Annotated in this window: 51 protein-coding genes and 2 pseudogenes (2 of these 53 cut by a window edge); 26 read left to right on the forward strand and 27 right to left on the reverse strand. The window is 73.8% G+C overall.

Features of this window, described 5'->3' with window-relative positions; translation table 11 throughout:
• A protein-coding gene (locus J421_RS25715) for a DUF4097 family beta strand repeat-containing protein (protein ID WP_025413989.1) crosses the window boundary here: on the forward strand, positions 1–316 show its 3' portion. Its footprint begins 545 nt before the window's first position; the window shows 316 of its 861 coding nt (coding positions 546–861); its start codon lies beyond the left edge, outside the window; the stop codon is at positions 314–316.
• Here the strand turns inward: J421_RS25715 and J421_RS25720 are convergent.
• Entirely contained in the window at positions 297–1,871 is a 1,575-nt protein-coding gene (locus tag J421_RS25720) for a B12-binding domain-containing radical SAM protein (protein ID WP_025413990.1), read from the reverse strand. The two genes, J421_RS25715 and J421_RS25720, sit on opposite strands and share 20 nt — an antisense overlap.
• A gap of 326 nt (positions 1,872–2,197) precedes the next feature.
• Between J421_RS25720 and J421_RS34550 the strand changes: the two genes are divergently transcribed.
• A complete protein-coding gene (locus tag J421_RS34550; protein ID WP_025413991.1) occupies positions 2,198–2,617 on the forward strand; it encodes a type IV pilin protein in 420 nt (139 codons plus the stop codon).
• A gap of 104 nt (positions 2,618–2,721) precedes the next feature.
• Here J421_RS34550 and J421_RS25730 read toward each other — a convergent pair whose 3' ends face one another.
• Entirely contained in the window at positions 2,722–3,954 is a 1,233-nt protein-coding gene (locus J421_RS25730; RefSeq protein WP_025413992.1) for a sensor histidine kinase, read from the reverse strand.
• Between the two features lie 244 nt (positions 3,955–4,198).
• Between J421_RS25730 and J421_RS25735 the strand changes: the two genes are divergently transcribed.
• The 3 genes from J421_RS25735 to J421_RS25745 all read left to right on the forward strand — a co-directional run bounded on the left by J421_RS25735 (position 4,199) and on the right by J421_RS25745 (position 7,008).
• On the forward strand, positions 4,199–4,639 hold the full coding sequence (locus J421_RS25735; protein ID WP_025413993.1) for a MarR family winged helix-turn-helix transcriptional regulator: 441 nt from the start codon (positions 4,199–4,201) through the stop codon (positions 4,637–4,639).
• A gap of 100 nt (positions 4,640–4,739) precedes the next feature.
• Positions 4,740–5,252, forward strand: a complete 513-nt coding sequence (locus J421_RS25740; RefSeq protein ID WP_025413994.1) for a DoxX family protein — start codon at positions 4,740–4,742, stop codon at positions 5,250–5,252.
• Between the two features lie 52 nt (positions 5,253–5,304).
• Positions 5,305–7,008 carry a serine hydrolase domain-containing protein gene (locus J421_RS25745; RefSeq protein WP_025413995.1) on the forward strand — a complete coding sequence of 568 codons (1,704 nt, stop codon included), beginning with the start codon at positions 5,305–5,307 and terminating at the stop codon, positions 7,006–7,008.
• On the opposite strand, the gene J421_RS25750 is transcribed toward J421_RS25745, so the two are convergent.
• Both J421_RS25750 and J421_RS25755 read right to left on the reverse strand, forming a co-directional pair.
• Positions 6,992–7,705: a methyltransferase domain-containing protein gene (locus J421_RS25750; protein WP_158508903.1), complete on the reverse strand. Its 714-nt coding sequence runs from the start codon at positions 7,703–7,705 to the stop codon at positions 6,992–6,994. The two genes, J421_RS25745 and J421_RS25750, sit on opposite strands and share 17 nt — an antisense overlap.
• A gap of 49 nt (positions 7,706–7,754) precedes the next feature.
• Positions 7,755–7,949: pseudogene (locus J421_RS25755) on the reverse strand (cold-shock protein); the annotation flags it as partial.
• Positions 7,950–8,115: 166 nt separating this feature from the next.
• Here J421_RS25755 and J421_RS25760 point away from each other — a divergent pair.
• The 5 genes from J421_RS25760 to J421_RS25780 all read left to right on the forward strand — a co-directional run bounded on the left by J421_RS25760 (position 8,116) and on the right by J421_RS25780 (position 14,091).
• Positions 8,116–10,248 (forward strand): alpha-glucuronidase family glycosyl hydrolase, encoded by a 2,133-nt coding sequence (locus tag J421_RS25760; RefSeq protein WP_025413998.1) that lies wholly within the window; start codon positions 8,116–8,118, stop codon positions 10,246–10,248.
• A gap of 54 nt (positions 10,249–10,302) precedes the next feature.
• A complete protein-coding gene (locus tag J421_RS25765; protein WP_025413999.1) occupies positions 10,303–10,632 on the forward strand; it encodes a PadR family transcriptional regulator in 330 nt (109 codons plus the stop codon).
• Positions 10,622–13,324 (forward strand): ADOP family duplicated permease, encoded by a 2,703-nt coding sequence (locus J421_RS25770; RefSeq protein WP_025414000.1) that lies wholly within the window; start codon positions 10,622–10,624, stop codon positions 13,322–13,324. Before J421_RS25765 ends, J421_RS25770 begins: the two co-directional genes overlap by 11 nt.
• Positions 13,325–13,425: 101 nt before the next feature.
• Positions 13,426–13,602: a hypothetical protein gene (locus J421_RS33100; RefSeq protein WP_158508904.1), complete on the forward strand. Its 177-nt coding sequence runs from the start codon at positions 13,426–13,428 to the stop codon at positions 13,600–13,602.
• Positions 13,603–13,695: 93 nt separating this feature from the next.
• Complete coding sequence (locus J421_RS25780) at positions 13,696–14,091, forward strand: hypothetical protein (RefSeq protein WP_025414002.1); 396 nt, start codon at positions 13,696–13,698, stop codon at positions 14,089–14,091.
• 15 nt (positions 14,092–14,106) lie between these two features.
• Here the strand turns inward: J421_RS25780 and J421_RS25785 are convergent, their stop codons facing one another.
• Complete coding sequence (locus J421_RS25785; protein ID WP_104023296.1) at positions 14,107–14,532, reverse strand: Rid family detoxifying hydrolase; 426 nt, start codon at positions 14,530–14,532, stop codon at positions 14,107–14,109.
• 108 nt (positions 14,533–14,640) lie between these two features.
• Complete coding sequence (locus J421_RS25790) at positions 14,641–16,182, reverse strand: serine hydrolase domain-containing protein (RefSeq protein ID WP_025414004.1); 1,542 nt, start codon at positions 16,180–16,182, stop codon at positions 14,641–14,643.
• A 96-nt stretch (positions 16,183–16,278) separates the two neighbouring features.
• On the opposite strand from J421_RS25790, the gene J421_RS33105 reads away from it, so the two are divergent.
• Positions 16,279–16,506 (forward strand): rhodanese-like domain-containing protein, encoded by a 228-nt coding sequence (locus J421_RS33105; RefSeq protein ID WP_158508905.1) that lies wholly within the window; start codon positions 16,279–16,281, stop codon positions 16,504–16,506.
• 132 nt (positions 16,507–16,638) lie between these two features.
• Here J421_RS33105 and J421_RS25795 read toward each other — a convergent pair whose 3' ends face one another.
• The 4 genes from J421_RS25795 to J421_RS25810 all read right to left on the reverse strand — a co-directional run bounded on the left by J421_RS25795 (position 16,639) and on the right by J421_RS25810 (position 21,015).
• The gene (locus J421_RS25795; RefSeq protein ID WP_158508906.1) at positions 16,639–19,095 is read right to left on the reverse strand and encodes an ABC transporter permease; all 2,457 of its coding nucleotides are present in this window, start codon (positions 19,093–19,095) and stop codon (positions 16,639–16,641) included.
• Positions 19,096–19,197: 102 nt separating this feature from the next.
• Positions 19,198–19,551, reverse strand: coding sequence for a cupredoxin domain-containing protein (locus J421_RS25800; protein WP_158508907.1), 354 nt, complete (start codon positions 19,549–19,551; stop codon positions 19,198–19,200).
• A gap of 94 nt (positions 19,552–19,645) precedes the next feature.
• Positions 19,646–20,470, reverse strand: coding sequence for an anti-sigma factor family protein (locus J421_RS25805; RefSeq protein ID WP_025414007.1), 825 nt, complete (start codon positions 20,468–20,470; stop codon positions 19,646–19,648).
• Between the two features lie 8 nt (positions 20,471–20,478).
• A complete protein-coding gene (locus J421_RS25810; RefSeq protein WP_025414008.1) occupies positions 20,479–21,015 on the reverse strand; it encodes a sigma-70 family RNA polymerase sigma factor in 537 nt (178 codons plus the stop codon).
• 180 nt (positions 21,016–21,195) lie between these two features.
• Here J421_RS25810 and J421_RS25815 point away from each other — a divergent pair.
• The 5 genes and pseudogenes from J421_RS25815 to J421_RS25830 all read left to right on the forward strand — a co-directional run.
• Positions 21,196–22,143, forward strand: a pseudogene (locus tag J421_RS25815) (metallophosphoesterase family protein); the annotation flags it as partial.
• 87 nt (positions 22,144–22,230) lie between these two features.
• Positions 22,231–22,464: a plastocyanin/azurin family copper-binding protein gene (locus tag J421_RS34835; protein WP_425485856.1), complete on the forward strand. Its 234-nt coding sequence runs from the start codon at positions 22,231–22,233 to the stop codon at positions 22,462–22,464.
• Positions 22,465–22,505: 41 nt separating this feature from the next.
• Positions 22,506–23,147: an ECF-type sigma factor gene (locus J421_RS25820; protein ID WP_025414010.1), complete on the forward strand. Its 642-nt coding sequence runs from the start codon at positions 22,506–22,508 to the stop codon at positions 23,145–23,147.
• Complete coding sequence (locus tag J421_RS25825) at positions 23,144–27,298, forward strand: protein kinase domain-containing protein (RefSeq protein WP_148306541.1); 4,155 nt, start codon at positions 23,144–23,146, stop codon at positions 27,296–27,298. The genes J421_RS25820 and J421_RS25825 overlap by 4 nt, the downstream gene beginning before the upstream one ends.
• A 112-nt stretch (positions 27,299–27,410) precedes the next feature.
• On the forward strand, positions 27,411–28,979 hold the full coding sequence (locus J421_RS25830) for a pyridoxal phosphate-dependent decarboxylase family protein (RefSeq protein WP_104023298.1): 1,569 nt from the start codon (positions 27,411–27,413) through the stop codon (positions 28,977–28,979).
• Between the two features lie 63 nt (positions 28,980–29,042).
• Here J421_RS25830 and J421_RS25835 read toward each other — a convergent pair whose 3' ends face one another.
• On the reverse strand, positions 29,043–29,576 hold the full coding sequence (locus J421_RS25835) for a hypothetical protein (protein ID WP_025414013.1): 534 nt from the start codon (positions 29,574–29,576) through the stop codon (positions 29,043–29,045).
• 42 nt (positions 29,577–29,618) lie between these two features.
• Positions 29,619–30,194 carry a DUF3455 domain-containing protein gene (locus J421_RS25840; RefSeq protein WP_025414014.1) on the reverse strand — a complete coding sequence of 192 codons (576 nt, stop codon included), beginning with the start codon at positions 30,192–30,194 and terminating at the stop codon, positions 29,619–29,621.
• A 46-nt stretch (positions 30,195–30,240) separates the two neighbouring features.
• On the opposite strand from J421_RS25840, the gene J421_RS25845 reads away from it, so the two are divergent.
• Complete coding sequence (locus J421_RS25845) at positions 30,241–31,695, forward strand: MFS transporter (RefSeq protein WP_025414015.1); 1,455 nt, start codon at positions 30,241–30,243, stop codon at positions 31,693–31,695.
• Between the two features lie 69 nt (positions 31,696–31,764).
• The gene (locus J421_RS25850) at positions 31,765–32,964 is read left to right on the forward strand and encodes an alpha/beta hydrolase (RefSeq protein WP_104023300.1); all 1,200 of its coding nucleotides are present in this window, start codon (positions 31,765–31,767) and stop codon (positions 32,962–32,964) included.
• Between the two features lie 29 nt (positions 32,965–32,993).
• Here the strand turns inward: J421_RS25850 and J421_RS25855 are convergent, their stop codons facing one another.
• Together J421_RS25855 and J421_RS25860 are read right to left on the reverse strand one after the other, a co-directional pair.
• Positions 32,994–33,638 carry a hypothetical protein gene (locus J421_RS25855; protein WP_025414017.1) on the reverse strand — a complete coding sequence of 215 codons (645 nt, stop codon included), beginning with the start codon at positions 33,636–33,638 and terminating at the stop codon, positions 32,994–32,996.
• A gap of 2 nt (positions 33,639–33,640) precedes the next feature.
• Positions 33,641–35,047 (reverse strand): selenium-binding protein SBP56-related protein, encoded by a 1,407-nt coding sequence (locus J421_RS25860; RefSeq protein ID WP_025414018.1) that lies wholly within the window; start codon positions 35,045–35,047, stop codon positions 33,641–33,643.
• A 186-nt stretch (positions 35,048–35,233) separates the two neighbouring features.
• On the opposite strand from J421_RS25860, the gene J421_RS25865 reads away from it, so the two are divergent.
• From J421_RS25865 to J421_RS25875, 3 genes are all read left to right on the forward strand, one after another.
• Positions 35,234–36,499, forward strand: a complete 1,266-nt coding sequence (locus tag J421_RS25865; protein ID WP_025414019.1) for a radical SAM protein — start codon at positions 35,234–35,236, stop codon at positions 36,497–36,499.
• An 87-nt stretch (positions 36,500–36,586) separates the two neighbouring features.
• A complete protein-coding gene (locus J421_RS25870) occupies positions 36,587–38,866 on the forward strand; it encodes a hybrid sensor histidine kinase/response regulator (RefSeq protein ID WP_025414020.1) in 2,280 nt (759 codons plus the stop codon).
• Positions 38,867–38,904: 38 nt separating this feature from the next.
• Positions 38,905–39,336: a hypothetical protein gene (locus tag J421_RS25875; protein ID WP_025414021.1), complete on the forward strand. Its 432-nt coding sequence runs from the start codon at positions 38,905–38,907 to the stop codon at positions 39,334–39,336.
• Between the two features lie 181 nt (positions 39,337–39,517).
• On the opposite strand, the gene J421_RS25880 is transcribed toward J421_RS25875, so the two are convergent.
• The gene (locus J421_RS25880) at positions 39,518–40,693 is read right to left on the reverse strand and encodes a hypothetical protein (RefSeq protein WP_025414022.1); all 1,176 of its coding nucleotides are present in this window, start codon (positions 40,691–40,693) and stop codon (positions 39,518–39,520) included.
• A 98-nt stretch (positions 40,694–40,791) separates the two neighbouring features.
• Here J421_RS25880 and J421_RS25885 point away from each other — a divergent pair, with 98 nt between their 5' ends.
• Positions 40,792–41,211 (forward strand): NFACT RNA binding domain-containing protein, encoded by a 420-nt coding sequence (locus J421_RS25885; protein ID WP_025414023.1) that lies wholly within the window; start codon positions 40,792–40,794, stop codon positions 41,209–41,211.
• On the opposite strand, the gene J421_RS25890 is transcribed toward J421_RS25885, so the two are convergent.
• Complete coding sequence (locus J421_RS25890; protein WP_025414024.1) at positions 41,184–41,861, reverse strand: hypothetical protein; 678 nt, start codon at positions 41,859–41,861, stop codon at positions 41,184–41,186. The two genes, J421_RS25885 and J421_RS25890, sit on opposite strands and share 28 nt — an antisense overlap.
• 106 nt (positions 41,862–41,967) lie before the next feature.
• Entirely contained in the window at positions 41,968–42,330 is a 363-nt protein-coding gene (locus tag J421_RS25895) for a hypothetical protein (RefSeq protein ID WP_025414025.1), read from the reverse strand.
• Positions 42,331–42,470: 140 nt separating this feature from the next.
• On the opposite strand from J421_RS25895, the gene J421_RS25900 reads away from it, so the two are divergent.
• The gene (locus J421_RS25900) at positions 42,471–43,055 is read left to right on the forward strand and encodes a DinB family protein (RefSeq protein WP_104023302.1); all 585 of its coding nucleotides are present in this window, start codon (positions 42,471–42,473) and stop codon (positions 43,053–43,055) included.
• A gap of 49 nt (positions 43,056–43,104) precedes the next feature.
• On the forward strand, positions 43,105–43,377 hold the full coding sequence (locus tag J421_RS33745; RefSeq protein WP_025414027.1) for an acyl carrier protein: 273 nt from the start codon (positions 43,105–43,107) through the stop codon (positions 43,375–43,377).
• A 20-nt stretch (positions 43,378–43,397) separates the two neighbouring features.
• Here J421_RS33745 and J421_RS25910 read toward each other — a convergent pair whose 3' ends face one another.
• Together J421_RS25910 and J421_RS25915 are read right to left on the reverse strand one after the other, a co-directional pair.
• Entirely contained in the window at positions 43,398–45,506 is a 2,109-nt protein-coding gene (locus J421_RS25910; protein ID WP_025414028.1) for a protein kinase domain-containing protein, read from the reverse strand.
• Positions 45,503–46,120 (reverse strand): ECF-type sigma factor, encoded by a 618-nt coding sequence (locus J421_RS25915; protein WP_104023405.1) that lies wholly within the window; start codon positions 46,118–46,120, stop codon positions 45,503–45,505. Before J421_RS25915 ends, J421_RS25910 begins: the two co-directional genes overlap by 4 nt.
• 135 nt (positions 46,121–46,255) lie before the next feature.
• Here J421_RS25915 and J421_RS25920 point away from each other — a divergent pair, with 135 nt between their 5' ends.
• A complete protein-coding gene (locus J421_RS25920) occupies positions 46,256–46,717 on the forward strand; it encodes a hypothetical protein (RefSeq protein WP_025414030.1) in 462 nt (153 codons plus the stop codon).
• Between the two features lie 107 nt (positions 46,718–46,824).
• Positions 46,825–48,411: a serine hydrolase domain-containing protein gene (locus tag J421_RS25925; RefSeq protein WP_025414031.1), complete on the forward strand. Its 1,587-nt coding sequence runs from the start codon at positions 46,825–46,827 to the stop codon at positions 48,409–48,411.
• Here the strand turns inward: J421_RS25925 and J421_RS25930 are convergent.
• From J421_RS25930 to J421_RS25965, 8 genes are all read right to left on the reverse strand, one after another.
• Positions 48,344–48,601, reverse strand: a complete 258-nt coding sequence (locus J421_RS25930; protein ID WP_025414032.1) for a hypothetical protein — start codon at positions 48,599–48,601, stop codon at positions 48,344–48,346. The genes J421_RS25925 and J421_RS25930 overlap by 68 nt on opposite strands.
• Before the next feature lie 304 nt (positions 48,602–48,905).
• A complete protein-coding gene (locus J421_RS25935; RefSeq protein ID WP_148306543.1) occupies positions 48,906–49,418 on the reverse strand; it encodes a hypothetical protein in 513 nt (170 codons plus the stop codon).
• A 196-nt stretch (positions 49,419–49,614) separates the two neighbouring features.
• Positions 49,615–51,036 carry a carboxypeptidase-like regulatory domain-containing protein gene (locus J421_RS25940; protein ID WP_025414034.1) on the reverse strand — a complete coding sequence of 474 codons (1,422 nt, stop codon included), beginning with the start codon at positions 51,034–51,036 and terminating at the stop codon, positions 49,615–49,617.
• An 80-nt stretch (positions 51,037–51,116) separates the two neighbouring features.
• Complete coding sequence (locus tag J421_RS25945; RefSeq protein WP_025414035.1) at positions 51,117–52,070, reverse strand: sugar phosphate isomerase/epimerase family protein; 954 nt, start codon at positions 52,068–52,070, stop codon at positions 51,117–51,119.
• Positions 52,071–52,104: 34 nt separating this feature from the next.
• Positions 52,105–52,896, reverse strand: coding sequence for a c-type cytochrome (locus tag J421_RS25950; RefSeq protein WP_025414036.1), 792 nt, complete (start codon positions 52,894–52,896; stop codon positions 52,105–52,107).
• 27 nt (positions 52,897–52,923) lie between these two features.
• Positions 52,924–54,366, reverse strand: a complete 1,443-nt coding sequence (locus tag J421_RS25955; protein WP_104023303.1) for a lactate utilization protein B — start codon at positions 54,364–54,366, stop codon at positions 52,924–52,926.
• Positions 54,363–55,115 (reverse strand): (Fe-S)-binding protein, encoded by a 753-nt coding sequence (locus J421_RS25960; protein WP_025414038.1) that lies wholly within the window; start codon positions 55,113–55,115, stop codon positions 54,363–54,365. The genes J421_RS25955 and J421_RS25960 overlap by 4 nt, the downstream gene beginning before the upstream one ends.
• A 7-nt stretch (positions 55,116–55,122) precedes the next feature.
• Positions 55,123–56,430, reverse strand: the 3' portion of a protein-coding gene (locus J421_RS25965; protein WP_025414039.1) for a substrate-binding domain-containing protein. The gene runs 819 nt beyond the window's last position; 1,308 of the gene's 2,127 nt are visible here — the last part of the coding sequence; its start codon lies off the right edge, out of view; its stop codon occupies positions 55,123–55,125.

Raw genomic sequence — 56,430 nt, forward strand, 5'->3', positions numbered from 1 at the left:
GATCAGCAACGTCGGCGGCGACGTGCGCGCGCGCGTGGAGTACGGCCCGCTCTCCGTCGACCTCGACTCGCCGCGGTGGAACGGCACGCGGCTCGACGCCGAGTCGGCGTACGGGCCCGTGACGCTGACCGTGCCGCGCAGCTTCGCCGGCGACCTGGAGATCGGCAGCGAGCACGGGCCGTTCAGCAGCGACCTCCCGCTGTCGGTGACGCACCTCGACGACTCGCCGGTCCGCACGCGACTCGGCGGCGGCGGGCCGCCGGTGCACGCGGTCGCGCGCTACGGGCCGATGTCGCTCAGGACGCGAGACCGGTAGCCGGCGCTCCGCTGATCGCCGTCGGGCCCGTCCGCTCGGTGGCGAGGTACGCGTTCTGGTCGTGCATGAGAGCGCCGGCGGGGAGGTGGGCCCAGAACGGCCCCAGGTCGCGCCGCACGCGCTCCGCGTAGAACGCCGGCAGCTCCGTGCTCTCCCCCTCGAAGAAGCGCCGCATCGACCGGTCGGTGTCCAGGAGGCCGCGCACCTCGCGGTAGTAGCGGTTCCGGCCCGCGCCTTCGCTGGACACCGCGCGGACGACGTTCATCGCGCGCGGGATCAGCTCGCGGTTCGCCGCGAAGCGGCGCACGATCGCGCGGCGCGAGAACGCGTACGCCGTCAGGTCGACGACGCGGTCGTAGAACGCGGGCCACGCGTAGTGTTTCGGCCGCACGTTCATCGCCCGCGAGTTGTTCAGGAAGTGGTGCGGGAACGGCAGCACGCGTCCGTCGCGCTGGAGATCCAGGTTGAGCGGCGCGGCGCGGCCGAACGCCGACAGCAGCGAGAACCCGGGAAACGCGCCCGGCACGAGGTCGAGGAACCGCTTCGTGAGCTCGAACGGCTCGTCTCCCTCGTCGGTGTCGAGGCCGAGCACGAAGTTCGTCTGCACGTACGGCACGTGGCGCAGCACCATGTTCACGTGGTCGGCCACCTGCCGCACCTTGTCCATCCCCGACGCGCGCCCCGTGCGCGACTTGTTGCCGAGCGAGTACCAGGACTCCACGCCGGGGAGGAGCGCCTTGAAGCCGTTGCGCGCGAGCCGACGCATGCGCTCCTCCGACAGCAGCGACAGGCTGCTCTCGGCGATGAAGTCGACGCGCCCGGGCGGCACCGCCTCCTCGATGGCGCCTAACGTCTCGTCGAAGCGCACGCCGAAGTTCGGATCGTGCCACGCGACGTGCGGGCGGCGGAACTTGGTGAGCAGGAAGCGGAGGTCGTCGCGCAGCACCTCCACCGGGAACGGCTGATGCGCGACCGTCGAGTCGATGCAGAAGCTGCACGTGTAGGGGCAGCCGAGGCTGGAGAGCATCGGCACGATCTTGATCGTCGGCGCCTTCGCGAGCGTCGGCTCGATGAAGCGCCAGCGCTCGCGCACCCCCGGGAGATTCACGACCTGCCGCGCCGCGCCGATCTGCACGCCGAGGGGACGGTGCGGCGCGCACTCGGCCAGCGCATCGCGGACGATCGTCTCGTCGGTGAAGCCGAAGACGTAGTCGAAGTAATTGCGCGCGTCCTCGGGGTAGCAGCGCGCGTGCGGGCCGCCCAACCCGGTGACCGTGCCCTGGCGGCGATAGCGCTCGCTGATCGCGTACGCGAGCTGCGCCGCCTGGCTGAACGCGCTGACGAACAGGAAATCGAGGCCGGCCGGCAGCTCGGCCGAGAGGTCCTCGAACCCCGTATAGCACACGAACCGCACATCGTGTCCGGCCGCCTCGCACCACACGCCTAACGCCTGCGGCATGAGGCTGGCCAGGTTCGCGTTCATGATCCGCCCGTACAGCGCGGTGGCGGGGCCGTTCGTGACTAGGTCGAGAATGCCGACGCGCAACCGACGCATGGTGCCGCTCCGATCAGGGGAGGAGGGCGAGGCGAGCAGGCCGGCATGATACGGGGAATCCCCCGGCCCGGCAAGGACGGCGGCCGCCTAACGGCCCGCCGCGCATCGGTCGCCCTCGCGGTCTGCGAGAAAGTCTCGCACGGTGCGGCGGTCGCGGGAATCGCGGGGGACTCCCCGCCGCACGCCTAACGCGTTGCCGCCGTGCGGCTTCCGCGCGAACGACACCGACCGGCACGCAGGCTGCCTTGGAGTCCGGTGCCTCGCAGCGAGAGGACGAGGCGTACGACCCTCCGCATCCCCTCCCCGTCGAACCCACCGAGGTCCCCATGATGTCGCAGAACACGAACCGCAAGGGCTTCACGCTGATCGAGCTTCTGATCGTCGTCGTCATCATCGGCATCCTCGCCGCGATCGCGATCCCGAAGTTCTCGTCGACGAAGGAGAAGGCCTACATGGCCACGATGAAGGCGGACCTGAAGAACCTCACGAACGTGCAGGAGGCCTTCTACTCCGACTCCGGCCGCTACGCGAAGCAGAGCGAGCTGACGGGCAACTACCTGTGGAACCTGAGCCAGAACAACACCGTGATCGGCGTCGACGGCGACGCGACGGGCTGGTCGGCCAGCCTGAAGAACGCCGCCGTGAAGTCGGTCACGAGCTGCAACATCTTCGCGGGCGGCCCGACGGGCGCCGCGGCGACGAACAAGGGCTCGGCCACGGCCGACGGCGCGCCGATCTGTAAGTAAGTCGCGGACGCTGGTCCGCATTCGAGGGGGACGGCGCGAACGAGCGCCGTCCCCCTCGTCCGTTCCGGCGGCTGGCGTTAGGCGCGCAGCGCGGCGTTAGGCGCCTACGCGTCCGGCGCGGATCCGCGCGCCGGGGCGCCGTCCGCGACGTCGGCCGCGCGACGCGCCGGGAGCGCGAACGCGAAGCACGATCCGCCGTGCGGCGGGAACGTCACCCACGCGCGCCCGCCGACCGCCTCGATCGCGTCGCGCACGATCGTCAGGCCGAGCCCGGTGCCCTCGACGTCGGTCACGGTCTCCTCGTGCGCGCGGAAGCCCTGCGCGAACAGGTGTGGGCGCTTCTCCTCCGGCACGCCGAGCCCGTTGTCGCACACCTCCACGACGATCTCGCGCCGCGGCGCGCTCACGAACGCGCGAATCAGCACCCAGCGCGCGGCCTTCGCCGGGTCGGCGTACTTGATCGCGTTCGACAGGTAGTTCGTGAGCGACAGCTCGACCGCCGCGGCGGGCACCTCGACCGCGGGCAGCGGGCCGATGCGCACGGCGACGCCCGACGCCCGCGCGCGGTCGCGCAGCTGTCGCACCGCCTCGGCCACCGCCTGCGGCAGCAGGATGCGGCGCTGGTGGCGGGCCTCGGGATCGAGACGCGACAGCTCGACGAGGTTGCCGAGCACGTCGCGCATGACGCGCGCGTTGCGGCGGATGATCTCGATCGCCGGAGGGCGACGGTCCTCGGCGAGCCCGGGCTCGTCGAGCAGCTCCGCGGCGCCGAGGATCGCGCCGATCTCGTTCTTCAGCTCGTGCGTGAGCGCGCGGTTGAACGCGCGCAGCCGCGCCTCGCGCTCGGAGAGCCGCGCGCGCATGCGCTGCAGGTAGTGCGCGACGCTCGCCTCCTGGATGACGGCGATGGCGCGGAACAGCCGGTGCCCACAGACGAGGATCTCGTCGCGGTCGCACGGCGCCTGGAGCTCGCGGACCTCGCGCACGAGGAACGCGAACAGCACGCCGCCGAGGAGCTCGAACTCCTTCAGGATCTCGTACTCGTCGAACCCCTGCTCGTGGCGGAGCGCGCCGAGCTCCATCGCCTTCGCGATCACCGGCGCGTCGGCGGGGATCTCCTGCGCCGGGTCCTCGATGTACGCCGCGATGCCGGCGAACAGCATCGGCACGTGGTCGAGCAGCTCGTCGCTCGGGAAGACCTCGTTCGGGTCGAGGTTGACCCGCGCGCTGATGCGGTCGAGCCAGCGGCGCGTGAGCTCCTCGCGGGCGTCGCAGATCCGGAGTGCGAGCGCCGTGGCGAGCGGGCAGGAGGGGAGCGGGTCGTTCGAGGCGATCATGACGATTCCGACGGAAAACTTCGCGCTCGTCGCAGGATCCGCACCCCTCCGCCCACCGCGCATGGAAGTCCGACGGGTCTTGCGCCCAGCGTGAAATTAGTTATCATGGCAACAGTTGCCTGTCACTTCAACCGCGCCTCGTTCGATGGCCTCGTCACGACACCCCGTCCGACCGCGCCCCGGTCGGCTCCAGCGAGAGCTCCGCCAGGGACGCCCGTTCGCCTCGGCGCGGCAGGAGGCGACCGTGGCGCTGCTGCGCACGGCGTCGGTGGTGCGGCGCGTCCTCGAGCGCGTCGTCGAGCCGTTCGGGCTCAGCCTCGCGCAGTACAACGCGCTGCGCATCGTCCGCGGCGCCGGCACCGGGGGCATCCCCACGCTCGCCATCCGTGAGCGGATGATCGAGGAGGGCACCACGATCACGCGGCTGCTCGACAAGCTGGAGGAGGCCGGCCTCCTGCGCCGCGAGCGCTCCCTTCCCGACCGGCGGCAGGTGATCTGCTTCGCCACCGCCGCCGGCGTGCAGCTGCTCGACCGTGTGGACCCGCTCGTCGACGCGAGCGACGCCGCCGCGGTGGAGACGCTCCCCGACGACGACGTCACGCGGCTCGTGGCGCTGCTCGACGCCGTGCGGACGGCGAACGCGGAGCGTGGCGCGGCCCGCCGCGCCGCCCCCGCATCCGGCTAGCGCGATCGCGACCGAGAAGTCTCCCAAAGCGTCCAATAGTTGTCATGCTAACTGTTGCCTTGCACTTCAAACGCCCGACCCCACCTCGGAGGAAATCCCCATGTCGACCATCACTCGCCCCGCCCCGTACGCGACGCCGGGCTCGCTCACGACGCCGGTCGCGCTCCTCGACAGCCGAGCCGCCGTCGCGCCGTTCGTCGCTCGCGTCTCGCTCGCGCTGCTCATGTTCCCGCACGGAGCCCAGCACGCGCTCGGCTGGTTCGGGGGCTACGGCTTCCGCGGCACGCTCGGCTGGATGACGGGCACGCTCGGCTTCCCGGCGCCCGCCGCGGCGCTCGCGATCACCGTCGAGCTGCTCGCGCCGTTCGCGCTGCTCCTCGGCTTCGGCAGCCGCCTCGCCGCGCTCGGCCTCGTCGGCCTGATGCTCGGCGCCATCAGCACGCACGTCGCGAACGGCTTCTTCATGAACTGGTTCGGCGCGCTGAAGGCCGGCAGCGAGGGGTTCGAGTACCACCTGTTCGCCATCGCGCTCGCGGCGGTCGTCGTCATCGACGGCGGCGGCGCCCTGTCGGTCGACCGTCGACTCGCGCGTGCCGTGCGTTCCGAGCGTTGAGCTTCCGCGGCCGAGGCCGCATGTTCGGCGCTGACCTCCTCCGGATCCACCGATGATGCGCCGCCTCGCCGCTCTCCTCACCGCCGCGTTCGGTCTCGCGTCGAGCGTCGCGCGCGCCCAGCACGTCGTGGGCGTGCGCGACGCTCGCGCGCTGCGCGCCGACAGCGTCTTCCAGCGCTTCGACCGCACCGACTCGCCGGGCTGCGCGCTCGGCGTCTACCAGGACGGCCGCATCCTGTACGCACGCGGCTACGGGATGGCGAGCCTGGAGCACGGCATCGCGCTGTCCCCGCGCTCCGTGCTGGACGTCGGCTCCATCTCGAAGCAGTTCACGGCGATGGCGATGCTGATGCTGCAGAAGGAGGGCAAGCTGTCGCTCGACGACCCGCTGCGGAAATACATCCCGGAGATGCCGGCGTACGCGGACCGCATCACGCTCCGCCGCGCGCTGAGCCAGACGAGCGGGCTGCGCGACCTGTACGTGATGATGGGGCAGACGGGCCGCACGTTCGCCGGCGACACGATCGACGCGCTGCGCGTGATCACGCACTCCGCGGAGCCGAACTACGAGCCTGGCGCGCGCTACCTCTACACGAACTCGGGCTGGATCCTCGCCGCGCAGATCGTCTATCGGCTCACCGGCAAGACGCTCGACCGGTTCGCCGAGGAGCGGATCTTCGGGCCGTTAGGCATGCGCGACACGCGCTACCTCGCGGACGTCACGACCATCGTGCCCAACGCGGCGGAGGGGTACGCGCCGCGCCCGGACGGCGGGTTCCGCGTCGCGCGCTCGACGTACGACGGCGCCATCATGGGGGCCGGCGCGGTGCACACGACGATCGAGGACTTCGGCCGCTGGCTCGACAACTACGACGCGGCGACGGTCGGCGGCCGCGACATCATCGAGACGATGACGACGGTGACGCCGCTGAACGACGGCACGCCGGCCGTCTCGGGTCCCACGCAGGCGTACGCGATCGGCCTCAACGTCGGGACGCTGCGCGGGCTGCGCGTCGTCTCGCACGGCGGCAGCTGGGCGGGCTACCGCGGCCACTTCCTCCGCTTCCCCGACCAGCGGTTCGCCGTGGCGACGTTCTGCAATCTCACGACGTCGGGCCCGGACTCGCTCGCACGCAAGGTGGCCGGGATCTACCTCGGCGATCGCATGCAGCCCGACAGCGCCGCGCTGTGGACCGCGGCGCTGGACGCGGCGCCGCGCGGCGACGTGCCGACCGCGAGCCTGCGCGCGCTGGCCGGCGTGTGGCGCAACGTGGAGCGTGGCGAGGTGCGGCGCACGCGGCTCGTCGGCGACACGCTGTTCGCCGTGGGCGCCGAGCGCACGCGGATGGTGCCGGTCGAGGGCGGCCGCTTCCGCGTCGGCTCCGGCACCGAGTTCCGCTTCGAGCGCGACGGCGACGCGGCGGTGCCGACGCGCATGATCGTGCGCACGACGGGTGAGACGGTGACGTACACGCGGGCCGACACGGCGGTGCTGACGCCGGCGCGGCTCGCCGAGTACGCGGGCCGCTACCGGAGCGACGAGGTCGACGCGACGCACACGTGGACCGTCGAGAACGGACGGCTCGTCGTGTACTCCGACGACCGCCGGCTCGGCGCGCTGGAGCCGACCTACGCGGACGGCTTCACGCGCGGCGGTGCGGTCATCGACGTGCAGCGCGACGCGAAGGGGCGCATCACCGGATTCGTGGTGGAATCCGGGCGCGTTAGGCACCTCCGCTTCACGCGGGTGCGGTGAGCGCGTCGGCGGCCACCGGCTGCCGTCCGCCGCGGTACCCCTGCAGGGTGCCGTCCGCGTCGAACAGCAGCAGCAGCGCGTCGGGGCTTCCGTACCGCTGCATGACGTCGCGCATGACGGGCGCTTCCCCGCCCCACGGGTAGCCGAACACGACGTCGAAGTCCTCCGGCGCGCGGCCGAGCTGCTGATAGCCGGAGTCGCCGCGCGCGATCGTCCCCGTGCGTCCGTCGCCGTCCGCCGACCGCCATCGATAGCCGGTCGGCAGGAAGCTGCCGACGACGAAGCGCGCGCCGGAGCCGTGGCGGGCGGCGACCTCGCGTGCCGTCGCCACCAGCCCGGCATCGACCTCGATGCCGTACGCATCGAAGCCCATGAGGTCGGCCATGATCGTGATGATGCCGGTGGCCGACCCCCACTCCAGGAAGCGGCGCCCCGGCGCGCGCAGCGCCAGGAGCGTCGCTCGGACGACCTCGTAGTCGGCCGGGACGAACGGGTGGAACCCGCGCTCCCGCACCGTCCCGTCGAACCGTTCCCAGATGGCCCAGCCGTCGGCGCACAGGGCGTCGAGTCGGGCGTGAAGCGCCGCCTCGGCGTCGGGCTCCCGCGTCACGGCCGGGCGACGCTGGCCGTCAGTACCCGCCTCGCCCGCGGCCGCCACCACCGCCGTACCCACCACCGCCGCCGCCGTAGTCGCCACCCCGACCACCACCGCCCCCACCGCTCGGCCGCCCGCCGCCGAGCCGCGTCACGTTCTCCGCGGCCGGCCCCTTCTGCCCCTGCACGACGTCGAACTCCACGCTCTCGCCCTCGTCGAGCGACTTGAAGCCGCTGCCCTGGATGGCCGAGTGGTGGACGAACAGGTCCTTGCTCCCGTCCTCGGGCGTGATGAAGCCGAAGCCCTTGTCGTTGTTGAACCACTTCACGGTTCCCTTCGTGCGCATGACGCCGCTCTCTCGAAAAAAAGTGGGTTCGGCTCTCGGGAGTCGGCAGGCGGCGGGCTCCCGGCGGGTCGGCATGACGCAGGTTTCGCTCCCAACACGCGGCCAGCGCGGCCGCGGAGCGACATTCCGATAGCTTCGAGGCACGCCGCCCACCCCGAACCCAGCCATGCCGCGCTCGGCTCGCCACACCGCAACGGCGCTTCTCACGCTGCTGGCCGTCATGGCCGCGCCGCTCCGGGGGCAGCAGCCGCCCGCCGAGAGCGGGTACGATCTCTGGCTCCGCTACGTCGGCGTGGAGGACGCCGCGCTGCGACGCGCGTACGCGTCTCGCATCACGCACCTCGTGGTGCAGGGGGCCTCACCGTCGCTGCGTGCGGCGGCGGGCGAGCTGGAGCGTGGGATCCGCGGACTGCTCGGCGCCGGCGTGCCGGTCGAGGCGGAGGTCCGCGGGCAGGGCGCGCTCGTCGTCGGAACGCCGGCGAGCTCCGCGATCGTTAGGCACCTTGGCTGGGGGCGCGAGCTCGACGCGCTGGGGCCGGAGGGGTTCGTGATTCGCTCGACGCGCGTCGCCGACCGCCCGGTGACGATCATCGCATCGAGCGGCGACGCGGGCGCGCTGTACGGCGCGTTCCATCTTCTGCGACTGCTGCAGACCGGACGGCCGATCGACACGCTGCGCGTGGCCGAGCGACCGCGCCTCGCGCGCCGGATGCTCGACCACTGGGACAACCTCGACGGCACCATCGAGCGCGGGTACGCCGGCGCGTCGATCTGGCGGTGGGCCGAGCTGCCCGCCCGTATCGACCCCCGGCTCGTGGACTATGCGCGCGCGAACGCGTCGATCGGCATCAACGGGGTGGTGCTGAACAACGTGAACGCGGATCCGCGCGTGCTGCGCGCCGACTACCTGGCGAAGGTCGCGGCGATCGCGAGCGCGCTGCGCCCGTACAACGTCCGCGTGTATCTCAGCGCGAACTTCGGGGCGCCGCTTCCTCCGTCGAGCACACCGGACGCCATGAAGAAGTGGGGCGGCATCGGATCGCTGCCGACCGCCGATCCGCTGGACCCGCGCGTCGCGCGGTGGTGGCGCGAGAAGGCGGACGAGATCTACCGGCTGATCCCGGACTTCGGGGGCTTTCTCGTGAAGGCGAGCTCGGAGGGGATGCCGGGTCCGCAGGACTACGGACGCAGCCACGTCGACGGCGCGAACATGCTCGCGGCGGCACTCGCGCCACACGGCGGCGTGGTGATGTGGCGCGCGTTCGTGTACCCGAAGAACGCGGACCCGGATCGCGTGAAGCGCGGCTACAAGGAGTTCGTGCCGCTCGACGGCCGGTTCGCCGCGAACGTGTTCGTGCAGCCGAAGAACGGCCCGCTCGACTTCCAGCCGCGCGAGCCGTTCAACCCGCTGTTCGGCGCGATGCCGGACACGCCGCTGATGCCGGAGCTGCAGATCACGCAGGAGTATCTCGGCCGCGCGACGCACCTCGTCTATCTCGCGCCGATGTGGAAGGAGTTCCTCGACGCCGACACGCACGCGCGCGGCGCGGGCTCCACGGTCGCGCGCATCGTCGAGCGCGCGCCCAACGGCACGAGCGGCATGACCGGCATCGCGGGCGTCGCGAACGTGGGCGCCGACAGCGACTGGACCGGGCACCACTTCGCGCAGGCGAACTGGTACGCGTTCGGGCGGCTGGCGTGGGATCCGTCGCTCCCGTCCGACGCCGTGGCGGAGGAGTGGGCGCGGATGACGTGGAGCAACCGGCCGCGCGTCGTGCGCACGGTGGAGTCGATGATGCTCGGCTCGTGGGAGGCGGCGGTGAGCGACATGACACCGTTGGGCCTGAGCCTCACGGTCGACGGCCAGCACTACGACCCGGGACTCGAGCGACGCGAGGGCGAGTACTGGCACGCGGACTCGCTGGGGATCGGCTACGACCGCTCCAGCCGCGGCAGCGACTACGTGGGCCAGTACCACGAGCCGCTGCGCCGTCTGTGGGACGAGCCGGCGACGACGCCGCCGGAGCTGCTCCTGTGGTTCCACCGGGTGTCGTGGGACTTCCGGCTGCCTAACGGCCGCACGGTGTGGGCGGAGCTCGTGCACCGCTACGACGACGGCGCGCGCTACGGCGACGATCTGCTCGCGTCGTGGCGCACGCTCGCCGGCGACGTCGACGCGCGGCGATGGCGCGAGGTGCAGGACCGGCTGGAGCAGCAGCGCGCGCACGCGCTTCGCTGGCGCGACGCGAGCGTCGCGTACTTCGGGTGCCGGAGCGGGCGCACGCGCTGCGGCGGCTGACGCGCTGTGACGAGCCGTGCTTGCGGGCGCGGCGCGATCCTTACAACGTAAGGAATGGGACGCGATCTCCTCGGGGGGTTCGAGCATCTCGTGCTCCTCGCCATCCTGCGGCTCGACGCGGACGCGTACGCGCCCGCGATCCTCGACGAGATCGAGCGCACGACCGGCCGCGCGCCGGCCGCCGGATCGGTCTACGTGACGCTCGACCGACTCGAGGCGAAGGGGTTCATCCGATCGCGCGTCGGCGGCGAGACGCCGGAACGCGGCGGTCGGCCGAGGCGCTACGTCACCGTCACGGCGCGCGGGCTGCGCGAGGTGCGCGCCGCGCGCGCCGAGCTCTCCGCGCTGTGGCGCGGCTTGGAGACACGGCTCGATGGCGCGTGAGCGCGTGCCCGCCGCGCTCGAGCGGCTCGTCACGATGATCGTGCGCGCCTCGGCCTACGGCGACGCGATCGTCGGCGACCTGCGCGAGGGCTTCGCGCGGCGCGCCGCGACTTCGCCGGCCGACGCGCGCCGGTGGTACCGGCGGCAGGCGCTGTCCATCGCATGGCGCTATCTGCCCACGGCGTTCCGTCACCGCGTCGACCGAGGAGATCCGCGCATGAGCACCGTCGTCTCCGACCTGCGCGACGCCGCGCGCGCGCTCCGCCGACGTCCGGGCCTGACGTCGCTGCTCGTGGCCTCGCTCGCCCTCGGCATCGCGGCGAACGGCGCGATCTTCGGCGTCGTGCGCGGCGTGCTCCTCCGGCCGCTCGCGTTCCCCGACGCCGACGGCGTCGTGACGCTGTGGTCGACGAACGCCGCGCGCGGCACCTCGCGCGACGGCGTCTCGCGGCAGGACGCCGCGGACTGGGCGACGGCCACGCACACGCTCGCGGCGATCGGCACCTACACCTCGGTCGAGTCGAACGTCGTCGCCGGCGGTACGGGCGAGCGCGTGCAGCGCGCGCGCGTCGCGCTCGCGTCGCCCGACGTCTTCCGCGTCCTGCGGGTGCCGGCGCTGCTGGGCCGCACGCTCGCCGCCGACGACGAGACGCGGCACCCCGACGTGGCCGTCGTGAGCTACGCGTTCTGGCGCGGCGCGTTAGGCGGCGACCCGGCCGCGGTGGGCCGCGCGATCACGGTGGACGGCAAGCCGCTCACCGTCGTCGGCGTGATGCCGCGCGCGTTCGACTTCCCCGACGCCGCGACAGCGCTGTGGAAGCCGTTCGGCGCGCCGCCCGACGCGACGGGACCGCGCCAGGCGCGCTGGGTGAGCGCCGTGGGCCGTCTGCGCGCCGGCGTCCCGATCGACGCCGCGGCATCGGAGCTGGCCGCGGTGGCGTCGCGGCTCGCGCGCGCGTACCCGGCGAGCAACCGCGACGTCGGCGTGCGCGTGGAGCCGCGGCTCCGCGCCGAGACCGGCGACGTGCGACCGCTGCTGCTCGTCGCGTGGGCGATGGTGGGGCTCGTGCTGCTGATCGTCACGGTGAACAGCGGCAACCTGCTGCTCGCGCGCGCCGCGGAGCGCGAGGGGGAGGTGGCGGTGCGCGCCGCGCTCGGCGCCGGCCGCGGTCGTCTCGTGCGCGCGTGCCTGGCCGAGTGCGTGGTGCTCGCCGCGGCCGCCGGCGCGTTAGGCACCGCGCTCGCGGCGCTGTCGCTCGCGCTGCTCCGCCGCCTCGACGGGGTGAGCGCGCTGGACGTGCCGCGGCTCGGCGAGCTGACGCTCGATCCGTGGGTGCTCGCCTACACCGGGGTGCTGTCGCTGGCCGCCGCGCTCGCGTTCGGGGTCGCGCCGGCGCTCGGCGCGGCGCGCACGCGGCCGGCCGGCGCGCTGCGACGCGGCGGCCGCGGCACGACGTCGTCGGGTCGGCACGAGCGTCTGCGGTCGTCGCTCGTCGTGGCGCAGGTGGCGGTCGCGGCGATCGTGCTCGTCGTCGCCGGACTGCTGCTGCGCAGCTTCGCGCGGCTGAGCCGGGTGGAGCCGGGCATCGCGCTCGACGGGCGCGTCACGTTCCGCGTCGCGCCGGACTGGGGCACGTATCCCGAGCGCGCGCGGGCGCAGGCGCTCTACGACCAGCTGCTCGCGCGCCTCGCGGAGACACGGGGCACGATCGCGGTGGCCGCCGTGAACCGGCTGCCGCTCACCGGCGCCTGGTGGACGACCGACTACGAGCCGGAGGGGCGGCCGTCGGAGCCGGGCGCCGCGCCGACGGCGAGCTATCGCGTGGTGACGCCGGGCTACTTCGCGACGATGGGCATCCCGCTGCTCCAGGGCCGCGGCATCGAGGCGGTCGACCGCGCCGGCGCCGACCCGACGGTGGTCGTCAGCCGCTCGTTCGCCGAGCGCGCGTGGCCGGGCCCGCGCGCGATCGAGCGCGCGATCGGCCGCCGCGTCACGCTCGATCCCGACGCGCCGGAGCGACACTGGCTCCGCGTGGTCGGCGTCGTCGGCGACGTGCACACGAGCGGGCTCGCCGACGCGCCGGAGCCGCTCGCGTACGTCTCGTTCGGCCAGGCGACGTTCGGCCACTTCGGCGACTGGGGAATGGACGTCGTCGTCCGCGTGCGCGACGGCGCGGGCGCGCGCGAGACGAGTGCCGTGCTCGCCGCCGCCCGCCGCGCACTGCACGCGATCGCTCCGTCGATCCCGGCGTTCGACGGCCGCCCGTTAGGCGACCTCGTGGCCCGCGACCTGGCGCGCCGCCGGGTGCTCGTGCGCGTGCTCGGCGCGTTCGCGGCGACGGCGTACCTCATCGCGGCGCTGGGGCTGTACGGCGTCGTCGCGTACGGCGTGGCGCGGCGCCGCGCGGAGCTCGGACTCAGACTGGCGCTCGGCGCGGAGCGCGGGCGCGTGTGGGCGGCCGTGGTGCGCCGCAGCGTGGGGCTCGCGGCGGCCGGCGCGGCGCTCGGGCTCGCGATCGCCGCGGTCGGAGGCCGGGCGGTCGCGGGGCTGCTCTACGACGTGGGGCGGCTCGATCCGGCGACGTTCGCCGCGGTCGGTGCGGCGCTGCTCGTGCTCGCGGGCGCGGCGGCGTGGGTGCCCGCATTCCGCGCGTCGCGCGTGAGCCCGCTGGAGGCGCTGCGCGGCGACTGACGCGGATCCCGCCGGCACCGGGTCGTTCGCCCCATGTGGCGCGCGGCCGATCGTCGCACCATGACGCGTCGGCCGCGAGATCCCAGGAGCCCGAGGACGTCATGCTGCTCGCCACCGTGTATCTGAGCCGGTACGGCACCCGGCTGCGCGCGTACAACATGCTGCAGGTCGAGCTCATGGCGGCATACCTGCGCCGCGGCGGGAGCGAGGAGGCGTGGTGCGTGCGATACGCCGCAGCATTCCGTCGCCGCTTCGGCTGGATGCTCGCGGAGGCCTGACGGCGCGCGGGAATAAGGAGCACTCGGTGTGAATCATCATGACGACGGCGCCGCATCGAGGCGCGCGTCGCTCCTTCACCGCGAGGCCTTCCCATGAACGCACGCACTCTCGTCCGCGCCGTCGCGGGCGCGCTCTCCGTCGCCGCGATCGCTCCGCTCGCGGCGCAGAGCCCCACGGCCGATATCCGCCCCGTCGTCACGTTCCACGTCGCGACGCGCAACCACGACCGCACGATGCCGGCGACGGTGGTCGTCGCCGACTCCGCGGGGCAGCTCGTCGCGCGCTACCGCCTGGCGAAGGACTCGTCCGAGCATCGCATGGGCGTGTTCGTCTACCGCGACGATCTGGTGGTCGTCGGCGAGACGGAGAAGGGCGTGCTCGAGATGGTCTTCGACAAGCAGGCGCAGGGGACGCCCGGCCGCACCATCACCGGCCGCTGGCAGCGCGGCTCGGAGGAAGGGGTCCTGCGCGGCCGCGTGAAGGGCTGACGCCGCGCCGCCTGGCTACCGCGTCGAGCGACGGTCCACGGCGACGATCTCGAGCTCGATGCGCGCGCCGAGCGGCAGCGCCGCCACGGCGATGGTGGTGCGCGCGGGATGCGGCGCGTCGAAGTGGCGCGCGTACTCGGCGTTGAACGCGGCGAAGTCCGCCATGTCGACGAGGTACACGTTCACCTTCACGACGTCGTCCATGCCGAGCCCCGCGGCGTCGAGCACGGCGGCGAGGTTGCGCAGCGCCTGCCCCGCCTCGGCGACGGTGCCGCCCTCGACGAGACGTCCGGTCGCCGGGTCCTGGCCCGTCTGGCCGGAGAGGTAGACGAGGTCGCGCGCGCCGACGCCCGTGCGCACGGCGTGCGAGAACGGGCCGACCGGTGGCGAGAGCGCGGGGCTGGTCACCGCATCGCGGGTCGCTCGTGGTGTGGCGGACATCGACTCTCCTCCGTCGTACGGTGTGCGCTCCCGTCGTGCGTCGGACGGAGTATCGTACGCGGCGTGGCGACGTGCTGTCAGATCCTTGTGCCGCTCCGCGCGCCCCGCCTAACGCGCGGCCGGGGCGAGCGTGACGGGGTAGCTGAGGCGCGCGCCGAACGGCGCGTCGGACGTCGGGTACGTCGTGACGAGCCCCACGAGCGCGTCGCCGCGGCGATAGAGCTCGACGTAGACGTCGTACGGCCCGGGGCCCACGTCGTCGGACTCGTGCAGATCGCCGCGGAACCGTCCGGAGAGCCGGCCACCGGTGCCGTCGAACGGCGCGAGCTGCACGCCGCGCAGCGACGCCGCCGCGCCGCCGTCGAGCGCGACGTCGACGTCGCGGGCATCGGACACGCGCACGCGGATCGGCGTGTCGCCGTGCGGCGTGCGGATGGTGCCCGCCCAGCCGCCGACGAGCGCCGGCGGCACCGGTGGCGGCGATGGCGCCGCGCGCTGCATCGACGACTGCGCCACGCGGACGCTGTCGCTCGATCGGCGCGCGCGGTATCCGGGGATCGCCGCGTCGAGCGCGGCCTCGGTGACGGCGGTCGTGATGCCGGTGCCGGTGTTCGCCAGCACCGCGACCGCGACGCGCGCGGCGGGAAGCACGAGCAGCGACGCGGAGGCGTCGTCGGTGCCGCCCTGCGCGAACAGCGCGCGGTAGCCGTGATGATCCGGCTCGATCCACCAGCCGAGCGCGTACGCGCCGTCGCCGTCGCCCGTCGACACCGTGGTGTCGTGCATCAGCGCGAGCGTCGCCGGCGCGAGCGCGCGTGTCTCGCTCTCCGCGCCGAGGTGCAGCAGGGCGAAGCGCGCGAGATCGTCGACGCTCGCGTATCCACCCGACGCGCCGGGCGTGGAAGTCGTCGCGGAGTCGTGCGGACCGCGCGCGCGGCTGTAGCGCACCGCGGTCAGCGCGCGCAGCTCCGGCGACGGGCCGATCGACGCATGCCGCATGCGCGCGGGCAGGAAGACCTCGTCATGCAGCACGCGCGCGAACGGACGCTGCGCCGCGCGCGAGGCGATCTCGCCGAGTATGCCGTAGCCGAGGTTCGTGTAGTCGAAGTGCTCGCCGGGCGGGAACATCAGCGCGCCGAACCGCGCGACGGCACGATCGATCGGCTGCACGCGGCAGCCGGGTTGGTCGGTGTAGCACACGTTCCAGTACGTCGTCACGCCGCTCGTGTGCTGCAGCAGATGCCGCACCGTCGCCTGCGAGCCGCTCCACGGGCCGACGCTCCACAGTCGACCCGACGGCGGCAGATAGTCGTTCGCCGGCGCGTCGAGCCGGATGCGTCCCTGCTCCACGAGTCGCATGACGGCCGTGGCCGTGAGCGTCTTCGTGACCGACGCGAGGTAGTAGGGCGTGTCGTGCGTCGCGCGCACCCGGCGCGCGCTGTCGGCGAGGCCGAACGCCTCCTCCCACGCGATGCGCCCGTCCTTCACGACGGCCACGGCGATGGACGGCGTGCCGTCGGCCGCCATGAGGCGCGTCACCGTCGCGCGTGCCTCGGCGAACGCGTCCTGCGCGCGCGCGTCGGTGGCACGCATCGCGCCGAGGGCGAGAGCGAGGAACGCGAGCGTGCGTGCGATGCGGGAGCGGGACATGTGACATCCTCGACGGGGAGACTCGTCCTCTCGGACATCGCGCGTCGTGGCACGGTTTGAACGCACCGAACGGCGCGCGCCGAGCATATTGCAGCCATGAGCGCTCCCGACCACGTCCCGACGATCGACCGCGCGGAGCTCGCCGCCCGGCTCGGCGACCCATCGCCGCCGGCGCTGTTCGAGGTCCTGCCGCGCGGGTACTGGCGCAAGCATCACCTGCCGGGCGCGCTGAACGCGCCGCCGGCGGAGGCGGTCGCGATCATCACCGCCGCGGTGCCCGACCGCGACGCGCCGATCGTGGTGTACTGCTGGGACCCTGGCTGACCCCACTCCAGGTACGCCGCCCGTGATCTGGCGGCGCTGGGCTACACCGCCGTGCGCGAGTACCGCGACGGGAAGCAGGACTGGATCGCCGCCGGGCTGCCGATGGAGCGGCCCGCGCGGTGAGACGTTCCGTTAGGCGAGCACCGCCGCCGGCGCGATGCGCGACGCGCGCCGCGCCGGCAGGTACGCCGCGAGCGCGGCGACGGCGAGCAGCACCGCCGCGATGACGAGCAGCGTCGCGGGATCGCCGGGCGCCACGCCGTAGAGCTGCGCGCGCAGGAGCCGCGTCGTGGCGACGGCGAGCACGGCGCCCGCCAGCGCGCCGAGCGCCACCGGCGTGAGCCCGCGCCGCACGACGAGCCTCGCGATCTCGCCCGGCGCCGCGCCGAACGCCATGCGGAGCGCGATCTCCCGCGTGCGCGCGCCCACCGCGAACGCGATCATGCCGTACACGCCGACCCCCGCGAGCACGAGCGCGATCGCGCCGAGCGACGAGAGGAGCAGGGTGTTGAATCGCGCGGTCGCGCGCGATGCCGCCACCAGCTCGTCCATCGTGCCGACGGCGGGAGCGGGCAGTCCGCGGTCCACCGCCTCGACCGACGCGCGCACGGCGCGGGTGAGCGTGGCGGGCGGCACCCGCGTGCGCGCGACGACGGTGAGCGAGCCCTGCACGGCGCGCCACAGCACCGGTGGCGCCTGCTCGAACGGGATGTAGAGCTCCGGCGCGGGTGGCTGATCGAGGCTCACGTCGCGCGGCCCCGCGACGACGCCGACCACCTGCATGAAGTGCGTGTGGCTCGGGTCCATCCCCTCGATGCGCCGGCCGATCGCGCGCTCCACCGGCTCGCCCGGCCACAACTTCGCGGCGAGCGCGTCGCTGATGATGGCGACGTTCGTCGACCGCGCGTCGTCGAACGCGGCGAAGTCGCGCCCCGCGCGGAGGCGGATGTGCAGCGCGCGGAAGTAGCCGGGGCCGATCAGGCGCAGGTCGGCGAGCAGCCGCTCGCCATCGGTCATCGGCCGCCCCTCGGCGCCGACGCCGCTGCGGATCGCGCCGCCTAACGGCACCGTGGATGCGAGCGCCGCCGACTCGACGCCCGGCGTGCCGCGCACGCGCTCGGCGATCGCGTGGTACACGGTCGCCGCACCGGCGAGGTCGGGGTAGCGGTTCGCGGGGATCAGGATCCGCGCGGTGACGACGCGCTCCGGATCGAAGCCGGGGTCGACGTGCGAGATCTCCCACGCGGTACGCACGAGCAGCCCGGCGCCGCTCAGCAGCGCCATCGCGAGCGCGACCTCGGCGGCGACGAGCACGCTCCGCGCGCGCTGCCGCTCGCGCCCCTCCCCGCCGCCCCGCCCGCCCTCGCGCAGCGCACCCTCGAGCCGCAGGGCGCCGGCACGCGCGGCGGGCCACGCACCGACGACGAGCGCGCACAGCGCCGAGGCGCCTAACGTGAACGCGATGACGCGGCCGTCGACGGCGGCCTGATCGAGGCGCGGCACGCCCGGAGGCCCGAGGCGCACCGCCGCCCTCACGAGCGCGTACGCGAGCGCGAGCCCCGCGGCGCCGCCGAGCGCGCAGAGCACGCCGGCCTCGGTGAGGAGCTGCGCGACGAGGCGTCCGCGCCGCGCCCCGATCGCCGCGCGCACCGCCATCTCGCGCGAGCGTGCGCTGCCGCGCGCGAGCAGCAGGCTGGCGACGTTGACGCACGCGATGAGGAACACGAACGACACCGCGCCCAGCAGCACGAACAGCCGCGCGCGCAGGTCGCCGACCGCGGCGTCCGCGTACCGGCGCGCCTGTGCCGCGTAGCCGCTCCCCCACATCGGAAACCGCGCCGCGAGCGCGCGCTCGTCGGCCGCCACCGCCGCCGTCGCCTGCTCGACCGAGACGCCGGGCGCCAGCCGCGCGACGACGTTGAGGTAGCGCCGCCGGAAGTCGGTCAGCTCGTCCGACGTGAGCGCGAGCGGCACCCACAGCGCGTCGCCCGCGCTCGTGGCGTCGAACGCGGCCGGCATCACGCCGACGACCGTGTAGAGCGAGTCGTCGAGTCGCAGCGTGCGGCCGACGATGGACGGATCGCCGCGGAACTCGCGGTGCCACAGCGCATCGCCGAGCACCACGACGTGCGGCGCGCCCGGTGCGGCGTCCACCGCCGTGAAGCCGCGCCCCAGCGCGGGCGGCACACCGACGACGTGGAAGAAGTCCGCCGTGGCGCGCGCGCCCGTGACCACCGTCGGCGCCTCGCCGCCGCGCGCGTCGGTGCGCGAGAGGACGAACGTGTTCTGCGGCTCGACACCGGCGACGGCGTCGAACGCGCGGCGGCGCTCGCGCCACGTCGCGAGCTCGAGGTTCGACGCCGCCGCCACCGGCGCGCCGTCGCGCGTCGGCTGCAGCACGACGACGCGCTCGGGCCGCGCGAACGGGAACGGCCGCAGCACGACGGCATCGACCACGCCGAACACGGCCGCGGTGGCGCCGATTCCGATGGCGAGCGTCGCCACCGCAGCCAGCGTGAACGACGGCGCGCGGCCGAGCTGCCGCAGCGCGTACGACGCATCGCGCCGCAGCCGATCGAACGAGTTCACCACACCCGCCTCCGCGAAGGGTCGACTCCCGACGAGTCCCGTCGCGAAAGCTGAGCGCGCGTACGGCCGTCCGCGAGCGGCGGACGGCCGCGACGTGACGGACTACCGCGCGCCGCCGACCACCACCGTGCCGTGCATCTCGGGATGGATGTGGCAGGAGTACGTGTATCGTCCCGCGGCGGCGAACACGCGCCCGACGCGGGTGTTCGTGACGGTGCCGGGGATGTCGGCCGGCGCGCCGGCGGCGGCGTCGAAGAACACGTTGTGCGCGACCGAGCCGAACGCGAACGTCACCGTGTCGCCGGGCGCCACGGCGAGGGTGGCGGGGGTGAACACGAGCGACGGCAGTGCGGCGACGGTCTTCTGCTCGACGTTCGCGGGGCTTGACGGGCCGTACGCGTTGCTGCCGCACGCAGCGGCGACGACGGCCACGACGATGGCTATGAAGGCACGCATGGATCTCCTGGAGTGAGAACGCGGCGGAGCCGCGGAAGCGCGCGAGCGCTCACTCATCAGGACTCCGCGATCGCGTCGGAATTCCCGCGAGTGCCTAACGCGCCCCTCGCAGCAGCTTCGCGAACCCGGCGAGCTCCGTCGCGTTCAGATCGGAGACGACCCACTGCTCCACGCCGCCGGCGCGCCAGTGCACCGCGTTGTAGCCGCGCGACGCCGCGGTCGACGCGCCGACATCGCCCGCGCTCGTCGGCCACGAGAAGACGTTGATCGCGTGCTGGCGCCGGCCGTACACGACGACGGCGACCGGCCGTCCCGCGACGTAGTCGAGCCGCCCGCCGAGCAGCGGGAAGCCCTGATCGTCGAGGCGCGGGACGGTGGGAGAGAAGTCGAGGCGCCCGTCGAACCACGGCTTCACGTTGTGCTGGTCGTTCGACTGCACGTCGGTGAGGTGCGCGGGCATCAGCGACCGGATGTGGCTCGCGAGCACCTCGCGCTCGACGATGGCGTCGTTCCGCCGCGCACCGGAGATCGCGCGCGTGGCGACGAGCGTGGTGCCGCTCGACAGCAGCACGAGCGCGGCCGCCGCGGCCCATCGCGAGGCCCACGGTCGTCGGCGCGGCGCGGGCGGCGCCGCGGCCGGCAGCGTCGCGTCCGCGCGCGCCGCATCGCGTAGCGCGGCGCGGACGCGCACGCGGAGCGTGTCGGGCGCGGAGTAGTGCACGAGACCTTCTCGAAGAGTCGCGACCGTCGCGAGCGTGGACTCGTAGGCCGCCGAGCAGTCGGCGCACACGGTGAGGTGGCCGGCGATGGCCGCCGCCTGGTCGGCGGGCAGCTCGTCGTCCACGTACGCGCCGAGCACGTGGTGCACGTGATGCTCGCGGCCGTTCGACGGCTCGCGTGCGTGGTCGTGTGAATCCATCGGCACTCTCAGCTCGCCTCCCGCGAAGCCAGTCCTAACGCGTGCTGCATGCGCTTCCGTGCGCGCGCCAGGCGCGACATGACCGTCCCGATCGGCACGCCCGCCACGCGCGCGATGTCACGGTACGACATCCCGTGGACCTCGCGCAGCACGAGCGCCTCGCGAAACTCCGGCGCCAGCTCGTCCAGCGCGCGGCCCAGCGTCTCCCCGCGGTCCGCGGCCATCGTGCGGCGGTCGGCCGCGTACGACGGCGGGGCCGCGATCTCGTCGCCGCCGGCCGCGAGCTCGAGCTCCATGCTCGCCCGCGCTCGCCGGCGCAGCGAGTAGCAGCAGTGGCGCACGATCGTGAGGAACCACGCCCGTGGGTCGCCGCCGCGGAACGTCTCGAAGTACCGCAGCGCGCGAAGATAGGCCTCCTGCACCATGTCCTGCGCGTCGTGTGCATCGCGTGTGAGGTAGCGCGCGAGCGTGTACGCATCGTCCATCAACGGCAGGAGCTCGCGCTCGAACCGCTCCAGCGTCGCTGGTGAGTCCTGGCTGTCCACGGATGGGCCCTCGTATGCGTGCGGCGGCGGGGCGACGCGCCTCCCGCCACGTGTCCAGAGCTCAGGTGTGCCCGGTTTATTCCCGTCGTCGCGAGCCGAGCCGCGCGGGAATACCGGCCCGCGCGTCCTGATACGGTGGGTACGCAGTCACACCACCGGACCGGACACGAGGAGCGATGGATGGATACCCCGAGCGACGACGGCATCGACCGCCGCGGCTTTCTGCAGTGCATGGCGTGGGCAGGGACGGGCCTGCTGTGGACCATGCGGGGCGGCGTCCCCACGGCGACGGCGATGAGCACGCTGCGCGACGCCGTCGGCGGCGCGGCCGGCGAGCGGGTGCTGTTCGCCCAGATCAGCGACAGCCACATCGGCTTCGACAAGGCGGCGAACGCGAACGTCACGGCCACGCTGCAGGAAGCGGTCGCGAAGCTCAACGCGCTCCCGCGCACGCCGGCGTTCGTGCTCCACACGGGCGACATCACCCAGCTCTCCAAGCCGTCGGAGTTCGACACCGCGGACCAGGTGCTGCGCGGGCTGAAGAGCGAGCGGGTGTTCTACGTGCCCGGCGAGCACGACGTGCTGACGGACAACGGCGCGTCGTACCTCGACCGCTACGGCCGCGCCGTCGGCGCGAAGGGCGGCGGCTGGTACAGCTTCGACCACGCCGGCGTGCACTTCATCGGCCTCGTGAACGTGCTGAACCTGAAGGCCGGCGGCCTCGGATCGTTAGGCGCCGAGCAGCTCGCGTGGCTCGCGGGGGACGTGCGCGGGCTGAGCGCGAGCACGCCGATCGTGCTGTTCGCGCACGTGCCGCTGTGGACCGTCTACCCCGAGTGGGGCTGGGGGACCGACGACTCGGCGCGCGCGCTCGACCTGCTGAAGCGATTCGGGTCGGTGACGGTGCTGAACGGGCACATCCACCAGATCATGCAGAAGGTGGAGGGCAACGTGCACTTCCACACCGCGATGTCGACGGCGTTCCCGCAGCCCGCACCCGGCTCGGCGCCGTCGCCCGGCCCGATGACCGTCGCGCCGGGTCTGTTACGCAGTGTACTGGGTGTGGCGAGCGTGAGCGTCGTGCCGGGACGCCACGCGCTCGCCGTCGTCGACGCGACGCTCTCCGGCGCGCCAGCCGCGTTCGCCGAAGCGAACCGCCACGACGCACCGCGGCGCGCGGACGGGCGGCCGGCACTCGGCCCCGGCGAGATCGGCATCGACAACTTCGCGTTCGGGCCACGGGAGCTCGCGGTGCCGTCGGGCACCGCGGTCACGTGGATCAACCGCGACGACGTGCCGCACGTCATCGCGAGCGCGCAGGGACGCTTTCCATCGTCGCCGGTGCTCGACACGAACAAGCGCTTCACGTTCCGCTTCGCCGAGCGCGGCACGTACGACTACTTCTGCTCCATCCACCCGACGATGACGGGGAGGATCGTCGTGTCGTGACGCGCTCTTCCGCCCCCTCTCCCGAGCCGCATCTTAGGACCATGTCGAGAAGGCCGAAGGAGCCACCGCCGGCCGCGAGCGCGACCGAGCTGCTGGCCGAGCTGCGCGCGGGCCGCCCCGAAGCGCTCGAGCGGCTCGTCCCCGTGCTGTATCTCGAGCTGCGTCGCAGCGCACGGCGCGAGCTCGCCGCGCGTCCGAGCGACACGCTGTCGCCGACCGCGCTCGTGAACGAGCTGTATCTGCGGCTCGCGGGCGTCGAGCATGCCGACTGGCGCAACCGGGCGCACTTCCTGGCCGTCGCCGGCATCGCGATGCGGCACATCCTCGTCGACAACGCGCGGCGGCGACTCACGGCGAAGCGCGGCGCCGCGGCACGGCCGGTCACGCTCGACGAGCACGTCGTGCCGGGCCGCGACGACGCCCTGTCGCTGCTCGAGCTGCACGACGCGCTCGACCGGCTCGCCGCGCTCGACCCGCGGCTGGCGCGCGTCGTCGAGTGCCGCTTCTTCGGCGGCATGTCGGAGGAGGAGACGGCGGAGGCGCTGCACGTCACGGCGCGCACGGTGCGGCGCGACTGGGTGAAGGCGCGCGCGCTCCTGCGCACGTCGCTCGGCTACCCGACCGAGCGCACCGGCGTCGCGCGCGCGGGCGGCGAGCCCGCGCGCGCGCTGCGGCCGCCGTGAGCCAACCGGAGCCGCTCTCTCCGGCGCGGTGGGCGGTGGTGCAGCCCGTGCTCGACGGCGCGCTGGCGCTCTCCCGATCACGCCGCGCGGCGTTCCTCGACCGCGCGTGCGGGAGCGACGTCGCGCTGCGGACGGTGGTGGAGACGCTGCTCGCGGCGTCCGAGGACGCGGACGACATGTTCCGCACGCCGGCCGCGGTCGTCTTCGGGTCGCTGCTCGGCGACGGCGCGCCGGCGCTCCCCGACGAGCTCGGAGGACGCTACCACATCGTGCGCGAGATCGGGCGCGGCGGCATGGCGACGGTGTATCTCGCCGACGACCCGAAGCACGCGCGGCAGGTCGCGATCAAGGTGCTGCACGCCGACGTCGCGCGCGCCATCGGCCAGTCGCGGTTCCAGCGCGAGATCGAGATCGCCGCGGGCCTGTCGCACCCGCACATCCTGCCGCTGCACGACTCCGGCACGGTGCCGTCCGACGTCGACGGCGAGCCCGCGCTGCTGTACTTCGCGGCGCCGTTCGTCGCCGGCGAGTCGCTGCGGAGCCGCCTGCACCGCGAGCGCCGTCTGCCGACCGACGAGGCGCTGCGTCTCGCGCGCGAGGTCGCCGGCGCGCTCGACTACGCGCACCGGCAGGGGGTGATCCACCTCGACATCAAGCCGGAGAACATCCTCCTGCAGGAAGGGCACGCCGTCATCGCGGACTTCGGCATCGCGCGCGCGATGCGGCGACGCGCGACGAGGCGGCGCACCCACGCGCACCACGAGACGTTAGGCACCACGACGGGCGTGCTCGGCACGCCGGCGTACATGAGCCCCGAGCAGGCGGCCGGCGCGCGCGACGTCGACGGCCGGAGCGACGTGTACTCGCTCGGACTCGTGCTGCGCGAGATGCTCACCGGCGAGCACGCGGGCCGCGGCGGCGACGACGGGATCGCGCGCGACGTCGCGTCGATCATCCGCCGCGCCACGGCGCTCGCGCGCGAGGACCGGTTCCTCACCGCGGGCGAGCTGGCGCGCGTGCTCGCCGACGTCGCGCACACGCCGCCGAGCGCCGCGACGCCGCCGTACGGCGGGGGACGCGACGACGGGCGCCTCGCCGTGGAGACGCCCGACGAGACGGTGGTGGCACCGCGCGCGCCGGTGGAGCAGAGCGTCGTCTGCCCCGTGCTCGTCGGCCGCGAGGCGCCGCTGTCCACGGTGCTGCACACGCTCGAGCGCGCGCATGCGGCGCACGGCGGCACGCTGCTCGTCTCGGGCGAGGCAGGCATCGGCAAGACGCGGCTCGTGCGCACGATGGTCGAGCGGGCGCGGGCGCTCGGCTTCGCGACGCTGCGCGGTGCGTGCTTCGAGGCCGACCGCGGCCAGCCGTACGCGCCGCTGCTCGACCTCGTGCGCGTGCTCGCCGCGAGCACGTCGCCGGCGCTCGCCGCGCACTACTTCGCGCCGGCCGCCGCGGAGCTGGTGGCGATCTTCCCGGAGCTGCGCAGCGTGTTCGGCGACGTGCCGCCGCGCCCGACGCTCGACCCGGAAGAGGACCGCCGCCGGCTGTACCACGCGTACGGCGAGGCGGTGCGCACGCTCGCCGCGGTCCAGCCGCTGCTGCTCGTGATCGAGGACGTGCACTGGAGCGACGACGCGACGCTCGACCTCGTGCTGCACCTCGCGCGGCAGATCGGCGCGCAGTCGGTGGCGCTCATCCTCACGTTCCGCAGCGACGAGGTGGGACCGCGGCTCGCGCGCCTGCTCGCCGACCTCGATCGCGCGCGGTGCGCGTCGGAGATCGCGCTGCGGCCGCTCGGCACGCCGGAGGTGCAGGCGATGCTGCAGGCGATCTTCGGCCCGCACGCCGCCTTCGGCGCCGCGTTCGTGGACGGGCTGCACGCGCTCACCGAGGGCAACCCGTTCTTCGTCGAGGAGATGCTGAAGGCGCTGCTCGTCGCCGGCGATCTGTCGCAGGTGGACGGGGCGTGGCGCGCGCGCCCGCTGGAGCACGTGCGCGTGCCCCGCACCGCGACCGAGGCCGTCGGGCGCCGGCTCGCGGGGCTCACCGCGCCGGCGCGTCAGGTGGCGTCGGTCGCCGCGGTCGCCGGACGGCGCTTCGACTTCGGGCTGCTGCAGACGCTCACCCGGCACGACGACGCCGCGCTGCTCGCGCTGCTCCGCGAGCTCGTCGACGCGCAGCTCGTGGTGGAGGAGTCGGCGGACCAGTTCTCGTTCCGGCACGCGCTCACCCGCGAGGCGATCCGCGCGCGGCTGCTCCGGCGCGAGCGCGTGGCGCTGCACAAGGCGATCGCGGTGGCGATGGAGGCGCAGTGCGAGGACGGCACCACCGACCGCGACGCGGCGCTCGCGTACCACGCGTTCGAGGCCGGCGCGTGGGACTGGGCGCAGTCCTACGCGCTGCGCGCGGCGGAGCACGCGCTGGCGCTGTGCGCGCCGCGCGAGGCGTTGCAGCACTTCGAGCGCGCGGTCGCGGCGACGCGGCATGCCGGCGGCCGGCCGAGCGCGTCGCTGCTCGTCGCGCGCGGCCAGGCGCACGAGACGTTGGGCGCGTTCGGCCCCGCGCACGACGACTTCGGCGCCGCGCTGTCGGCGGCGCGCGACGCGGGCGATCGCCGCGCGGAGTGGACGGCGCTGCACGCGCTGGGCATGCTGTGGGCGGCACGCGACTACGAGCGCGCGGGACGCTACCGGCACGACGCGCTCGACGTCGCTCGCGCGATCGGCGACGACCGGCTCGTCGCGCGCAGCCTGAATCGCGTCGGCAACTGGTACGTCAACCGCGAGGATCCGTACGCGGGCATCCCGCACCACGACGAGGCGCTGGCGATCTTCGAGCGGGTCGACGACCGGCGCGGCGTGGCGGAGACGGTGGACCTGCTGGCGATGGCGCACCACGTCGGCGGCGCGGAGGTCACGGCGGGGGCGCTGTACGAGCGCTCGGTCGCGCTGTTCACCACGCTGCAGAACCGCCGCGGCCTGGTGAACGCCATGGCGGTGCTCGGTGTCTGCGGTCCGAGCTGGCACGCCTCGGCCGGCCCGGTGCACACGAGCCGAATGATGCCGGCGCTGCTCGCCGAGGAGCGCGCGGCGCGCCTCGCCGTCGACATCGGGTGGCGCGCCGGGGAGGCGTTCGCCCGGTATCTGATCGCGGACTGTCTGCTGTGGCGCGGCGAGATCGGGCGCGCGCTCGGTCTCGCGCGCGCGTCGCTCGCCATCGCCGGGGAGATCGAGCACCTCGAGTGGCAGGCAGCGGCGCGCCGCGTGCTCGGCACGGCCGCGCTGGAGCTGGGCGCCACGGCCGAGGCGCTCGGGCCGTTAGGCGCCGCGCACGACGTCGCGCGCCGGCTCGGGTCCGCGGTGTGGACGCGGTGGACGGCGTCGCCGCTCGCCATCGCGCTCGCGCGCGACGGGCAGCACGAGCGCGCCGCGACGCTGCTCGACGAGGTCGACCGCCTCATCCCCACGCCGACCGGCGCCCGCCCGACGCTCGGCGCGCGCTTCCTGTCGCTCGCGCGCGCGGAGGTGGCGCTCGCCGCCGGCGCGCCCGCCGGGGCGCTCGCCGCGCTCGATGCCGACGCCGCCGTCGGGACGCCGCGCGTCGCGCTGCTCCGCGCGCAGGCGTTCGCGGCGCTCGGCCGGTGGAGCGAGGCGGCCGAGTCGTTAGGCATGGCGCGCGACGACGCGCTCGCGCAGGGCGCGGTGCCGCTGCTCTGGCGCATCGACGCGGCGGTGGGCGCCGTGCATCTCGGCCAGCGCCACCGCGTGGAGGCGCGCCGGGCGTTCGACGCCGCGCGCTCGGCCGCGGGCCGGCTCGTGGCGGACGTCGACGAGCCGGCGCTCCTCGCGGGGTTCCGCGCGCTCGTCGATCGGCTCGCTCCCGCGCCGCCGGCGCGCACGCGGCGGCAGGCGGCGAAGGCGGCGCACGGTGGGCTCACCCGGCGCGAGCGCGAGACGGCGGCGCTCGTCGCGCGGGGCAAGTCGAACCGCGCGATCGCGCGGCTGCTCGGCATCGCCGAGCGCACCGTCGAGAGCCACGTCGCGGCGGCGCTCGCGAAGCTCGGCTTCTCGTCGCGCGCGCAGCTCGCCGTGTGGGCGACGCGCCAGGGACTCGTCGGCCCCGACACGGTCCCCGGGAAGCCGCGCCACTGAGGCCCGTGCTCCGTGGCCACGATGGAAATCTCCGTATTCGCCACGACGCCGTGACGCTCGATCGCCGGTAGTCTGCGGAAGAAGCCACCATTCCCTCACTGGAGTGAACGCGATGCAGCCGTCCGGCCCGACCCACACCCGCGCGCGCCCGCACGACGCGGCGACCGCTTCCGCGCCGCTCGCCCCCGTCACCGACCTCGCGTGGGACGCCGACCGCGCGCGCGCCCTCGGCGCCGAGGTGGTCGCCTTGTGGGCCGAGCTGCTCGAACGACTGCCGGCGATGCCGGTCGCCGGACGCGCGAGCGTCGCCGACGTGCGCGCCGCCGTGGTGCGCGCGGTGCCCGAGGAGCCGCTCGCGCCCGAGGAGCTCGTCGCCGCGCTGCGCACGATCGCGCTGGAGCATGCGACGTACACCGGACATCCCGGGTTCATGGCGTACATCACCGGCGCCGGCACCGTGCCCGGCGCGGCCGCGGACCTCATCGCCGCGGTGCTGAATCAGAACGTGGGCGCGTGGCGTCTCGCGCCCGCGGCGACGGAGATCGAGCTGCACCTCGGTCGCTGGTTCGCGAGCCGACTGGGTCTGCCGTCGACGGCGGGCGGCTACGTGACGTCGGGCGGCGCGATGGCGGCGTTCATCGGCCTCAAGGCGGCGCGCGACGCGCGGGCGGGCTGGCGCATCCGCGAGCTGGGGACGCGCGGCGGCCCGCCGCTCACGCTCTACGCGTCGTCGCAGGCGCACGACGTCAACACGCGCGCCGCCGACATGCTCGGTCTCGGCCGCGAGGCGGTGCGCGTGGTGCCGTGCGACGGCGAGCTGCGCATGCGCGTCGATGCGCTGCGGGCGTGCGTCGCGCGCGACGTGCGCAACGGCTACCAGCCGGTCGCCGTGGTCGCCACCGCGGGCACGGTGTCCACCGGCGCGATCGATCCGCTCGATGCGATCGCCGACGTGTGCGCCGAGCATCGGCTGTGGATGCACGTCGACGGCGCGTACGGCGGCGCCGCCGCGCTCACCGACGCGCTGCGCCCGCGCTTCCGCGGCATCGAGCGCGCCGACTCGGTCGCGTTCGACCCGCACAAGTGGCTGTACACGCCGCACTCCGGCGGCGTGATCGTCGTGCGCGACATGCAGACGCTGGCCGACGCGTTCTCCATGGAGCCGAGCTACGTGTACGAGGACAAGGAGCTCACCGGGCGCGGCGTCGACCTGTACGGGCTCGGCCCGCAGTTCTCGCGCGGCTTCCAGGCGCTGAAGATCTGGATGTCGCTGCTCGCACACGGGTGGAGCGCATACGAGCGCCGCATCGCGCACGACGTCGCGCTCGCGCGGCGGCTGCACGATCGCGTGGTGGCGAGCCCCGTGCTGGAGCCCGTGGGCCCGCCGCCGACGCTCTCCATCGCGTGCTTCCGCTACGTGCCGCGCGAGCTGCGCGACCGGCGCGGCGAGGCGCAGGCCGAGGACTACCTGAACCGGCTGAACGCGCGTCTCATGACGGAGCTGCAGCTCGGCGGCCGCGTGTTCCCGTCGAACGCCGTGATCGACGGACGGTTCGCGCTGCGCGCGTGCATCGTGAACTTCCGCACGGAGGCGGCGGACATCGACGCGCTCGTCGACCAGGCCGTCGCGACGGGCGAGGCGCTCCACCGGACGGAGCGCGCGTCGTTAGGCACCGCCTGACGCGAACGCGGCCCCGCGCCGGGTGGGCGCGGGGGCCGCGTCGCCATCCGCACGAGCGCGGCGCTACCGGCCGAGCGCCGCGCGGATCGCGGCGAGGTGGTGATAGCTGTGCCGCAGCGCGTGGTCCTCGACGAAGAACTGGCACGTCAGCGGCGCGTCGGCGTTCAACGACACCGGCGCGGCCTGGTCGAGCTGCTCGTCGCTGAACGCGCGAACCGCGGCTGCCGCGGCCGTGCTGTTCGCCCACAGCAGGTCGAGCGCCGCCTCCTTCGTCACGTCCGCGTTGTCGGCGGCGTGGCGCGCGTTCAGCGCGTGGATGTCGTTCCACGTCACGCCCGCCACGGCGTTCCCGGTGGCGAGCGCCTGCGCGAGCTGGATCTCGAGCGGGTACATGGTCGCGACGTGGTGCACGAGCACGCCGATCGCGCGCCCATCCTTCACGCGCGTGGTCCATTCGTCAGACGTGAGCGACTCGGCGAGCGTGGCGAGCTGGCGTGCGCCGCGCTCGAGGCGCTCGGCGAGTGCCTCGCTGCGGCGGCTCGTGGTCCCGCTACGCGTGTAAGACCCGCGAACGTCCGCAGTGGTGTCGGTCGACATTGGCTTCTCCGTGAAAGGGATGTTCGGATCGGCGGGTCGAGGCTACGGCGCGCGGTAGAAGTAGTAGTCCGCCGTGTACGGCACGCGCGCTTCCTCGCCCACCGTGCTGCCCGGTGCGCTCGGCGCGTTTCCGCCCACCGTGTTCAGCCGCTGGATGAACTTCGTGTCCTCGAACACGCCGGGGCCGTCGGCGACCGCGTCGAGCACGAGCCACGCGATCGCGGTGGGGTTTGGCGTGCAGCGGCCGGTGACGGTGCCGACGACGCGGCTCCCGCTCAGCGTCTGCCACGTCGGGCCGCCGAAGTGCGTGCCGACCAGCGCATTCTTGCTCGCGTCCGCGAACAGGTCCGCGGCGGGCGCGACGAACGCCCAGCTCGTGCCGTTCCAGCGGTAGATCTGCACGCCCGTCGCGAACGCGTGGAACGCGACCGTGCTGCCGTCGGGCACCTTCAGCAGCGTCTGGCAGCTGCCCAGGTCCGGGAACCGCGCGGCGTCCGCCTGCGGGCCGACGGGACCGAGAGCGCCGCCGGCCGTACGATCGGCGCACGCCGCGAGGACGATCGCGGCCGAGAGGGCGGCGATCGCTCGTGGCAGCGCGCGGGCTGTCGTGGTGATCATGGGTATGCGGTTCGGGTATGATGTCACATCCTCAATCGGGTACTACGTGAACAGTCGGCGGAAGCGGACACGCCATGCGCAGACAGGCACTGCGCCGACGCGCGGCGCCCTGTCGCTCGACGGCGCCGCGGGACGATGGGTCGTCGCCGCCGCCGTGCTCGGATCGAGCGCGGTGTTCCTCGAGGGCACGGTCGTCAACGTCGCGCTGCCGCCGATCGGGCGCGACCTCGGGTTCTCGCTCGCCGCGCTGCAGTGGCTCGTCGACGGCTACCTGCTCACGCTCAGCGCGCTCATGCTGTTAGGCGGCGCGCTCGGCGACCGCTACGACCGGCGGCGCGTCTTCGCGGTCGGCTGCGTGGCGTTCGGGGCGAGCTGCGCCTGCGCGGCGCTCGCGCCGACCGCCGCGCTCCTGCTGCTCTGCCGCGTGGTGCAGGGCGCGGCCGGCGCGCTGCTGGTGCCTAACAGTCTCGCCCTGCTGGAGACGTCGTTCCGCGAGGCGGACCGCGGCCGCGCCATCGGCCACTGGACGGCGTGGTCCGCCGTGTCCACCGCGGCCGGGCCGTTCGCCGGCGGCGGGCTGCTGCAGATCGGATCGTGGCGCTGGGTGTTCGCCACCATCGTGCCCGTGGCGCTCGCCGCGGCGTGGGCCGCATGGCGCCACGTCGCACCGGCGGCGCGCCGCGAGGGCGCCGCGCCGAGCGTCGACGTCGGCGGCGCGCTGCTCGCCACGCTCGGCCTGGCCGGCACGACGTGGGCGCTCATCGAGGGACCGACGCGCGGCGTGCGCGACGCGTGGGTGCTCGGCGCCGTCGCGATCGGCGTCGGTGCGCTCGTCGCGTTCGTCGTCGCGGAGCGGCGCGTGGCGCACCCGCTGCTGCCGCTCTCGATCTTCCGCTCGCGGCAGTTCAGCGGCGCGAACGGCACGACGCTGCTCGTGTACGCGGCGCTCGGCGGTCTGTTCTTCCTCCTCATGCTCGAGCTGCAGAACGTGCTCGGCTACGGGCCGCTCGCCGCGGGGACGGCGCTGCTGCCGTTGAACGCGCTCATGCTGCTCGTGTCCCCGCGCGCCGGCAAGCTCGCGCAGCGCATCGGGCCCCGCCTGCCGATGACGGTGGGCTCGCTCGTCGCGGCCGTCGGGATGCTGCTCTTCGCGCGCGTCGGGCCCGGCGCGCACTACGTCGACACGGTGCTGCCGGCGATCCTCGTCTTCGGCGTCGGGCTCTCCGTGCTCGTGGCGCCGCTCACCGCCGCGGTGCTCGGCGCGGTGGACGACGAGCTGGCCGGCGTCGCCTCCGCGCTCAACAACGCGGTGGCACGGCTCGCGGGCCTGCTCGCGATCGCCGCGCTGCCGATCGCCGCCGGCTTCGGCGCGGCGCGCGAGGCGTCGGGGCGCGCGTTCGCCGCGGGATTCTCGCGCGCGATGGTGATCTGCGCCGGGCTGTGCGCGGCGGGCGCCGTGGTGGCGTGGGCCACCGTGCGACGCGGCCGGCGCGCCGCCTAACGCCGGAGATCGCCCCGGCGACCCGCCGCGCTCTTGCGGGCGACGCCCTGCATCGGCAAGGTGGGAGCCATGGCGACCCCCCTTCCGGACGGCGTGGTCTACGCGTTCGGCGACTGCGAGCTGGACACGCGGCTGCACGAGCTGCGCTGCGCCGGCGAGCGTCGGCACGTCGAGCCGCAGGTGTTCGACGTGCTCGCGTACCTGTTCGCGTCGCGCGACCGACTGGTGACGAAGGAGGAGCTGCTCGACGCGGTGTGGGGCCATCGCTACGTCGCGCCCACGACGTTGAACAGCCGGATCAAGCACGCGCGGCAGGCGGTCGGCGACGACGGCGCCGCGCAGCGCGTGATCCGCACGGTGCACGGGCTCGGCTTCCGCGTCGTCGCCGACGTCGAGGAGCGCGTCGACGAGCGCGCGACGTCGAGGCCCGAGCAGCGGATCCGGTTCTGCACGGCGGCCGACGGCGCGCGCATCGCGTACGCGACGAGCGGGACCGGCCCGCCGCTCGTGAAGCCGGCGAACTGGCTCACGCACCTGGAGTACGACTGGGACAGCCCGGTCTGGCGCCACTGGCTGCGCGAGCTGTCGCGCGACCACACGCTCGTGCGCTACGACGAGCGCGGCTCCGGGCTCTCCGACCACGACGCCGAGGACCTGTCGTTCGACGCGTGGGTGCGCGACCTCGAGACCGTGGTCGACGCGATGCGGCTGGAGCGCTTTCCCCTCCTCGGCCTCTCGCAGGGGTGCGCCGTCGCGATCGCGTACGCCGCTCGCCATCCGGAGCGCGTGAGCCGCCTGGTGCTGTACGGCGGCTTCGCGGAAGGGGCGCTCGTGCGCGCGCGGACGCCGCAGGCGCGCGAGGAGGCGGAGATGTTGATGCGCCAGCTCCCGCTCGGCTGGGGACGCGACAACCCCGCGTTCCGCCTGTTCTTCGCCGCGCGCTTCCTCCCCGAGGGCACGCCGGAGCAGATGCGCTGGTTCAGCGAGCTGCAGCGCGTCACGACGTCGCCCGACATCGGCGTGCGGCTGCGCTCCACCGCGGCCGAGATCGACGTCACCGCGCTCGCCCCGCTCGTCCACGCGCCGGCGCTCGTGCTGCACGCCACGGGCGACGCCGCGGTCCCGTTCGACCAGGGACGCGCGCTCGCTGCCCTGCTGCCTAACGCCACGTTCGTCTCGCTCGACAGCCGCAACCACATCCTCCTCGAGGAGGAGCCCGCGTGGCCGCGCTTCGTCGACGAGGTGCGGCGGTTTCTGGCCGGGGATTAGTGGGGCGTGGAGCACCGCATGCTCGAGCCTCACACCAGTGCAGCCACCGCCGCCGCGATCAGCGCGCCGGCCCACAGCGCGTTCAGGTTGATCCACGCGCGCCGCAGGATGCGCAGCCCCACCTTCTCGTACACGACGATCGCGATGACGACGGTCGCCACGAGATAGCCGAGCGTGTGGACGAGCGGGGCGGCGACGCCTAACGAATCCGTGGTGGCGACGCCGGCGGCCATCATGTGGTGATGGTGCGGCTGCACCGGCATGCTCGCCGCCGCGCCGAGCACGAACGGGAGCACCATCAGCCCCGCGCCGTGCGCCGATGCCATCAGGAACGACCAGGTGGCCAGCTCGCGTGCGCCGACGCGCATCCCCGCGAGCTGGACGTGGCGATGGCGCACCAGCCCGTCGACGCCGACGAGGAGCAGCGCCACCGCGACGCCCCATCGCAGCGCGCGCGGCGGCAGCACGGTGCCTAACGTCAGTGCGAGCGCCACCGCCGCGCCGACGGCGAGCGCGTGGCCGAGGGCGAGCGGACCGAGCGCGCGCCACACCGCGCGCCGGTCGCGTTCCTGCAGCCCACGTCCCACGGCGAACAACCACCCCATCGCCGGGTTGATGCCGTGCACCGCGCCGAGGAGCAGCAGCGAGATCCACGGGAACGATGCGGGGTGCATGGTCACTCCGCGTAGCAGAACGAATCCGACGACGCGTCGCCGCCCTCGAGCCGCACCTGGTGCGGGCGCAGCCCCTCCTCGAACTCGACGAGGAACTCGCGGTCGAGCGCGATGCCGCCCGTCGGCTCGGCGTCGATCTTCGCCATCCAGCCGCGGATGCCGTCGGGATAGAACTGCGCGTCCCACGCCGAGTAGAGCCCGTTCGTCAGGTACACGCGCCGCCCGTCGCGGCTCACCTCCACCATCTGCGGGCCGCCGTTCAGCGGTCGCGCCGGGTCGCTCGGGTGCGACGCGCGGCTCGCGATCCCGCCGAGGCGCAGCGAGCCGGCGAGCCGCGGCGCCGTCGGATCGCTCACGTCGTAGCGCCGCAGCTCGCCGGTGCCCCAGCACGACACGTACAGCCAGCGATCGTCGAGCGAGAGGTTGATGTCGGTGACGAGCGGCGGCACGGCGCCGAAGCCCTTCAGCAGCGGCGGCAGCACGTCGGGATCCGCCGGCTCGGCCGGGATCGTGATCACCTTGCGCGCGCCCCACGTGCCGGTCTGCTCGTCGCGGTACCACATCCAGATGGAGCTCGACAGATCGGCGAGCGACAGCACGACGCCGACGAAGCCGTACGCGTGACGCGGATCGTGCGCCGGCCGCAGCTCGAGCACCATCTGCTGCTCGGCGCCGAGGTCGATCGTCTGCTCGTGCTTGCGCGTGCGCAGGTTCCACACGTGCAGCGCGTGCCCGTACTTGCCGGCGAGCAGCAGCTCCGGGTTCACGCCGTCCTTCACCATGTTCGGCGTGCCCCACTCGCTCGTGATCATCGTGTCGTAGCCGAGGTGCCACCAGAAGTCGTAGGCGAGATACTGCGGGCCGCGGTCGCGCTCCCAGCGTCCCTTCAGCTCGAACGTCTCGTGGTCGAGCACGAAGATGCCGCCGGGACCGGCGCCGTCGGGGGCGCCTAACGCGTTCACGTACACGCCGTCGGGGCCGCAGTGCACGGTGTGCGGCGCCGAGTAGCCCGTCTTCCGCATCACCTCCTCGCCCTCGATCACCTTCACGAGCCGCGGGCGGCGCGGGTCGGGCTGCGTGTCGACGACGTGGATGCGCGAGCTGTTCGTCCCCGGCAGGAGGAGGAAGCGCCGCTCCATGTGCGGGTTCGGCGCGTACGCGCACAGGTGCGAGCTGCACGCGTTCCAGCCGAAGTGGTGCAGCTCGTTGCCGCCGTTCGGTAGCTCGAGCCGCCCGACCAGCCGGCCGTAGTCCGGTGACGCGGGATCGGTGTCGACGACGCCGAGGGCGTCCTTCTTTCCGTTCTCGCCCGCGGTCAGCAGCGCGACGTACGCGAGCGACTCGGCGGGCGCCTCGATGGCCATCGTGGGCGAGGGGTAGAACGTCGGGTCCGGAAGCAAGCGAGCCATGTGGGTCTCCTGTGGGTTCGCCGCAGCATGCGTCCGACTGCTCCGACGATGCTTGGAGACGGGAGGGAGATTCGGTGGAGGTTCCGCGGAGGCCGGCTGTCCGAAACGTTCGCCACTGGTCAGGCGTCGGTGTTTGTTCGGGCTCGCCCGACACCCAGCCGCACACCGATCGACCGGAGACCCGCCGTGGACCTGAACGAGAAGCTCGCCGTCCTCATGTCGTACGCCGCCGACGACCGCGAGGGCGTGCCGTCGACCGCGCCGCTGCCGCCGCGGCTCCGGAACGCCGGCGCCGCCGGCGCGCTCGGTCCGCTGAACCTCCGGAACGTCCGCGTCCCCGGCCGCGGCCGGGCGACGCTGCTGCGCGTGCTCATGACGAACGCGTGCAGCTACAACTGCCACTACTGCCCCATGCGCCGCGATCGGGAGATGCCGCGCACGCTGCTCACCCCGGAGGAGCTCGTGCGGATCTTCCTCCAGGCCCGCGCGCGCGGCTGGTGCGACGGGCTGTTCGTCACCACCGGCATCCCCGGCCGGCCGGCGCCGGTCGCCGACAAGCTCATCGCCGTCCTCGAGATCCTCCGCTTCCGCGAGCGATTCGACGGCTACGTGCACGTGAAGCTCGTGCCCGGCGCCGAGCCGGCGCAGATCGAGCGCATCGTCGCGCTCGCGAACCGGGTGTCGCTCAACCTCGAGGCGCCGTGCGGCGCGTCGCTGAAGTCGATCGCCCCCGAGAAGGATTTCGACCTATCGGCGGCGAGCCTCGCCCACGCGCAGTCGCTCGTGCGCCTCGAGCGCGCCGAGCGCCGCGACGGGAAGCCCGGCGACCGGCTGCGCCCGGGCGGCGTGGCGGGGATGACCGTGCAGTTCGTCGTCGGCGCGACGGCGGACAGCGACCGCACGCTCGTCGGCAAGGTGAACGAGCTGTACGCGACGGGCGGGCTGCACCACGCGCACTTCAGCGCGTTCCGCCCCATCCTCGATACCCCGATGGAGTCGGCCGCGGCGACGCCGGCCATGCGCGAGCACCGGCTGTATCAGGCCGACTGGTTGCTGCGCGACTACGGCTTCGAGGCGTCGGAGATCGCGTATGACGCGCGCGGCAACCTGCCGCTCGACGTGGACCCGAAGACCGCCGCCGCGCTCGCGCAGCGCGACCGCTTTCCCGTCGAGGTGCGCACCGCGGCCTACGAGACGCTGCTGCGCGTGCCCGGCATCGGGCCGGCGACCGCGCGCCGCATCGTCGACGAGCGCCGCACGACGACGTTCCGGTCGCTCGCCGACCTGAAGCGGCTCGGCGTCGCCGTGGCCCGCGCGGCCGGCTTCGTGACGCTCGGCGGGCGGCGGCTGCAGGACGTGCGGTGGGTGTCGCAGCTCTCGCTCTGGGACGACGGCGACGAGGTCGGCGCGGCGCACCGGACGTTCGCGTTCAGCCCGGGGACGTTCCGGTGACGCGGCACGGCGGCTCGTTGCGGGGTGGGGCCCCCATTCGTATTCCCTGAGACAGGAGTTCCTCGTAGGCCCCGCACCGCCGCACCGTTGTTCTCCCCGCACGCGCACCGCTTCTTCGAGCTGTCGACCGACCTGCTCTGCCTCGTCGGCCGCGACGGCAGGTTCCAGCGCGTCAACCCGGCGTTCGAGCGTACCACCGGGTGGCCGTCCGAGAAGATCGTCGAGCTGCCGTTCCTCGCCGTCGCGCACCCGGAGGAGTACGACCGGCTCGCCCACGCGTGGGCGGCCGCGCTCGGCGGGGGCGCGCCGGAACCGGTGCAGCTCCGTGTCCGCTGCCGCGACGGCTCGTACCGACGCATCGCGTGGCGCCTCTCGGCGGCCGACGCGAGCACGGTCTGCGCGGTCGGCCAGGACGTCACCGAGCGCGAGGCGACCGCGCTCGTGCTGCGTGCGACCGAGGCGAGCTACCAGCACATCGCGGCGAACGTCCCCGGCCTCGCCTACCAGTGGGTGTACCGCGCCGACGGGACCGCGGGCTACACGTTCGTGAGCGAGGCCTCGCGCACGCTGTTCGGCGTCGAGCCCGAGGCGGCGCTGCGCGACCCGGAGGCGCTGCTCGGTCTCATCCACCCCGAGGAGCGCTCACGCTTCGTCACGCTCGCCCGCGCCGCGGCGACGACGCTCGGCCCGTTCCGGTGGGAGGGGCGCGTGGTGCTCGCGAACGGCGCCGTGCGACACGTCGAGATCGCGGCCCGCGACCAGCGCCTCGCCGACGGCAGCGTCGTGTCCGACGGGCTGATCACCGACGTCACCGAGCTGCGGCAGGCGACGCGGCAGCTCGAGGAGAGCGAGCAGCGCTATCGCTCGCTGTTCGAGCACAACCCCGACGCGGTGTTCAGCTTCGACCTCGACGGACGCTTCGTGAGCGCGAACCCGGCGTGCGAGGAGCTCTCGGGCTACGCGCCCGACGCGCTGGTCGGCGAGTCGTTCGAGCCGCTGGTCGTGCCCGAGGACCTCGAGACGGCGCTCACGAACTACCGCCTCGCCGCCCGCGGCACCGCGACGCGCTTCGAGGTCCGCCTGCGCCATCCCGCCGGGCGCGAGGTGCGCATCGGCGTGACGAACGTGCCGATCATCGTCGGCGGGCGCATCGTCGGCGTGTTCGGCATCGCGAAGGATCTCACCGCCCAGCGCGCGCTCGAGGATCGTCTGCGCCAGGCGCAGAAGATGGAGGCCGTCGGCCAGCTCGCCGGCGGCGTCGCGCACGACTTCAACAACTTGCTCACCGTCATCCTGAGCCACGGCGCGTTCGCCGCCGACGCGCTCCCCGCGGACAGCGTCGCGCACGCCGAGTTGGGGCAGGTGCTGTGCGCCGCCGAGCGGGCGCGAGCGCTCACGCGGCAGCTGCTCGCGTTCGGGCGCAAGCAGGTGCTGCGTCCGCGTCCGCTCGACGTGAACGGCAAGGTGACCGACGTCGCGAGCATGCTGCGCCGCGTGATCGGCGAGGACATCACGCTGGAGACCGTGCTCGAGCCGGCGCCGTGGCCCGTCGTGGCCGACGCCGGGCAGCTCGAGCAGGTGCTCATGAACCTCGCGGTGAACGCGCGCGACGCGATGCCTAACGGCGGCACGCTGCGCCTGCGCACCGAGAACGTCACCGTCGCGCCCGACGCGCTGGCCGACGTCCCCGCGGGCGCGTACACCACACTCGTCGTCGAGGACACGGGCATCGGCGTCGCGCCGGAAGTGCGCCCGCACCTGTTCGAGCCGTTCTTCACCACGAAGCCCGTCGGCAAGGGCACGGGGCTCGGGCTCGCGACCGTGCACGGCATCGTCGAGCAGTCGGGCGGCTTCGTGCACGTCGAGAGCGCGCCGGGCCGCGGCAGCCGATTCACGGTCCTGCTCCCCGCCGCGGCGACGTCGGTGCCGACGTGCGACGCGGCGTGCGCACCGGCATCCGACGCGCGCGGCAGCCGCGAGACGATCCTGCTCGTGGAGGACGAGGAGGGCGTGCGCACCGTCGTGCGCCGGCACCTCGAGCGGCAGGGCTACGTCGTGCGCGTGGCGTCCACCGGCGCCGAGGCGCTGCGGCTCGCCGAGGCGCGCGTCGACCTCGTGATCACCGACCTGGTGATGCCCGAGCAGAGCGGCCGCGTCCTCGGCGAGCGGCTCGCCGCGCGATGGCCGCATCTGCCTGTGCTCTACATGTCCGGCTACACCGACGACGAGATCTTCCGTCGCGGACTCGGCGACGCCGGCGCGGCGTTCCTCGAGAAGCCGTTCACGGCGGAGCAGCTCGCCCGCGCGGTGCGGCAGGCGCTGTCGGGCGGCGTTGCCACCGCCGCCCGTCGCGCGTCTGGATCGTGAGGCCCGACGCCTCGCGTCCTCACCAGCATCCGCTGCCGATGTCCAACATCATCCGCACGTCCGTCAACCGCCTGGCGCTCCTCACCCTGTGCGTGGCCGCCGCGGCCTGCGCCCACGGCACGTCGAGCGGGGCGCGCGCGAGCCGCGCGATCTTCACGGCCGAGACGTCGCGACCGGATTCGGTCGTCGTGCGCGTCGTGAACAACGTCGCCCGCCCGGTCACGGTCTACCGCGTGGGCAAGGGCACGCGCGCGCCGCTCGGCAAGGTGAGCGCGGGCGCCGACGGTCGCTTCGCGCTGCGTGCGGCCGACGTCACCGGCGCGCGCATGATGCTCGCCGCGACGCCGGTCGGCGACAAGGCGACGGTGGAGTCCGCGCCGTTCCGCGTGGAGCGCGGCCAGGTCGCCGTGTTCGTGATCGCGCCGGAGCTCGGCGGCAGCCAGGTCTTCGTGAACTGGCCGAAGCACTGAGCGCTGCCTCGCGGCGTGCACGACTCGACGTACGTGTGTTCGTTGGACTGAAGAAGGACTGAAGGAGGACTGAAGAAGGAGAACACCAACGAGAGTGTTGGTCCTTCTTCAGTCCTCCTTCAGTCCTTCTTCAGTCCTGCACCAACACGTACGTGGAGCCGTGCTCCGCGGCACGGACTGCTCACTGGATCTGGATGTACAGCGGCACGGGCCACAGCCGCAGGATCTCCGCGCGCGACGTGGGCGGCTTGTCGTTCTTGCGCTTCGTGAACTGCTTCCATCCCGCGAACTGCACCGGCTCGCGCTTGATGTCGCGCCAGTACGTGTCGCGCTTCATCCACGGCGGGCCGAAGCCGTCCATGTCCATCACGATCTGCACGTTCGGGTCGAGCGCGATCTTGTCGGCGTGCGTCACGCCCGCCGGCGTGAAGCGGTGCACGACGAGGATCTTCGGCGGCAGCCCGTGCTTCTCGACGAGGTTCGACAGGAAGCGCGACGCGTAGTTGATGTCGGCCGCGTCGTACGTGCCGATGCGGCGTCCCGGGATCCCGCCGTTCTTCATCGAGAACTCCGGATCGATGCCGAGGTGCACGTCGGGGCGCACGAGGAACTTCTCGATCCACGGCAGCTCCGCCTGCAGCGTGCTCTGACCCACCTGCAGATCCACGAACAGCAGCGCGTTCCGGCTCCGCGCCCACCCGTACACCTTCTCGATCATCGCGCTGTCGTGCCGCGTGCGGTACTTGCCGCTCGGCCCCGGCTGCGCGTCGGCGACGAGCACGATGACGTGCAGCGCGGGCTGCACCGGATGCGCGGGATCGACCGCGTTCCACGCCGCCACTTCCGCGTCGAGCTTGCGGAGCATCTCGTCGGCCGGGAACTCGCCGAGGATGCCCATGCGCTTCGACTTCGGGTTGCCGTAGAACGCGACGATGCGCTTCGCGGGGAGGATCGATCCCGGCAGCGGCGCCGGCGCGTTCTTCACCGGCCACAGCGAGTCGAGCGCGAGGTCCACGCCTTTGAACGCCGGATGCCGGTCGCCCGACTTCGGGCCGAGGCGAGCGGGCCGCGGCGTCGTGTCGCCGCGCGCGGTGTCGCGGCCCGCCGTGTCGCGCGGCGTGCCGTCGCGCGGCGGGAGCGGCATGGTGTCCTGCACCGTCGCGCGTCGCGCCGCCTCGGCCGAGTCGACGAGCGGAACGCGCACGGAGTCCACGACGGCGACGCGCGGCGGCTGCGCGCCGGCGCTCGCGCCGCCGACCGAGCTGCCGCCTTCGGCGCAGGCCGCGATGAGCAGCGTGATCGCGGCGCGCGAGAGTCGGCGCGGCTCGGGGGATCGTTCGGCGTGACGGAGCGACATGGGCGGGAACGGCGGGGAGGCGCGCGGATCCGCGCTCACGCAGTGTAACCGGGGAGACGCCGGGCCCGCACGGCGTGGCGGCCTCGTAGATTCTGCGCGTGCCCTCATCCGAACGCTTCGGTCCCGCGGTCCCGAGCGGGATCCTCGAGTACGAGCTCCCCGATGACTGGCAGCTGTTCGCCGGCCGCACCGACGCCGCGAACGACTACGTCAGCATCAAGCTCGCGAAGCCGCGCGACCGCTGGTTCCACGTGCGCGGCATGCCCGGCGGACACGTCGTGCTGCGCGTACCCGCCGACCGCGAGCCCGATCGCGGGACGCTCGAGCGCGCGGCGGCGCTCGCGGCGTATCACAGCAAGGCGCGCACGGGCGGCGTGGTGCCGGTCTCGATGACCGAGGGGCGCCACGTGTCGAAGCCACGCGGCGCGAAGCCGGGCACGGTGGAGATCCGCAAGGAGACCGTGCTGAAGGTGCGCCCGCTCACCGACGATCAGGTTGCGGCGATGCGGCGCGCGTAGGCCGCCAGCGCCTCGAACTGCCGCGCGCGGCGACGCGCCCACGCCGGCAGCCGCAGCACGCCGACGATCATGAGCAGCACCCCGATCATCCCGGCGGCCCACGCGATCGTTAGGCGCTCGGCTCCCGCCGCGCCGCCCACGGTCGCGAGCAGTCGCGCGATCACCGCGACGACCAGCAGCAGCGCGCCGAACTGCAGGAACGCGCGCGCGTCGCCCTTGCGCGTGCGCAGCTCGAGCAGCGCGCCCGCGCCCGCCGGCTCGTGCGTCACGCGCAGGTTGCCGACGCGCCACTCGCGCCGCGCGCCGCTCACGCGCGTGCGTCCCGTCACCGAGAACGTCTCGCGGAGCTGCGCGACGAGCCGCTCCCAGTCCTCGTCCGAGAGGTGCCGCTGCAGCGGGACCGAACGCGAGACCGCGACGGGGAGCCCGAAGTAGCGGCTCCGTTCCGGCTCGACGTCCACGGCCCGGCGCTCGAGCGCGAGCGCCGCCGCGGCGACCGCCTGCGGCGCGAGGCCGGCCTCGGCGCCGATCTGCTCGAGGTCGGCGAGCGTCCACGTGCGCTCCGGCTCGTTCGCGGCGGCGGCCTCCGCCTCGGCCGCGAGCGCGAGAATGCGGCGGACGTCCTCGTCCGAGTAGCGGCGATCGGCCATGCGGTCCTCGGGGATGCGGGTGCGCGTGCGGTTCCCCTCCCTACGCGGCGTCGCGCGCGGCCGGTTTCGGACGACGCCGCCGCGGCGTTAGGCGGCCGATGCGCCGTCAGTGCCGGGTCGAGACCGGCGGGTCGTTGCGCACCATGTACTGCTCCAGCCCGTAGAACGTCGCCACGGCGCCGCCCATCGCGAGCACCCCACCGACGTTGCCCTTGATCAGCGCGCCGGCCACGACCCCCGCCACGCCGCCGGCCATGAACGCGACCGCCCGCCGTCCCCGCGCCCGCGACGCGGGATCGATCGCGACGACCGCGGGCCCGAGGGTCGCCGGGCGCGACGTCGGCGGGAGCAGGAGCCGGGGGTCGACGCGCGGGGACGCCGCCACGGCGACGGGCGCCACGGTGTCCTGCGCGGCAGCGGGGTGTGGCGAGACGGACAGCAGAAAGCCGACGACGAGTGCGCCGATCACGTGAGCATCTCCTTGCGGACGAGGTGGACGCCGCCCGGTGCAGGCCGCGCGCCGTCACCACGCCGTTGCGCGACACGGGGCCGCCGGGCAGTATCACCCGAACCCGCCGGCCCACTCGACGGCACTACCCAGGAGGCCCCATGAGGATAGCGCGTACCGCGTGCCTGGCGCTGGCCCTTCCGCTCGGCCTCGCCGCCCAGCCCCCGGCCACCCCACCGGCGAACCCGATCACGACGGCGTTCCGCGGCCGGACGATGGCGCTCCAGCGCAACCTCGCGCAGGCGTTCGACTCGATCCCCGAGGCGAAGTTCGGCTACCGCCCGACGCCGGCGCAGCTCACCGTGGGCTACATCGCGCAGCACCTGGCGAGCGACAACTACCTGTTCTGCAACGCGTTCGGCGACCAGAAGGCGCAGCTGCCGGACAAGGACACATCGACGCCCGACTCGCTGAAGGCACGGTGGCCGAAGGACTCGCTGGTCGCGAAGCTCAAGGCGTCGTTCGCGTTCTGCGAGACCGCGTTCGCGCAGCTCGACGACGCGAAGCTCGCCGACCAGGTGTCGATGACGTTCGGCGGCCAGACGCGGTCGGTCACGCGCGCGGGCATGGTGCTCGGCCACGCGCTCGACATGGCGGACCACTACAGCCAGATCGCGAACTACATGCGGCTGAACAACCTCGTGCCGCCGACGGCGCTGCCGCGGCCGACGCGCGCGGGCGAGTAGCCGGCACTCGGGCCGCCTAACGAAACGTCAGGAGCATCGACCCGCTCCCATGGGACTCGACATCGTCGAGCTGGTGATGGACGTCGAGCGCGAGTTTGGCCTCCAGATACCGAACGCCGAGGCGAAACGGTTCCGGACCGTCGGCCTGCTGTTCGACTACGTGCGCGCCAACACGACGCAGGTGGGCCCCCCGGCCCGCGGCGACCCGTACGCCGGGCCGCTCTGGGATCGGTACCTGCGCGTCGTGTCGCGGTCCGTCGGCGTGCCCCGCGCGGAGCTCCGGCCCGAGCAGGAGTTCGTCCGGGATCTCCGCCTCGACTAGGAGCGCGGCCTTAGGCGGGCTCAGCGCCGCACGATCACGAATTGCCCGCCGTCCGGCGACACGTCGTACATCGTGTTGAGCGCGGCCTGATACGGCGCGTGGAAAAGCACGCGCTCGTCCCCGACGGTCGCCGGCCCGCCGAGCATCGGCGGACCGACGCGCACCGCCACGAGCGCGTCGCCGCGCCAGTAGTACAGCTCCCGCCCGTCGCCGCGCCACACTGGGTCGATGCCCCCGCCCTGCGACACGCGCACACGCCGGCCGGACCGCGGGTACGAGTCGAGGTACACCTCTTGTTGCCCCGACTCGTCCGACGTGTACGCGATCCACCGTCCATCGGGCGACACGCGCGCGCCCGTCTCGTCGGCCGCCGTCGCGGCGTACGGGTGCGGGGCGGAGCCGTCCACCGGCTGCACGAGGATGTTGTGCCGGCCGAACGCGTCGTCGGTGACGAGCAGCGCGCTGCCGTCGCGCAGCCAGTCGCTCGGGAACTGCGTGCCGTCGCGTGTCGCGAGCGGACGCGCCGGCGTGCCGTCGAGCCGCCGCGCGGCGACGTCCTTGCCCCCCGGCGCGCTCACCGAGTACGCGACGACGGCGCCGTCCGGGCTCCACTGCGGGTCGTTGCTGTCCGCGTCGTCGTCGGTGATGCGCTGCGTCGTGCCGCGGGCGAGGTCGGTCACCCACACGTCGCTCGTGGTCCGCCCCGAGCCGAACGCGCCGTACGCGACGCGGCGGCCGTCCGGCGAGAAGCGCGGCGTCCACGGCCGCTCGGCGGGGATCGCGCGCACCGGCCGGCCCGCGCGGTCGACGACGACGAGCGACAGGCCGGACGACGTCGTCGCGCGCACGTCGACGTCAGGGGCGAGCGGGGGCGTGCTCGCGGGCGTGCTCGCCGGCCGCGCCATCGCCGGCGCGTCGCTCGCCCAGCGGTCGAGCAGCGACGAGCGCCCGAACAGGAGCCCACTCGCGAGCCCGATGCCGAGCGCGACGAGCGTCGCGTACACCATCACGCGCGCCGCCACGAGGCGCCCGGACGACGTCGCCGCGGACGGTGGTACGGCGGGCGGCGCGACGAGCGCGGCACCGAGCTCCGCGGCCGTCGCGAAGCGCGCGTCGGGCCGCTTCTCGAGCGCGCGGCGCACCGCCGCGTCGAGCGACGGCGGCACCTCGGGACGCCGCGTGACGAGCGGCGCCGGCGGCTCGTGCAGCATCCGCTGCAGCACCACCTGGCGCGACGCCCCCGACGCGAACGGCGGCTCGCCGACGAGCATCTCGTGCAGCACCGCGCCTAACGCGTAGACGTCCACGCGCGCGTCCAGCGCGCGCTCGGCCGCGGCCTGCTCCGGCGCCATGTACTGCGGCGTGCCGAGCGTGAGCCCCGTCAGCGTGAGCCGCTCGCCGCCCGCGTGCTCCAGCGCGAGCGCGATGCCGAAGTCGGCGACGAGCGCGTGGCCGTCCTGCAACAGCACGTTCTCGGGCTTCACGTCGCGGTGCACGACGCCGCGTGCATGGGCGTGGGCGAGCGCGTCCGCCACCTCGCGCGCGATGCGCACCGCCTCGCCGATGGTCAGGCGCCCCTCGCGCGCGAGCCGCGTCCGCAGCGTCTCTCCCTCGACGAACGGCATCGCGTACCACAGCAGATCGTCCGCGCTCCCCGAGTCGAACAGCGGCAGCACGTGCGGATGCTGCAGCGAGGCCGTGACGCGGATCTCCTCGAGGAAGCGCTCGGCGCCGACGGCCGACGCGACCTCGTCGCGCAGCACCTTGATCGCGACGGGGCGGCGGTGGCGCACATCGCGCGCGAGATACACGGTGGCCATGCCGCCGCGCGCGATCTCGCGCTCGATCTCGTAGCGGCCGGCGAGCGCGGCGGCGATGCGCGCCCGCTCCGGCGCGCGCGTCGGCGGCGTGGGCCCGACGAGCGCCTCCACCGCGGGGCGCCCCAGGAACGCGTCGGTCGACTCGTGGTGCGCGGCGAGGAGCGCCGCGACCTCGCGCCGCAGCGCGTCGTCGTCGCCGCACGCCTCGCGCACGAAAGTGTCGCGCCGCTCGGGCTCGCACGCGAGCGCGCCCTGGAGGACCGCATCCACCGCGCGCCAGCGCTCCGGCGTCATCGCCGGCGCCGTCATCCGTCGAGCTCCCGACGGAGCCACATGCGCGCCACGGCCCACTCGCGGCCGACGGTCGCCGGGGAGATGCCTAACGCGGTCGCCGCCTCGGCGATGCTGAGCCCCGCGAAGTAGCGCAGCTCCACGAGCCGCGCCTTGTGCGGGTCGAGGGTGGCGAGGCGCGCGAGCGCGTCGTCGAGCGCGAGCAGATCCACCGCATCGAGCGCCGCGGGCTCGGCGCCCTCGCGGTCCACGGCGCCTAACGTCACGCGCGCCGCGGCGCCCGGCCCGCCGCCGCGCTTCAGCGCGTGCCGCGTGCGCGCGTGGTCCACCAGCACGCGTCGCATCATGCGCGCGGCGACGGCGAAGAACTGGGTGCGGCTCTCCCAGCGCGCCTCGTGCTGGCCGTCGAGGCGCATCCACGCCTCGTGCACGAGCGCCGTCGGCTGGAGCGTCTGTCCCTCGCCCTCGCGACGCAGCACGAGCCGCGCCTGCCGACGCAGCTCCGCGTACACGACCTGCGCGAGCGCCTCCGACGCGTCCGCGTCGCCGGTGCCCCACGCGCGCAGCAGCTCGGTGACAGCGGGGGCCACCCGGACGTCGGGCGTGCCGCGGGGCGGCGTCGGCGTCGGCATCATCGCATTGAGAAGGAGAGGACGAACCCTGGCCTGGTCTTGGACACACACGGCGGTGAGTGGGTTTCGCTGCGTTTCGCGCGCTATGGGATGAGGCGCCGAGGGCGCCCGGTTTCCCCGTCCCTGGAGCACACGATGACTACGCCACGCACCCGTGCCGCCGTTTCACTCGTCGCCGCCGCGCTGACCACGCTCGCGCTCGGCGCTTGCGCCTCGCACCTGTCCCCGGTCGCGCGGGAGGGCGTCGCCGTCTCGCCCGGGGAGGCGATCGCCATCCGCTTCGACAACGAGGCGCAGGTCTACGTGGACGTCTATCTCATCGGCGATCAACGCGAGTGGGCGCTCGGTCGCATCGAGCCGGGCGCGCGCGCGACGCTGCGCATCCCGCAAGCGGCGCTGACCAACACGTCGGGGTTCGTGCGGCTCGCGGTGCTCGCCGGCGCGCAGCGCTCGGTCCAGGCGGCGCGCGACCCCCGCGCGACGTTCACGATCGCGCAGCCGGCGGGGATGCTGCTGTCGCAGCGGTGGACGTTCTCGCAGCGGCAGTCGTCGGCGCCGGAGATCTTCGGGTCGCACGTGGCGGCCGGCCGCCGGTAGCGGCGGCGGGACTCGCGGGGAGCGGGCGCGGGGCTACCGTGCGGCGCGGCCGTGCGGGGCCGCCGCGCCCCCCCCCGCGCCTAACGTCACCCGCGCCGTCCCGCCCCATGCCCGCGCGTCCCGTCCTCGCCGCGCTCGTCCTGCTCGTCGCACGCGTCGTCGTCGCGCAACAGCCGCTGCCGCGCAGCACGCCCGAGCGCGAGGGCATCGCCTCGGCGGGCATCCTCGACTTCGTGCGGGCCGCGGACACGAGCATCGACGCGATGAACAGCGTCATGATCGTGCGCCACGGCCGCGTGGTGGCGGAGGGATGGTGGGCGCCGTACGACTCGGCGACGCCGCACGTGCTCTACTCGCTCAGCAAGAGCTTCACGTCCACCGCGGTGGGGCTCGCCGCGGCGGAAGGAAAGCTCTCGGTCGACGATCTCGTGCTGAAGTTCTTCGCCGAGGATGCGCCGCCGCAGCCGTCGGCCAACCTGCGGCAGATGCGCGTGCGCGACCTGCTGCGCATGAACACCGGCCAGACGTCGGAGGCGCCGTTCGGGATCACCGAGGACACGACGCTGCGCGGGCAGACGTGGGTGCACCGGTTCCTCGCGCACCCGGTGCCGTACAAGCCCGGCACGCACTTCCTCTACAACTCGCCGGCGACGTACATGCTGTCGGCGATCGTGCAGCGCACGACCGGGCAGACGGTGCTCGACTACCTCGGCCCGCGGCTGTTCGAGCCGTTAGGCATCGCGCGTCCGCGGTGGGTGACGAGCCCCGAGGGGATCGACGCCGGCGCGTACGGCCTCGACGTGCGCACGGAGGACATCGCGAAGCTCGGTCTGCTCTACCTGCAGGGCGGCCTGTGGAACGGGACGCGCGTCCTCCCCGCGGCGTGGGTGGCCGAGGCGACGGCGCGCCAGACGTCGAACGGCTCGAGCCCGACGAGCGACTGGGACCAGGGCTACGGCTACCAGTTCTGGCGCTCGCGCCACGGCTTCCGCGGCGACGGCGCGTTCGGCCAGTACATGCTGGTGCTCCCCGAGTACGACGCCGTCGTCGCCATCACGAGCGGCGTGCGCGACATGCAGGCCGTGATGAACCTCGTGTGGGACCGGCTGCTTCCCGCCATGCGCGCCGAGCCGCTGCCGGACGACCCCGGCGCCCAGCGCGCGCTCGCCGCGCAGCTGGCCACGCTCTCGGTGCGCGTCGCCGCCGGTCGGCCGACGTCGCCGCTCGCGCGCCGCGTCGCCGGCCGGTGGTACGCGCTCGCGGAGAACGACCGCGGCCTGCGCGCGGTGATGCTCGACCTCGCGCCGCGCGGCGGCCGCGAGCCGGCGCTCGTCGTGCGCACGGCGGCCGGCGAGACGCGCACGCCGTTAGGCATCGGCCGATGGGTGCGGAGCGCGGCGGGGTTCGCGAACGGCATCGAGCGGCTGCTCGCCGTGCCCGCGCACCCCGCCGTCGCGCTGAGCGGCGCGTGGGCGTCGGACAGCGTGTTCGCGGTGAAGGTCGTGGCGCCGGAGACGCCGTTCTACTCGACGCTCACGTTCCGCTTCGCCGGCGACCGCGTGGTGCTCGACGGCGAGCACAACGTGTCGTTCGGCGCCACGACGCTGCCGCGCATCGAGGGGATGCTCAGTGCAGCGGCGCGTGGGTCAGATCCGGCCGGTGGTGCTCGTCCGACTCCGCGCCGAAACCGTTAGGCACCAGCAGCGCCCGCCCGGCGTCGGTCAGCTCGTGCTCGGCGAGCTGCCGCGTGCGGCCGAACAGGTACACCTCGATGTGCCCGCCCTTGCCGTGGAACACCTCGAGGATGTGCGCCGGGTTCAGCGCACAGGTGCGCGTGACCCAGACCAGGTGCTCGTGCGGGTCTCGCGGAATTGGGCTGCTCATGGCGCCTCCGGCGTGGGGGAAGGGATGCGCTGCCGTCGCACACGGGGCCTTCCCCCCATACTGCACACCCGACGCCGCCGCGCCTAGGCGCCGAGGGCCGAGCAAAACGTGATCTGCGTCACACGTGGCACTCAGCTTGCCCAGGTCGCCTAGTCGTCGCTCGCGTCCCGGCAGTCCCCGCCCCCATGTCACATCTCACGTCACACCTGCTCTCGCTGGCCGTCGGCGCCGTCTGGATCGCCGCCGCCGGCGCCATCCTCGTCGCCGCGCATCGCGCGATCCGACGCGGGGGCGCCTAGGTCGACTAGCGCTTGAACAGCGTCACCGGAGAGACGCCGCCGTTCAGGAAGGAGCCGTCCACCCGCGAGGCGTCGGACGAAACGATGCCGCGGTAGCTCGGCGTCAGCGTGCACGAGCTGCAGACCGTGCCGACGTACAGCATCAGCGTGTCGCCGTTCACGGTGCCGACGAGCGAATACGCGGCCGTCATGAACGGCGTCGTGGTCGTGCCGGTGCCGCTCACCAGGCCGCCGCTCGCCTGCTGCAGCGTGAACGTGTAGGTGTGCGTCACGTCCGGCCCGTCGCTGGTGCCGACCCACGTTCCCGAGGCGTCCACGGTCGGCGGCGTCGTCACGACGAGCTGCGTGCTGCCGCCACCGCCGCCACCACCGCCGCCGCCACCGCCGCCGCTTCCCTTGCTCGCCAGCGGGTGCGCGGGCACCGACGTCGCTTGGGTCGGCGAGGAAACGTCGGAGCACGCGGCGACGAGTGCCGCGGCGAGGACGGCGAACGGCAGGGTCCTGGCGATGGATGACACGGGTGTTCTCCGGATGGGGTGGGGTCGCAACGCCCCCCGGAGAAGCAAGACGGAGCGCAGCGAGACGCGCTCCGTGAATGCGTTGTCGCGCAACGAGTTGTGCGGCGCGCGGCGGCGCGGAGGCGGCCGCGGGGGCGTATCGAAGCGTGCCAGGCCTGTATCGGAACGATACGGCAGGCGCACCCCGGCGCCGCCGCTATTGCCGCGTCCAGACCAGCACGACGCTGCAGCCGTCGAAGTTGTCCGGGGGGCGGTACTTGATCGGGACGGACCCGCCGTCGGCGTAGACCTCGATGCCGACCACGTCTTTCGTCCCCACCCACATGTCGATGTCGTCGCCGCGCGGAACGGCCTGCCCGTTCAGGACGATCCACGCCGCGCATCTCGCATTGCCGCCATGCAGCCTCGTGAACGGGCTGGTGCCCAATAGCCTCGTGCCGAGGTGCCTGTCCGGAACGACCCACACCGCCCGCATGCCACGCAGCGCGTCGCTGACCAGGGACGCGTGCAGGCGGACGAGATCCTCTGCGGTGATGAACCGGTCGGCGACGTTGCGGGCCCGCCGGTCGAGGAACCCCGCGAGCCCGGAGGTCGGCGTGCCGAGCACCGTCACCGCGGCGAGCGTCGGCACGCGGTCCATCCGCACGTTCACGGCGGCGGCGCGGTCGGAGCCGAGGTCGACGGGCAGGCGGCGCAGCGCGAACCCGATCGCCCGCACCTCGAGCGTGCGCGTGCCTGCGGGCAGCCCGCCCAACGAGAAGACCCCGTCCGCGTCGGCGGTCGTCGAGGCGGTCGCGCCGCGGATGGAGACCCGCGCCCCGCGCACGGCTCGGCCGGCCGAGTCGCGCACGACGCCGGTCAGGCGTGCGGTGCCGTGCATCGCGCCGGCGGCGGTGGTGTCGCCGGCCGTCGTGTCGCCAAGGGCGAGGTCGAGCATCATGAACCCCCGCGGCGGCACCTCCAGCGCGACCTCGCCGCTCGCCCGTCCCGGCGCCGCGGCCGACACGACCATCTCCTCGCCGGCCGGCACGCCGCACAGCACGTAGCTGCCGCCCCGGCCGGTGGTCACGGGGACGCGGCGATGCTCGGTGCGCACCCCGCCCGCGTCGAGCGCGACCTCCGACCACGTGAGGACGACCTTCGCGTTCTCGACCGGCGCTCCGTCGGCCGAGTCGCGCACGCGGCCCGCGAGCAGCCCGCTCGAGTCGCTCGGCGCCTGCGCGCTGCCGCAGACGACCGGGCGCACGCGGGCGAGGTCCGGCACGCCCAGGTCGACGCGGACGATGTCGACCCCGAGCTCGACGACCCGCGGCGTGGCCTGGACGCGGAGCAGGTCGAGCAGCGGGTGAAAGAACGCGACGAGGTAGCGGCCCGGCGCGAGCGAGTCGACCCGGAACCGCCCGGCCGAGTCGGCGGCCACGGTGCGGCCCCCGTCCAGATCGCCGGCGCGCACGACCTGCACGTAGGCCCGCGCGAGCGGCCGGCGCGTCAGCGAGTCGTACACCACGCCGTACAGCGCGCCGTCCGCGGACGCGGGCGGTTGCGCGACGGCCAGGTGCGGCCCGAGCGCCAGCGCGGCGATCGAGGCGGCCACCACGGCGACACGGCGAACGCGCATCGGGCAGGCTCCGCGGGAAGGAAGGCGGCGAAGCTAGAATGCCGCCGGAAGCCCCGCCAGTCGTGGGCGCGGCGCGCGTGCTAGGCCAGCGCGCGCCGCACCCCCTCGATGCTGGCCCGCAGCGCGGCGATCGAGTCGCCGCTGTCGGGCGCCGTGTCCTGCTCGACGAAGAAGTGCTGCAGCCCCGCCGTCGCCGCCTGCGCGAAGATGGGCCGGTAGTCGATCTCCCCCTGCCCGACGGGGACGATCTTCGCCGCGCGCTGCCGCTCGGCCTGGCTCGTCATGCCGGCGAGCGCCGCGAGCCCCGCCATGTCCTTCACGTGCCACAGCGGGAAGCGGCCCGGATGCTTCGCGAACAGGTCGAGCGCGCGCTGCCCGGCCACCGTGGCCCACCCGATGTCCAGCTCCAGCACCACGCGCTCGGGGTCGAGCTCCGCGAGCAGCACGTCGTACGGCGTGCGGCCGTCGGGTAGCGGCTGGAACTCCATGGTGTGGTTGTGCACGAGCACCTTGATGCCGTACGGCTTCGCCGCGGCGGCGACCTCGTTGTACTGCTCGATCGTGCGTCTGACGCCGTCGACCGACGGCGGCGGCATCGGCGGCCGCTGCCCTCCGGGACGCATCCCCGCCGGCGGCGGACCGCCCGCGGCGGCGTAGCGGTGCCCCATGAGCTGGTAGCCGGCGAGCTGCTTCTCGAGGTCGGGCCCCGGCCGCAGCGCCGCGTGCGTGCTCGGCGCCGTGAGCCCGGCGCGGTCGAGCGCGGCCTTCACCTGCTCCGGCGTGCGCCCGTTGTACGAGAAGAACTCGACCTCGCGGTAGCCCGCCTGCGCCACCTGCGCGAGCGTCCCCTCGAAGTCGGTCTGCATCCGGTCGCGCACCGTGAACAGCTGCACGCCGACGCGATCCGCCGTCGGACGGATCGCGTTCGCGCTCGCGTTCGCGCTCGCGCGGGCGCATGCGGCGAGCAGGCCGCCGCCGAGTGTCGCGGCGGCGAGGTCGCGCAGGAAGAGCCGGCGACTGCGGGCGTGGGACATGAGATCTCCGGTGTGAGGAGCGACGCGCGAGCGCCTAACGGTCGCCGCTCGGCGACACGCCGAGGTCCTGCAGCCGGCGCAGCACGCGCGGGTCGTTCGGCCGCTTCGTGAGCGCCGCGCGGAAGCGCGCGATCGCCTTGTCGCGGTCCCCGCCGCGCAGGTAGACCTCGGCCATCGCCACGTCGACGTCCGGAGAGTTCGGGAAGAACTCCTGGTTCATCTCGAGCAGCTTGATCGCGTCGGCGCCGCGGCCGCGCGCGGCGAGCGCCTGCGCGAGATCGTTCACCGGTCCTTCGCGGAAATCGTAGCGTCCGGACACCATCTCGCCGCGCAGCTTCCGGTACTGCGCGATCGCCGAGTCGACGCCGGTCTTCTCCACCGCCTCCGAGAGCATGGCCACCGTCGTCTGCGGCAGCGGCGAGCCGTGGTGGCACGTCGCGCACGACACCACGACCGTCGGCGAGTGACGGTTCGGGAGCGCCGCGAGCACGACGCGATTCAGGCTGTCCGCCATGCGGATCATGAAGCGCGCCGTCTCCTTCGTCGGCTTGTCGTCCTTCGCGGGGCGGAGCTGCTCGCGCGGCCCGGGTGCGCCCGGCGGCGCCGGTTCGGCGACGTGGCAGAACGTGCAGTTCACGCCGAGCGCGCCCGTGAAGCTGCGCATGATGCCGAGCAGCGAGTCGCGCGGGATGTCCTTCGGGAACACCTTCAGGTTCTCGAACTTCTGCGGCTGACCGCCGCCGCCGGGCGGTTGCGCGCGGAGCGTCGCGGCCGAGGTGGCGAGGGCACACGCAGCGAGGAGCGAGAGGCGTCGCACGGATGGCATGGCGCTGGGGGTGAGTGTGGTCGAACGTCAGGCGTTAGGCCGGCCACCGTCGCGCCGGTGCGCGCGGTACCAGGCATGAAAGCTGTGCGCGGGCGGCGGCGGCAGGTCGCGCGCATGTCCCCACGCGCCCGCGGCGAGCCGCGCGACGCGCCGCGGCATGAGCCGCAGCCCCACGCGCGCGATCGCGCCCGCGGCGCGCAGCCAGCGCGGGCGCGCGAGCAGACGCCCCGCGCCGTGCATCGCGACGGCCTTCCCCGTCGGCGCGTGCCCCGCGGCGACGACGAGCTGCCGCCACCGGTAGAGCTGCGCGTCGAGGTCGATCTTCACCGGGCACACGGCGGTGCACGAGCCGCACAGCGTGGACGCGAACGGCAGCGTCGCGTACCGCTCGAGGTCGAGCCCCGGCGTCAGCACCGAGCCGATCGGACCGGGCACCGTGGAGTCGTAGCTGTGCCCGCCGGAGCGCCGATAGATCGGGCACGTGTTCATGCACGCGCCGCAGCGGATGCACTTCAGCGAGCGCCAGAACCCCTCGCGCCCCAGCTGCGTCGAGCGGCCGTTGTCGACGAGCACGACGTGCAGCGCCTGCCCTTCGCGCGGCCCGTGCACGTGCGACGTGTACACGGTCACCGGCTGGCCGGTCGCGCTGCGCGTGAGCAGGCGCAGGAACACCGCGAGGTCGGCGGCGCGCGGCACGAGCTTCTCGATGCCGATCGACGCGACGTGCACGGGCGCCAGCGCGGCGCCGAGGTCCGCGTTCCCCTCGTTCGTGCACACCACGAAGCCGCCCGTCTCGGCGACGACGAAGTTCGCGCCGGTGAGCGCCGCATCGGCGGCGAGGAACTTCGCGCGCAGGTGCTCGCGCGCGGCCTGCGCGAGAGCCGACGGATCCGCGAGCCCTTTCGGCGTGCCGAGAAACTCGTGGAACGTGTCGCCGACGTCCTCCTTCTTCAGGTGGATCGCCGGCAGCACGATGTGACTCGGCGCCTCGCCGCGCAGCTGCACGATGCGCTCGCCGAGGTCGGTGTCGATCACCTCGACGCCGCGCGCTTCGAGGTACGGGTTGAGGCCGCACTCCTCGGTGAGCATCGACTTGCTCTTCACGAGCCGCGTCGCGCCCGCGGCGGCGAGGATGCCGTGCACGATGCGATTGTGCTCGTCCGCGTCGCGCGCCCAGTGCACGGTGATGCCGTTGCGCGTCGCGTTCGCCTCGAACCGCTCGAGGTACTCGTCGAGCCGCGACAGCGTGTGCTCCTTGATCGCCGACGCGAGCGTGCGGAGCGTCTCCCACTCCGGCAGCGCCTGGGCCGCGCGGTCGCGCTTCTCGCGCACCCACCACAGCGCGCCGTCGTGCCAGTCGGCGCGCGGCTCGTCGGCGAGGAACGCCGCCGCGGCCTTCGCGTGGTCCACCGCGCCGTCGCCGCGATGCGGCTCGTGCAGCACGGGAAGCTCGAATGCGCGCCTGGTCATGCTCGGCGTGTCTCATCCAGTCCAGTGGCCAGCACCTCCGCGACGTGCATCATCGGCAGCGCGACCCCCGCGCGGCGCGCGAGGCCGCCGAGGTGCATGAGGCACGACACGTCGGTCGAGACGATCGCCTCGGCGCCGTGCGCGTCGTAGTCGCGCAGCCGGTCGCGGCCCATCTTCGCCGAGACGGCGGGCTCGGTGACCGAGAACGTGCCGCCGAAGCCGCAGCACTCGTCGCGGCGCGCGAGGTCGGCGAACGTGAGCCCGCGCACGGGGGCGAGGAGCGCGCGCACCTTGTCGAAGGGCGCGCCCTGCAGCTCCGTCGGCTTCGCGAGCCCCAGCCCGCGCAGCCCGTGACAGCCGATGTGCACCCCGACGCGTCGCGGGAGCTCGGCCCCCAGCGACGCGATCGCGTCGAGCCCGACCTCGTCGTGCAGGAACGCGCAGAACTCCGTCGTGCGCTCGGCCACCGCGCCGCCACCGACACTGGCCGCGTGCGCGCGCACGTGCACCGCGCAGCTCCCCGACAGCACGACGACGCGCTCGTACGGCGCGAACGTGTCGACGAACGTGCGCAGCGCGCGCTCCCCGCTGTGCTCGAACCCCGCGTTCGCCGGCGGCTGGCCGCAGCACGCGGCGCCGTCCGGCACGGCGACGTCGACGCCGAGCCGCTCGAGCACCCGCAGCGCGGCGATCGCCACGTGCGGGTAGAGCTGGTCGATGTAGCAGGGGACGAACAGGGCGACGGTCACGCGTATCTCAAAAATTGAACCGGTCGATGTTGCTCTTGTTGAACACGAACGGCTGCCCCAGCAGCACCTGGTCGCCGGCGACGGCGAAGGTGCCTAACGGTCCGGCGTCGAACGACGTGTCGCCGCGCTTGAGCCGCCCGGCGGCCACCGCCTGCGCCGTGGCCACCGCGAGCGCGCCGAGGTCGCCCGTGTTCCACAGCACGATACTCTCGATCACGCCCGACTTGATGTACGGCCGGCACATGTTCGGCAGCGAGAGACCCGTGACCTTCACATCGGTGCGCCCCGACTGCTTCACCGCTTCCGCGGCGCCGGGCACCGCGGGCGCGGCGATCGCCATCACCACCTTCACGTTCGGATGCACCTTCAGCACGTTCTGCGTCTCGGCGAACGCGCGGTCGCGGTCCCCGTCGCTCGGCTGGATGGCGACGAGCTTCAGGTCGGGGTACTTCGCGGCGAGGCGCGCACGGATGTACTTGATCCACTCGTTCTGGTTCGCGGCGCTGAGGCTCGCGGTGATGATCGCGAACTCGCCGCGGCCGCCCATGATGCGCGCCGTCTCGTCGGTGAGCGTGTTGCCGATCCCTTCCGGCGTCGCCTGGTTCACGAAGAAGTCGCGCGCGTCCGGCTCGGCGTCGGCGTCCCACGTCACCACCTTGATGCCGCGCTGGCGCGCCTTCCGCAGCACCGTGGAGATGGCCTCCTTGTTCTCCACGCTGACGGCGATCGCGTTCACGCCGCGCGTGATCCACGCCTCCACGACCTCGTTCTGCTTCGCGGGATCGAGATCCGTCGGCCCATCCCACAGCAGGTCGACGCCGAGCCGCTTCGCCTCCGCCTCGGCGCCGGCGCGCGCGCTGATGAAGTACGGGTCGCCCTTCGCCTTCGGCATGAGCGCGACGACGGCGTGCTCGGTGGGCGTCGCTACCGGCGCGGCGGCCGAGGCGTCCGGCACCGCGCGGCCGTGCAGCTCGGTGCGCAGCGAGCGCACGAGGTACCAGTTGCTGCCGGCGACGATCAGCGCTCCGGCGAGGATGACCGCGCTCAGCGCGGCGACCTGTGAGTTCCGCACGTCGGTGTCGGCGGTGGGAGAGAGTGTCGCGGTAGCAGCAGCGGCGGTCGCGCGCTTCGGGCGTCGCGCCAGGCGGTCGAGCAGGATCGTGCCGACGAGCAGCACGCCGGTGAGGATGCCCGCGAGCTCCGCGGGCTGCCCGCTCAGCCGCAGCCCGTTCTGCAGCACCACGATGGCGAACAGCCCGAGCAGCGTGCCGAGCACCGTGCCGCGGCCGCCGAAGATCGACGCGCCGCCCAGCAC

This window comes from Gemmatirosa kalamazoonensis (assembly GCF_000522985.1).
In the GTDB taxonomy this organism is placed as follows: domain Bacteria; phylum Gemmatimonadota; class Gemmatimonadetes; order Gemmatimonadales; family Gemmatimonadaceae; genus Gemmatirosa; species Gemmatirosa kalamazoonensis.

Excerpts from the sequence above, each read along its gene's own strand:
- J421_RS25835 (WP_025414013.1), bottom strand. The coding sequence starts at position 29,576 with ATGTCGACCGACACCACTGCGGACGTTCGCGGGTCTTACACGCGTAGC.
- J421_RS25820 (WP_025414010.1), top strand. The coding sequence starts at position 22,506 with ATGTCGAGAAGGCCGAAGGAGCCACCGCCGGCCGCGAGCGCGACCGAG.
- J421_RS25740 (WP_025413994.1), top strand. The coding sequence starts at position 4,740 with ATGTCGACCATCACTCGCCCCGCCCCGTACGCGACGCCGGGCTCGCTC.
- J421_RS33105 (WP_158508905.1), top strand. The coding sequence starts at position 16,279 with ATGAGCGCTCCCGACCACGTCCCGACGATCGACCGCGCGGAGCTCGCC.
- J421_RS25930 (WP_025414032.1), bottom strand. The coding sequence starts at position 48,601 with ATGAGCAGCCCAATTCCGCGAGACCCGCACGAGCACCTGGTCTGGGTC.
- J421_RS25730 (WP_025413992.1), bottom strand. The coding sequence starts at position 3,954 with ATGATCGCCTCGAACGACCCGCTCCCCTCCTGCCCGCTCGCCACGGCG.
- J421_RS25920 (WP_025414030.1), top strand. The coding sequence starts at position 46,256 with ATGACTACGCCACGCACCCGTGCCGCCGTTTCACTCGTCGCCGCCGCG.
- J421_RS25860 (WP_025414018.1), bottom strand. The coding sequence starts at position 35,047 with ATGGCTCGCTTGCTTCCGGACCCGACGTTCTACCCCTCGCCCACGATG.
- J421_RS25765 (WP_025413999.1), top strand. The coding sequence starts at position 10,303 with ATGGGACGCGATCTCCTCGGGGGGTTCGAGCATCTCGTGCTCCTCGCC.
- J421_RS25955 (WP_104023303.1), bottom strand. The coding sequence starts at position 54,366 with ATGACCAGGCGCGCATTCGAGCTTCCCGTGCTGCACGAGCCGCATCGC.
- J421_RS25945 (WP_025414035.1), bottom strand. The coding sequence starts at position 52,070 with ATGTCCCACGCCCGCAGTCGCCGGCTCTTCCTGCGCGACCTCGCCGCC.
- J421_RS25910 (WP_025414028.1), bottom strand. The coding sequence starts at position 45,506 with ATGACGGCGCCGGCGATGACGCCGGAGCGCTGGCGCGCGGTGGATGCG.
- J421_RS25925 (WP_025414031.1), top strand. The coding sequence starts at position 46,825 with ATGCCCGCGCGTCCCGTCCTCGCCGCGCTCGTCCTGCTCGTCGCACGC.
- J421_RS25915 (WP_104023405.1), bottom strand. The coding sequence starts at position 46,120 with ATGCCGACGCCGACGCCGCCCCGCGGCACGCCCGACGTCCGGGTGGCC.
- J421_RS25950 (WP_025414036.1), bottom strand. The coding sequence starts at position 52,896 with ATGCCATCCGTGCGACGCCTCTCGCTCCTCGCTGCGTGTGCCCTCGCC.
- J421_RS25785 (WP_104023296.1), bottom strand. The coding sequence starts at position 14,532 with ATGTCCGCCACACCACGAGCGACCCGCGATGCGGTGACCAGCCCCGCG.
- J421_RS33745 (WP_025414027.1), top strand. The coding sequence starts at position 43,105 with ATGGGACTCGACATCGTCGAGCTGGTGATGGACGTCGAGCGCGAGTTT.
- J421_RS25770 (WP_025414000.1), top strand. The coding sequence starts at position 10,622 with ATGGCGCGTGAGCGCGTGCCCGCCGCGCTCGAGCGGCTCGTCACGATG.
- J421_RS25940 (WP_025414034.1), bottom strand. The coding sequence starts at position 51,036 with ATGCGCGTTCGCCGTGTCGCCGTGGTGGCCGCCTCGATCGCCGCGCTG.
- J421_RS25800 (WP_158508907.1), bottom strand. The coding sequence starts at position 19,551 with ATGCGTGCCTTCATAGCCATCGTCGTGGCCGTCGTCGCCGCTGCGTGC.
- J421_RS34550 (WP_025413991.1), top strand. The coding sequence starts at position 2,198 with ATGATGTCGCAGAACACGAACCGCAAGGGCTTCACGCTGATCGAGCTT.
- J421_RS25745 (WP_025413995.1), top strand. The coding sequence starts at position 5,305 with ATGATGCGCCGCCTCGCCGCTCTCCTCACCGCCGCGTTCGGTCTCGCG.
- J421_RS25830 (WP_104023298.1), top strand. The coding sequence starts at position 27,411 with ATGCAGCCGTCCGGCCCGACCCACACCCGCGCGCGCCCGCACGACGCG.
- J421_RS25900 (WP_104023302.1), top strand. The coding sequence starts at position 42,471 with ATGAGGATAGCGCGTACCGCGTGCCTGGCGCTGGCCCTTCCGCTCGGC.
- J421_RS25760 (WP_025413998.1), top strand. The coding sequence starts at position 8,116 with ATGCCGCGCTCGGCTCGCCACACCGCAACGGCGCTTCTCACGCTGCTG.
- J421_RS25780 (WP_025414002.1), top strand. The coding sequence starts at position 13,696 with ATGAACGCACGCACTCTCGTCCGCGCCGTCGCGGGCGCGCTCTCCGTC.
- J421_RS25875 (WP_025414021.1), top strand. The coding sequence starts at position 38,905 with ATGTCCAACATCATCCGCACGTCCGTCAACCGCCTGGCGCTCCTCACC.
- J421_RS25890 (WP_025414024.1), bottom strand. The coding sequence starts at position 41,861 with ATGGCCGATCGCCGCTACTCGGACGAGGACGTCCGCCGCATTCTCGCG.
- J421_RS25850 (WP_104023300.1), top strand. The coding sequence starts at position 31,765 with ATGGCGACCCCCCTTCCGGACGGCGTGGTCTACGCGTTCGGCGACTGC.
- J421_RS25805 (WP_025414007.1), bottom strand. The coding sequence starts at position 20,470 with ATGGATTCACACGACCACGCACGCGAGCCGTCGAACGGCCGCGAGCAT.
- J421_RS25790 (WP_025414004.1), bottom strand. The coding sequence starts at position 16,182 with ATGTCCCGCTCCCGCATCGCACGCACGCTCGCGTTCCTCGCTCTCGCC.
- J421_RS25855 (WP_025414017.1), bottom strand. The coding sequence starts at position 33,638 with ATGCACCCCGCATCGTTCCCGTGGATCTCGCTGCTGCTCCTCGGCGCG.
- J421_RS25720 (WP_025413990.1), bottom strand. The coding sequence starts at position 1,871 with ATGCGTCGGTTGCGCGTCGGCATTCTCGACCTAGTCACGAACGGCCCC.
- J421_RS25840 (WP_025414014.1), bottom strand. The coding sequence starts at position 30,194 with ATGATCACCACGACAGCCCGCGCGCTGCCACGAGCGATCGCCGCCCTC.
- J421_RS33100 (WP_158508904.1), top strand. The coding sequence starts at position 13,426 with ATGCTGCTCGCCACCGTGTATCTGAGCCGGTACGGCACCCGGCTGCGC.
- J421_RS25880 (WP_025414022.1), bottom strand. The coding sequence starts at position 40,693 with ATGTCGCTCCGTCACGCCGAACGATCCCCCGAGCCGCGCCGACTCTCG.